Here is a 57,671-nt window from a genome sequence, read left to right as displayed (position 1 = left end):
GATCGCGCGTTATTTCCCGGCACAGACGCGGGTCAGCCAACCGGCCGGCGGTTACTTCTTGTGGCTGGAATTACCACCGCAGATGGATTCATTGAAGTTGTTTCAGATGGCACTGGCGCAAGGCATCAGTATTGCGCCGGGACCGATATTCTCGCCGACGCAGCGGTTCAGAAATTGTATTCGCCTGAATTACGGCAGCCCATGGACCGAGGATTCGGAAAAGGCCATGGAGACGTTGGGGCGGATTGTGCGGTCGTTCTGACAGATTATTGCTGCCCCGTCAGAAGCTATCGCGAGCAGGCTCACTCCTACAGGGGAACGCATTCCAATTGTAGGAGTGAGCCTGCTCGCGATGAGGTCCGAGCGGTCACCGCTGAATTAACGCCCGCCCCCCAAATCGACAAACGTCCCGGTCGCATACGAAGCCTTGTCCGACAGCAACCAGACAATCGCCTCCGCCACCTCATCCGGCCGCCCCCCACGGGCCATCGGAATCGCCGACTCAAGTTTGCTGACCCGATCCGGATCGCCGCTCAACGCGTGGAAATCGGTGTAGATGAACCCCGGGCGCACCGCGTTGACGCGAATGCCCTCGCCCGCGACTTCCTTGGACAGACCGATGGTGAAGGTGTCGAGCGCGCCTTTCGAAGCGGCGTAGTCGACGTACTCATTCGGTGAACCCAGACGTGAAGCCACCGACGACACATTGACGATACTGCCGCCCTGCCCGCCATGTTTGGGCGACATGCGCAGGATCGCGTGCTTGGCACAGAGAATCGGCGCGAGGACATTGGTCTTCATGATTTTGAGAATACGGAATTCGGACATTTCATCGACCCGCGATTTATGTCCGACGGTGCCGGCGTTGTTCACCAGTGCGGTGACGCGGCCCAGTTCGCTGTCGACCCGCTGGAACAGCGCAATCACTTCGTCTTCGATGCTGACATCGGCGCGTACGGCGATGGCTTGTGCCCCCAGCGCGCGGACTTGTTCGAGCACGCTTTGCGCGGCCTGTTCGTCTTGCTGGTAGTTGATGCAGATCCGATAGCCCTGCTCGGCAGCCAACAACGCCGTAGCGGCACCAATCCCGCGCCCGCCACCGGTGATCACAATGACTCTATCCATGCTGGCCTTTCCCCCGAATGCACACGTAACAGTCGGGGGGAAGAATAACCGCCATTGGCGGGTTTTGCATGGGCTCTGTCAAAGGCTCAACCGGCACCCTGAATTTTCAAGTTGTAGTGCATTTGTGACGAGGGAGCTTGCTCCCGATGGCCTGCACAGCAGGCCCAACCTTCAAAGGAGGGGCCGCTTCGCGTCCTGGCGGGGGCAAGCTCCCTCGCCACAATGTTTTTCCTGAACTTCGCTCAGCGGGAAGTCAGACCGCCGCCAGCTGCTCACCGCGCGCAATATCCTGCATGAATTTGTCCGCCGGCATCGGATGCCCGAGCAGATAACCCTGCAACGAATCACAGCCCAACTGCGTCAGGAATTGCTGCTGCACGCCGGTCTCTACGCCCTCGGCCACGATGCGCAAACCCAGCGCCTGACCCAACGCAACAATCGCCGAAACAATTGCGGCATCATCACTGTCATGCTCCAGATCGCGGACAAAACCCCGATCGATCTTCAGCTCGTTGGCCGGCAAGCGCTTGAGGTACATCAGGCTCGAATAACCGGTACCGAAGTCATCGATGGACAGGTCGACGCCCATGTCCGACAACTCCTGCAACACCGTCATGCTCGCATCGGCGTCGCTCATGGCGGTGGTTTCAGTGATTTCCAGGGTCAGGCTGTTGGCCGGCAGGTGATGCGTTGCCAGTGCCTTGGCGACGCTGCGCACCAGCCCGGTGTGGCAGAACTGCAACGCCGATAGATTCACCGCGATACGCCAGTCGGTATAGCCGAGCACGTACCACTCGCGCATCTGCCGGCAGGCTTCGTTGAGCACCCATTCGCCGATGGGAATGATCAGCCCGGTTTTCTCGGCCAGATCGATGAATTTGTCCGGCATCAACATGCCGTGCAGCGGATGCTCCCAACGCAGCAGCGCTTCGGCACCGACCGGTTGCCCATTGGCGGCGTCGAACTTGGGCTGGTAATGCAGGCTGAACTGGCTGTGTTCCAGCGCCGCACGCAAATCCTGCAGCAGTTGCAGTTGCTTGCGCGCGTTGTTGTTCATCGATGCGTCGAAGAAGCTGTAACCGTTTTTGCCGCCGCCCTTGGCGTGGTACATCGCCGCGTCAGCGTTCATCAGCAGCTCCTGAGCGTTGTGGCCATTGCCCGGGTACAGGGCAATGCCGACGCTGGCGGAAATCTGCAAGTCATGTTCCGCGACATGGAACGACTGCGCGATCAAGCCGACCTGGCGTGCCGCCAGCCCGAGGGCATCGTTCGGTTCGGTCAGGCGCACCAACAGCACGAACTCATCGCCACCGATGCGCGCCAACGTGTCCTGGCTGCGCAAATCTTCGCGCAGACGCAAGCCGACCTCACGCAACAACTGGTCGCCCATGTGATGGCCGAACGCATCGTTGACCGGTTTGAAGCCGTCGAGATCGATGAACATCAAGGCAAAGCAACCGCCCTGCTCATGGACCTTTTTGATCGCCTGATTGATCCGGTCGTCGAGCAGCATGCGGTTCGGCAGGCCGGTCAGCGGGTCATGCAGGGCCAGTTGGGTGAGTTCACGGTTGGCCACGGTCAGGGAATGCGCGAGGTCGGCGGTACGCGCTTCCAGCCGCGCGTCGAGGATCGACGTCAGCAAGGCAATCGACAACACCGCCAGCGTAGTGATCAGCACCAGACTGTCGAGGCCGTTGCCTTTGAGGCCATTGAGCGTTGCGCCGCAGAAGCTGCCATCGGGAAATTGCGCAGCCGCCATGCCGGTGTAGTGCATGCCGACAATGGCGATGCCCATGATGATCGCGGCGCCACCACGGATCAGACGCACATACGGCGAATGCTGACGCAGGCGAAAGGCAATCCACAGCGCCGCTGCCGAGGCACCGACCGCGATCAGCAACGAGGCGCCGAACAGCGTCGGATCGTAGTCGATGCCGGGGGTCATGCGCAGTGCCGCCATGCCGGTGTAATGCATGGCACTGATGCCGGCGCCCATGATCAAGGCGCCGAATGCCAGTTGCAGGATCGGCAGTTTCGGCTGGCTGACCAGCCACAAGGCAAACCCGCAGGACAGCACCGCAATCAGCAATGACAGCGCCGTGATGGTGATGTCATAGCCCAGATCGATCGGCAGCTTGAAAGCGAGCATGCCGATGAAATGCATCGACCAGACGCCGACACCCATGGCCAGTGCGCCGCCCGCTGTCCAGAAATGCACGGCGCGGCCCTTGGCAGTGGCGATGCGCCCGGTCAGGTCGAGCGCGGTGTATGACGCGAGGATCGCCACACACAAAGAAATGAACACCAGGGTGAAGGAATAGCTACCGATGAGCATGGAAATTCTCGTGATTCCCAAACCGTACTGCGTCCGTTCTCGGTCGGGCAAATGCGGCGATTGTACTGATTGCACAGCAGAACGCACTGACAAAGTAAGCAAATTGCCATCAACCCGATGAAACGCTTGTCAAATCGTCCTACAAGGCTCTGGCCCGCCCCTCACAGCCCACACCAAAATTCAGATCAACCCCTGTAGGAGCTGCCGCAGGCTGCGATCTTATGATCTTGTTTTTAAACATCAAGATCAAAAGATCGTCCGATCGCGGCCCGAGCCTTCGGCAGCTCCTACCGGGGAATAGCGCAGTCCCGAGGCGTCACGGTATCCGGGGGTATGGGTCTAGTTGGAATCCGAGACGTCGAGCTGTCCATCCCAACCGCCGCCCAGCGCCGCAATCAACTGCACGCTGGCAATCAAACGGCTCTGCAATATGTTCAGCACCGTGCGCTCGTTGCTCAGTGCAGTGGCTTGCACCACCACCACATCGATGTAGGCAATCAAACCAGCCTTGTACTGGTTTTCGGTCAGGCGCAAGGAATCACGCGCGGCATCCAGCGCTTCCTGGCGCACCGCGGCTTCGTCCTCGTACACCTTGAGTTGCACCAGATAGTTTTCCACCTCGCGGAAGCCATCAAGCACGGTCTGACGATACTTGGCCACGGTCTGGTCATAGACCGCTTCGGTGCGATCGACCTCGGCCGAACGGATGCCGCCGTCGAACAGCGGCAAGTCCAGCTTCGGCCCGACCGACCAGAAACGGTTGGGCAAGCTGATCAGGTTTTGTGAAGTACTGCTGCTGTAGCCACCGCTGAGGCTCAGGGACAGATCCGGGTAGTAGGCGGCTTTCGCCACACCGATATTGGCGTTGGCGGCAATCACCGAACGCTCGGCCGAGGCGATGTCGGGGCGACGTTCGAGCAACTGCGACGGCAGGTTCAGCGGAATCTGCGGCAGGTTCGGAATGTTCTGGGTTTCGGCGATGCTGAACTCGGCGGGCGCCTGCCCGGTGAGTACGGCAATGGCGTTCTCGAACTGCGCCCGCTGCCAGATCAGATCGACCAGGTCGGCCTGGGTGCTTTTCAGCTGCGTCTGCGCCTGGGCCACCGCATCACGCCCGGAAACACCGGCGCGGTACTGGTTTTGCGTCATTTTCAGCGAACGCTCATAGGCGACGACGGTGGCTTCGAGCAGACGTTTCTGCTGATCGATCACGCGCAATTGCAGGTAGTTCTGCACCAGCTCCGACTGCTGGCTCAGGCGCATGGCTGCCAGATCGGCAAAACTCGCCTGCGCACTGGCTTTATCCGCTTCAAGTCCACGGCGCAATTTGCCCCAGATATCGGCTTCCCAACTGACGCCCAACTGCGCGTTGTACGTGTCACGAATACCGCTGGAAGAACTGCTCAGGCTCGAACTGCTGCTGCCGGTGCCCTGGCTGGAGCGGGTCTTGCCAACGCTGAGGTCGACATTCGGGTAAAACGCCCCGCGCGCACTGCGCACCAGAGCCTGGGCCTGGCGGAACTGGGCTTCCGATTGCGCAACGGTCTGGTTGGAACTGTTGAGTTTCTCGATCAACCCGTTGAGCTGCTGATCGCCATACAACTCCCACCAGGCGCCGCGGGCCAGCGAATCGCTGGGGTTGGCCTGGCGCCAGCCCTGAGCTTCCTTGTACTGAGCGATTTCGGCAGTCTGCGGGCGCTGGTAATCGGGGCCGACGGCGCAGGCACTGAGCATCGCTACGCACAGCGACAGACTCAACAGGCGCGAGCCACGCACAGTGGCCAGATGGATAAGCGAACGGTCAGTCATAGCGGAGTTTCCAGAGCGGCGTCAGTACGCACGCCACGCCATTTATTGAAACGATGGCGCAGCTTGTCGAGATAGAGGTAAACCACCGGCGTGGTGTAAAGGGTCAGCACCTGGCTGAAGATCAACCCGCCGATGATGGTCAGGCCCAGCGGCTGGCGCATTTCCGCGCCTTCGGCCCGGCTGAGCAGCAACGGCAAGGCACCGAGAATCGCCGCCAATGTGGTCATCAGGATCGGCCGCAGACGCTGCAGGCAAGCGCTGCGAATCGATTCCAGTGGCGTCATGCCCTGATGGCGCTCCAGTTGCAACGCGAGGTCGATCATCAGAATGGCGTTTTTCTTCACCACGCCGATCAGCAGGAACAGGCCGAGCAGGGAAATCAGGCTGAACTCGCCACCCAGCGCATAGATCGACAACAGCGCACCGACCCCGGCCGAAGGCAGGGTCGAGAGAATCGTCAGCGGGTGAATGTAGCTTTCATACAGCACACCCAGCACCAGGTACACCGCCAGCAACGCGCCGAGAATCATGAACGGCTGACTCTTCTGCGTGGCGGCAAACGCGTCGGCGGTGCCGGCCATTTTCGCAATGACATCTTCCGGCAAACCGAGCTTGGCAATCGCCCGTTCGATGGCGGCACTGCCCTGCTCCACGGTCACGCCTTCGGCCATGTCGAAGGAAATGTCTTCCGAGGCGAATTGCCCCTCGTGGCTGACGCGGTCGTCTTCCAGGCTGTTTTCGTAGTGAGCGAAGGTCGACAACGGCACGCGCGCGCCGTCCGCCGTGATCACTTGTACCTGCTTGAGCGTCACCGGGTCCTGGGCATATTTCGGGTCGACCTCCATCACCACCTGATACTGGTTGAGGCTGTCGTAGATCGTCGAAATCTGCCGCTGGCTGTAGGCGTTATTGAGCACGGCGGTGACCATGTCCATGTCGACGCCCAGGCGTTTCGCCTGATCGCGGTCGACAATCAGCGTCACCTGCTGCGCACCCTTGCCTTCGCGGGCGTCGATGGCGGTCAGCTCGGGCAGCGCACGCAACGCGGCGACCACTTTCGGATACCACTCGCGCAGCGAACCGAGGTCCGCGCTTTGCAGGATGTAGCTGTATTGCGACGTGGTCTGCTCGCGACCGCCGCCGAACTGCAGATCCTGATCCGCCATCAACATCAGTTGCGCACCGGCGACTTTGGGCATTTCCTTGCGCAGGCGTTCGATGACTTTCTGCGCCGACAACTGGCGATCCTTGATCGGTTTCAAACGTACGAGCATGAAGGCGTTGTTGGTGCCGTTGGTGCCGCCGATGAAGCCGGCGACGCTTTCCACCGCATCATCCTTGAGCACGGCGCGACGAAAGATCTCCATTTTCGGCTGCATCACGCTGAACGACAGACCGTCATCGCCGCGCACGAAACCGATCAACTGGCCGGTGTCCTGCTGCGGCATGAAGGTTTTCGGTACCACCACGTACAACGCGACGTTCACGCCCACGGTGATCAGCAGACTGAGCAATGTCAGGCGCCGGTGACGCAGAACCCAATCGAGGCTGGTCGCGTACTTGCCGACCATCCAGTCGTTGGTCCGCCGGCTCCAGCGTTGCAGACGGTTTTCCTGCCCCGGCGTGTGCGGCTTGAGCCAGCGCGCGCACAGCATCGGTGTCAGCGTCAGCGAGACCACCAGCGACACCACAATCGCCGCCGCCAACGTAATCGAGAATTCACGGAACAGGCTTTCGACGATCCCGCCCATGAACAGGATCGACAGGAACACGGCCACCAGCGATACGTTCATCGACAGCAAGGTAAACCCGACTTCCTTGGCCCCGAGGTACGCGGCCTGCATCGGTTTGACGCCTTCGTCGATGTGCCGGGAAATGTTCTCCAGCACCACGATGGCGTCGTCGACCACCAGTCCGGTGGCCAGAATCAGTGCCATCAACGACAGATTGTTCAGCGAGAACCCGTAGAGGTACATCACCGCAAAGGTGCCGACCAGCGATACCGGCACCGCCAGCGTCGGAATCAGCGAGGCGCGGAAGTTACCGAGGAACAGGAACACCACGAGGATCACCAGCGCCACGGCAATCAGCAGGGTCATCTCGGCTTCATGCAACGTGGCTTTGATCACCGGCGAGCGGTCCATCGCCAGGTTGAGTTTGACGCTGGCTGGCAACACGGCCTGCAGTGCCGGCAGTTGCGCCTTGATATCGTTGACCGTCTCGATGATGTTGGCCCCGGCCTGGCGGTTGATCACCAGCAGCACCGCCGCGTCATCGTTGAAGAACCCACTGTTGTAGCGGTCTTCGACGCCATCGCTGACCTTGGCCACGTCCTTCAGGCGCAGCGCGGCACCGTCGGCGTAGTGGATGATCAACGATTCGTAATCCTTGGCTTTTTCCAGTTGATCGTTGGCCTGAATCTGCCACAGACGCTGACCGTCCTCGACCGAGCCTTTGGGCCGGCGTACGTTGGCATCGGCGATGGTCTTGCGCACGTCATCGAGTGCCACGCCGTACTGGTTGAGTGCCTGCGGTTCGAGTTCGATGCGCACCGCCGGCAGCGAACTGCCGCCGATCTGCACTTCACCGACACCCTGCACCTGCGACAGGCTCTGCGACAGAATGGTCGAGGCCAAATCGTAAAGCTGGCCTTTTTCCAGCACGTCCGATGTCAGCGACAACACCATGATCGGTGCCTGCGACGGGTTGACCTTCTTGTAGGTCGGCATGCTGCGCATGCCGCTCGGCAACAAGTTGCGCGAGGCGTTGATCGCCGCCTGTACTTCGCGCGCCGCGCCATTGATGTCGCGATCGAGGTCGAATTGCAGAATGACCCGGGTCGAGCCCTGGCTGGAACGGCTGCTCATGGTGTTGACGCCGGCAATCGCGCCGAACGAGCGCTCCAGCGGCGTCGCCACGGTAGACGCCATGACCTCGGGGCTGGCACCGGGCAGGCTCGCCTGCACGACGATCACCGGGAAGTCCATTTGCGGCAGTGGCGCCACTGGCAACAAGCCGAAGCTGACACCGCCCAGCAGCATGATCGCCAGGCTCAGCAGCATCGTTGCGACCGGACGCTTGATGAAAGGACCGGACAGGTTCATCGAACGCAATCCCCAACGTCACACCACACTCCTGTGGGAGCGGGCTTGCTCGCGATAGCGGTGTGTCTGTCTATTTTGATGTTGCAGGTGCGGGCCTCATCGCGAGCAGGCTCACTCCTGCAGGGGTTATTTCTACGGACCGTCATACCGAGACCTCTTTGGCGTCGGCATTGGTTTTGCCGAAGCGTCGGCCGAGACGGTCGAAATACAGGTAGATCACCGGCGTGGTGAACAGCGTCAGCACCTGGCTCACCAGCAAGCCGCCGACCATCACCAGACCCAACGGTTGACGCAATTCGGCGCCGGAACCGGTGGCCAGCATCAACGGCACCGCGCCGAACAACGCGGCCAGCGTGGTCATCAGGATCGGCCGGAAACGCAGCAGCGCCGCCTGATAGATCGCCTGCTCCGGCGCCATGCCTTGCGTGCGCTCGGCGTCGAGGGCGAAGTCGATCATCATGATCGCGTTCTTCTTGACGATACCGATCAGCAGAATGATGCCGATGATCGCGATCATCCCCAGATCGTTGCCACTGAGCAGCAACGCCAGCAAGGCACCGACCGCCGCCGACGGCAACGTCGAGAGAATGGTGATCGGATGGATGTAGCTCTCGTACAGCACGCCCAGCACGATGTACATGGTCACCACTGCCGCGAGAATCAGCAGCAAGGTGCTCGACAGCGAGGCCTGGAACGCTTCGGCTGCACCCTGGAACTGGGTTTGCACGCCCACCGGCATGCCGATGTCCTTCTGCACCTGCTCGATGATGTCCACCGCGTGCCCCAGCGCGACGCCGGGCGCAAGGTTGAACGACATCATCACTGCCGGGAACTGGTCGATGTGAGTGATGGCCAGTTGCGCCTGACGCTCCTCGACATGGGCCAGGCTCGACAGGCGCACCTGTGCGCCGTCAGTGGTCTTCACATGAATCTGATCCAGCGCCTGCGGACCGATCTTCTCCCCGGCCTGCGCTTGCAACACCACGCGGTACTGGCTGGCCTGGGTGTAAATGGTCGAAATCTGCCGCTGACCGAAGGCGTCGTACAGCGCATCGGTGATGTTCGCCACCGACACGCCGAGGCGTGAGGCGGCATCGCGATCGATCACCAGATAAACCTGCAAGCCCTTGTCCTGCAAATCGCTGGCAACGTCGGTCAGTTCCGGACGCTGCGCCAGTGCCTCGACCAGACGCCCGCTCCACTGGCTGAGCAGCTCGGAATCCGGTGACGACATGCTGAACTGGTACTGGGTGCGGCTGACCCGATCCTCGATGGTCAGGTCCTGTACCGGCTGCATGAACAGGCGGATGCCGACCAGTTTGTCCACTTGCGGTTGCAAGCGCGCGATTACCTCGGTACCGGTCAGGTCACGCTGGCCATGCGGCTTGAGATTGATCAGCAAACGGCCGCTGTTGAGCGTGGCGTTGTCGCCGTCGACACCGATGTAGGACGACAGGCTTTGCACGGCCGGGTCTTCGAGAATGATCTTCGCCAGTTCCTGCTGTCGGTCGCCCATCGCCGCGAAGGAAATCGACTGCGGCGCTTCGGAAATGCCCTGGATCACCCCGGTGTCCTGCACCGGGAAGAAGCCTTTCGGCACCACCATATAAAGGACAACCGTCAGTGCGAGTGTGCCGATGGCCACCAGCAATGTCAGCGGCTGATGCTTGAGCACCCACTGCAACTTGCGCCCGTACGCGGCGATCATCCAGTCGATGACCGCACCGCTGGCGCGGTAGAAACGGCCCTGCTCATGAACTTCCGGCTCACGCTTGAGCAGACGCGCGCACATCATCGGCGTCAGGGTCAGCGAGACCACCAGCGAAATCAGGATTGCCACGGCCAGGGTGATGGCGAATTCGCGGAACAGGCGCCCGACCACATCCGCCATGAACAGCAGCGGAATCAGCACCGCGATCAGCGACAGGGTCAGGGAAATCAAGGTGAAGCCAATCTGCTTCGCGCCCTTGAGCGCGGCCTGCATCGGGCTGTCGCCTTCTTCGATGAAGCGCGCGATATTTTCCAGCATCACGATCGCATCGTCGACGACAAAACCGGTGGCGATGGTCAGCGCCATCAGGGTCAGGTTGTTGACCGAGAACCCTGCCAGGTACATCACCCCGAAGGTACCGATCAGCGACAGCGGCACGGCCACCGACGGAATGATCGTCGCACTGGCGCGGCGCAGGAACAGGAATGTCACCATTACCACCAGTGCGATGGCGATCAGCAATTCATGCTGCACATCGGTGACCGAGGCGCGGATGGTCTGGGTGCGGTCAGTCAGCACCGTGACGTCGAGGCCGGCCGGCAAGTTATCGGTGATGCTCGGCAGCAACGCCTTGATGCGGTCGACCACTTCGATGACGTTGGCGCCCGGCTGACGCTGGATATTCAGCAATACCGCCTGATTCTGGTTGGCCCACGCGGCGAGGCGTTCGTTTTCGGCACCATCGACGATTTCCGCAACGTCCTTGAGCCGCAACGGCGCGCCGTTCTTGTAGGCAAGGATCAGGTTGGCGTAATCCTTGGGCGAGGTCAGTTGGTCGTTGGCATCGAGCATCGACACCCGGGTCGGGCCGTCAAAGTTGCCTTTTGGCTGGTTGACGTTGGAGGCACTGATCAGCGTGCGCACATCCGACAGGTTGAGGCTGTTGGCCGCCAGTGCCTCTGGGTTGACCTTGATCCGCACCGCCTGGCGTTGGCCGCCGGCAATGCTGACCATGCCGACGCCGCTGATCTGGGCGATCTTCTGCGCCATGCGCGTATCGACCAGGTCGTTGAGCTTGGGCAGCAACATGGTTTTCGAAGTGATGGCCAGGGTCAGCACCGGGGTGTCCGCCGGGTTGACCTTGTTGTACACCGGTGGCGCCGGCAGGTCGGTCGGCAGCAGATTGGTCGCCGCGTTGATTGCCGCTTGCACCTGTTGCTCGGCGACATCCATGTTGATGTCGAGGCTGAAGCGCAGGGTCAGCACCGAAGCGCCGCCGGAGCTGGTCGAGGCCATTTGCGTCAGGCCGGGCATCTGGCCGAACTGGCGCTCAAGCGGCGCCGTGACCGCGCTGGTCATCACATCCGGGCTGGCGCCGGGGTACAGCGTCATGACGCGGATGGTCGGGTAATCGACCTGAGGCAAGGCCGACACCGGCAACAGGCGATAAGCGATCAGACCGGCCAGCACAATGGCCAGCATGCTCAGGGTAGTGGCTACCGGACGGAGGATGAACAGCCGCGAAATGTTCATGCGCCCTTCTTGGCCTTGTCAGTGACAGCAGCGTCCGGGGCGTTGGCGGCGGATTTTCCTTGCAGATGTTCGGTCGGCGTGGTCGGCACCTGATTGCTGTCGTTGACCACTTCCACTTCGCTGCCTTCCTTCAGGCGGTCGGTGCCTTCGAGGACTACGCGGTCGCCTGCGGACAGGCCTTCGGTGACCACAGTATTTGAACCGTCGCTCGCGCCAATCTTCAACTGGCGGATAGTGACCTTCTTGTCGCCGTCCATCGCGTAGACAAAGGTGCCATTGGTGCCGAACTGGATGGCTGCCGACGGTGCCAGCACCACGCCCTTGAGGGTGTCGGCGAGCAAGTGCACGTTGACGAACTGGTTGGGGAACAGCGACTGGTCACGGTTTTCGTAACGCGCCTTGAATTTCAGGGTACCGGTGGCGACGTCGATCTGGTTGTCGAGGCTTTGCAGCACGCCAGTGGCTTGCAGTTTGCTATCGCCGCGATCCCACGCTTCGGCCGGCAGTTTGGCACCGCTGCGATAGCGGGCGAGCACGGTTTCGAGGCTGTTTTCCGGCAGGGTGAACGCGACGCTGATCGGTTGCGTCTGGGTGATCACCGCGAGGAACGTGGTGTCGTTGGCCGCCACCAGATTGCCGACATCAAGCTGACGCAGGCCGACGCGACCGGCAATCGGCGCGCGGATTTTGGTGAATTCGAGATTGAGCTTGGCGTCGTTGACCGCCGCCTGATTGGTCTTGACCGTGCCCAGATACTGGCCGACCAGCGCTTCGGCGGTGTCCAGCGTCTGCTTGGCGATGCTGTCTTCCTTGAACAGGCCGCGATACCGCTCGACATCGACCTGAGCGTTTTTCAGTTGTGCCTGATTCTGCAACAGCGTGCCTTCCGCCTGCAGCAAGGCATTCTGGTAAGGACGCGGGTCGATCTCTGCCAGCAGGTCGCCGGCCTTGACCATCTGCCCTTCTTCGAAATTGATTTTCATCAATTCGCCGCCAACCCGGCTGCGCACGTTGATGGTATTGAGCGCCGTAACCGTGCCCAACGCCTTGTAATACAGCGGGAAGTCACCGGTGACTGCCGGCGCCACGCGCACCGGAATCGGCCCGGTGCCGCCGCCGAAGCCCGGCCGCATCATCCCCGAACGCCCGGCGTGTCCTGCGGCCGCTTTCTCGGCGCCCTCCTTGTGGGCCGAGCCGGCAGGCCAGAATTTCCAGCACAGCACGGCGATAACCAACAAGACAAGCAGGCTGATCAGCCAGCGACGGGAGTTGCGGGGGGACGATTGCATGGAGTGATTAACCATTGGGCGCGTGGGCTTCTTTTACGGGAGGCTGAACGATAAGCACTGGTGACGATTAAGCAAAGCAGCTTTACCGGCAATTTACCTTCAACTTACGTTTCAAGGTGTGAGGCAAAACACTGATACACAAATGAAAACGGCCTGGACAGGGCCAGGCCGTTAACAATTGTAAAGCGTTTGTTTCAGAACACTTATTTCAACACAGCAAGGGCTGCATCGTAGTTTGGTTCTTCAGCGATTTCCTTGACCAGTTCGCTGTGCAGGACGTTGTCGTTTTCGTCCAGAACCACTACCGCGCGGGCGGTCAGGCCTTTCAGCGGGCCGTCAGCAATGGCCACGCCGTAGTTTTCGATGAACTCGGCGCCGCGCAGGGTCGACAGGTTCTGCACGTTTTCCAGGCCTTCAGCGCCGCAGAAGCGTGCCTGGGCGAACGGCAGGTCAGCCGAAATGCACAGCACTACCGTGTTGGCCACTTCGTTGGCCTGGGCGTTGAACTTGCGCACGGAAGTGGCGCAGGTCGGAGTGTCGACGCTTGGGAAGATGTTCAGCACTTTGCGCTTGCCGGCAAAGTCTTTCAGGGTGACATCGGACAGATTGCCGGCAACCAGAGAAAAGGCTGGCGCCTTGGAACCGGCTTGTGGCAGTTGGCCGTTGACTTGAACCGGATTGCCTTTAAGGGTGACTTGAGCCATGACTTGAGTCCTTCTGATGTTTTGATTGGAAAGCATGCAAGAGGCGGAAGTTAACCACGAAATTGTCCGACGACCTATGCCCTGCCTGGAAAATTGTTGGGGGACTGCACGAAAAATTGTATACAAAACCAAACGCATTACCTGTAGGAGTGAGCCTGCTCGCGATGGCGGTGTATCAGTCAACATCTGCGTGTATGACACGCCGCCATCGCGAGCAGGCTCACTCCTACAATTAGATTTGAGGCGTTATCGGAGCAGTTGCAGCATGTTGCGATGCCGCACCTGAAAAATCCGCCGCATATAAGCGTCCACCAACACACGCTCGCTGAACGCTCCGCCAATCGCCAAATACGTCACCCGGTCGGTATAAAGCGTGCCGCCCTCTCCCGCGGCTACCCGATGTTCATGACGAAAGGCACGCAGCGGCCCCTTGAGCATTTCATCAATGAAATGTGCCTCACCCACTTCGCGGATCAGCACCGTCCAGGTCGCCGGAATCAGGTTGAACATCCAGTGCCGAAAGCGAAACTGCCGCCCGGCTTCGATACGCAAATTGTTCAGATCGACATCGCCCAGCGGTGTGATGCGCTCCGGGAATATCTTCGGGAAATTCGTCCCGTCCAGACAAAAGTCGAGCACTTCGGCCGGTGTGCGGGCGGGAATCAATGTGCTGAGTTCGAGGATTGGCATGGCCGACACATTCCGTAGGCAGGGATGCTTGTTAAAACGCAGGTCTGCATCTTTTATTTACAAGCCTGTCGATTCAACCCCGGCCCGTTCGACTAAACAACGAATCCCCACAATCCACGGAGTAACCCGCCATGCGATTCATGATCCTTGTCAAAGCCAGCGCCGATTCGGAAGCCGGCATCATGCCCAGCGAAGAACTGATCACCGCCATGGGCAACTTCAACGAAGAACTGGTCAAGGCCGGCATCCTGATCGATTGCGATGGCCTGCATCCGAGCAGCAAAGGCGCCCGCGTACGCTTCTCCGGGGACAAACGCACGGTCATCGACGGGCCGTTCATCGAGACCAAAGAACTGGTGGCGGGCTACTGGATTTGGGAAGTGAAATCGAAGGAAGAAGCCATCGAATGGGTCAAGCGTTGCCCCAATCCGATGCCGGGCGATTCTGAAATCGAAATCCGCCAGATATTTTCTGCCGAAGACTTCGGCGCCGAATTCACCCCCGAAGCCCGCGCGCAAGAAGAACGCATCCGCGAACAGGCCAAGAAAAACGGCTAAACCGGATATCCCGATGTAGGAGCTGCCGAAGGCTGCGATCTTTTGATTCTGCTTTTAGAACACAAAATCAATAGATCGCAGCCTCGTTTTACTCGCCAGCTACAGAATCATCAGTCGGGCATCGATCGGATGATGTCGGCCAGATCATCCTTGGTTATTTCATTGGCCTTGATCGCAGCGGCGACATCTTCTTTGGAAAGCGGAAAACGTTTGAAAATTTCTTTCAAGGTTTCCTCATTAACATTGGCCAGCCAGAGCGGATTGATAAATGAGCCGCCATACTCAGGCTTCATGGGTACTTCTTCGTGTGCTATTGCACCTTTATGGTTGAAATACACGACATAACGGTCGTGCCCTTCAGGAAAGCTTTTATCGTAATAAAGCGTGGTACCCAAAGGCAGTAAAGAGTAGATCTCGTCGCCATTTGGCCCTTCAATCAGTAACGGCTCTTGGGTTTTGATGATTTTCATATCGTGCCCCTTCCCGATATCACCAAAAATCAGAAAAGCCAAAAAACCGCGTTGACGGATAAAACTGCTACCAGCCATACGCTAATCCGCCTGTTTGTAACCATTTCCCTTATCAAGCCTTTACTCCTGCAATTGTCACGGTTATGCCCAAACGTCTTTCAAGGGACGCTCTGCGTTCCAGCTTGCGAATTTGCCGCAGAGCCTCAAGGGCTGCATTCCCACGCTGAGCGTGGGAATGCTCATTCAAGAGCGATCAGTTCTTGAGCTCGACGTGATCCAAGGCTTGATTCACCGCGAGTTCACCCAGCATGACGACCTGTGCAATACCCAGCGCGGTCTTGCGCTGTGAGGTTTCCAACGAGGCGGCGAAGTTCATCAGCATCTCGCTGGCCGAGCCGAGGGTTTCGCTGGCGTTGGCGAGCAGGGATTCGGTGTTTTACCTGGGATTGGCGAGGTACATGGGTTCCGGCTCGTTGGCGCTGGACATGATGCGGGCAGCGGCGACCCGGTCGACCCGAAGGTCTCCCGCGCACAGCCGCCATAACGGAGTGCACACATTCGAAGTGCGCAAGGATACGTTATGAAAGGCGTGTACGCGCCACTAATACCCGTCGGGGTTTCCAGTCCCGGTCGCTGATTTGGCAGCGACGAACACAGGCTAGAGACCCGACGTCCGACGGACAACCTGAAAACCTTGTGGGAACGTTCCGCAAATTCGAAACAACATTTAAACATCCCGAATTGAAATACGTATAGGTAGGAGCTGCCGAAGGCTCGCGATCGGCCGATCTTTTATGTTGATCTACAAAAACAAGATCAAAAGATCGCAGCCTGCGGCAGCTCCATGGGCATTTTTGTGAACACAACTTGGTTGTGATCCCGTACACAAAACCAAAGAATTAATCCATTCGACTGGCTAACCCCCGATTAGCTGCTAGCTTCAAACGGACGTGTCCTACAGGCTTGATAAGAAAGGGATTACGCCGTAACGGCCGACAAGTGCCGAGTTGTCCATAAGCCACCAGGGAATCGGGGATGATGTTCAATCGAGTGGGAAAAACTCTGTTTCTGGCGAGTTCGCTGGCGGCTGCGTGCAGCGCTCAAGCGGATAACGCCGAGGATTCGAACAAAAGCAACAACCCGTTGAACGTCGCTCCGGGTGCCAACCTGCAGGATTACTACACGCCCAGGCTTTACGACAGCAACGTGCATACCAATGACGTGTTGCTGCGCGGCACCTTGCCGATCGCGCCGAATGACTTTATCGGTGTGCCGCAACTGATCCGCGCCACCCTGCCGATCAGCACCCGCCCCGACCCGCACAACGGTTACAGCACCGGCATCGGCGATCTGAACCTGTTCGACATCTTCATTCTGAAAACCGAAGGCGTGCAATTAGGCATTGGCCCACTGATCACTGCGCCGACGGCTGAACAGGACGAACTCGGCACTGGCAAATGGCAAGGCGGCCTCGCCGCAGTGGCTATCGACGCTTCGCCGCGCGGCTTGCTCGGCGCACTGGTGCAATACCAAAGTTCGTTTGCCGGCGACAGCGATCGCGCGCACGTCGAGAGCGCAACGATGCAGCCATTCATCATCCATAACCTGGAAAAAGGCTGGTACTTGCGCTCCACCGGCACCTGGACTTTCGACCTGAAAAACGACACCCACTACATCCCCATCGGCCTCGGTGTGGGCAAAGCCTGGAAGTCCGGCAGCAACATCCTCAACGCCTTCGTCGAGCCGCAGTGGACAGTCGACCGCAAAGGCGACGGACTGCCGCAGTTCGTCGTGTACACAGGCATTAACGTGACATTCGGCAAGTAAGGAAAACGCCATGCAAGGAGCCATCAAAGCCGCCGGATATAGCCTGATGACGATGTTCGTCAGTTGCGGCGTCGGTGCCCAGGGTTTCACCGCCAGCCCCGAAGAGGCACGCGCAATTGCCAAGGAAGCTTACCTCTATGGCTTCCCGGTCGTGGAGATGTACAAGACCCTCTACACCCAGGCCATCGACAGCAAAAGCCCGAACTACAAGGCACCGTTCAACCGGATCGGCAACACGGCGAAAGCTTTTACCGCCAAGGACACCGCATTCGTCACACCCAACGCCGACACGCCTTACTCGTTCGTCTGGATGGACCTGCGCAGCGAGCCGCTGATCCTGTCCTTGCCGCCCATCGAAGAGCACCGCTATTACTCGGTGCAGCTGATCGACGCCTATACACAGAACTTCGCCTACCTGGGCACCCGCAGTACCGGCAACAACGGCGGTCACTTCATGATTGCCGGCCCCGAATGGCAAGGTCAGCAACCGGTGAATATCGACCGTCTGCTGCGCAGCGAGAGCAATATCACCTACGCGCTGTATCGCACCCAACTGTTCGACGACAAGGACCTGACCAAGGTCAAGCAGATCCAGCAAGGCTACAAGGTCGAAACCCTCAGCCATTACCTCAAGCAGAAAGCCCCGGCGCCTGCACCAAAAGTCAGTTGGCCGAAACCGACGCCGACCATGAGTGAAACGCCGGATCTGTTCCGCTACCTGAACTTCATGCTGGCCTTCGCCCCGCCGCAGGACGTCGAGAAAGACCTGTTGGCGCGTTTCGCCAAAATCGGTATCGGCGCCGGCGCACCGTTCGACGTGAAGAAACTCAGCACCGAACAACGCAAGGCGCTGGAGGACGGCATCGGCGACGCCAAAGCCGAGTTCGCCGGGTTCAAGAAGGACAAGGTCGATAGCCATCAGGTCAGCAGCGGCGATTTCTTCGGCACCCGCGACCACCTCAAGGGCAATTACCTGTATCGCTATGCCGGGGCCAACATGGGCATCTTCGGCAACTCCGCCGAGGAAGCCAATTACATCGGCTACTTCGTCGACAAAGACGGTCAACCCGCCGATGCGTCGAAACACGATTACACCCTGCATTTCGACAAAGGCGCCCTGCCCCCGGCTGACGCTTTCTGGTCGCTGACGATGTATGACGGCAAAAACAAATTGCTCGTGGCCAACCCGCTCAATCGGTACCTGATCAACTCGCGGATGCTGCCGGATCTTGCGCTCGACGCCGACGGCGGACTGACCCTGTACGTGCAGCACGCCAACCCTGGCAAGGACAAGCAGATCAATTGGCTGCCGGCACCCAACGGACCGTTCTACGGGATTTTGCGTCTTTACCTGCCGAAACCGGAGGTGGCCAGTGGCGAATGGAAAATGCCCCTGCTCGATCCGGTCAATTCAAAACAATAAGCGGAGCTTTTGATGGTCAAGCCTTACGTTGTGCGTCCGCTGTTGGCGCTGTGCATGATCGGCAGTCCTCTGCTTTACGCGGCAGAGGGCGGCGTGGGCCGGCCGATTACCGGGCAGCAAGTGTTTTCCAACGCGGGAGTTGTGCCGCCTGAGCCCGGCTGGATCATGTCGCTGACCAGCATCTGGTACGACGGCTCGCTCAAGGGCAGCTCCGGAGCGCCGATCTCCGGCGCTGTCAGTGGCGGGATCGACATGAAAGTCTCCTACACCATGGGCAATTTCACCCACGTCTGGGATACCGGCAAAGGTCGCTGGAATTACGCCTCGGCGATCGGCGTGCCGGTGCAGTACACCGACATCAAAGCCAGCATCACCGGCCCGCGCGGACGGACGCTGGGTGACAGCGATTCCGGCACGCAATTCGCCGACGCGCTGATCACCCCGATTGCCGCCGGTTATCACTTCGATGAGTTCAACCACATCTCGTTTTCGCTGCCGATCTACGTGCCTACGGGTGCCTATAACAAAGATCGTCTGGCCAACCCGGGCCAGAACAATTACACGTTCATGCCGACCGTGGCGTTCACTCATCTGGACGGCAAGGGTGGTGAGTTCAGCCTGATGAGCGCGTTCGAGCGCTACACCGAAAACGACGCGACCGATTACCGCAACGGCAACATCTTCCGCCTCGATGCGCTGTGGACCCACGGCTTCGGCGAAGGCTGGAACGCCGGTGTCGCCGCCGGTTATATCCAGCAACTGACTGACGACAAAGGCCAGACTGCCAATACCTTCAACGGCTATCGCGGACGTTCGGTCGGTGCCGGGCCGGTGATCGGCTGGGCCGGTAAATTCGCTGACGCCCAGGCCAACATCAGCGCCCGCTGGGTGCCGGAGTTCGACACCAAGAATCGTCCCGAAGGCAACGGCTTCAGCGTCAACCTGACCCTCGCGTTTTTCTAGACCGGACACAAAGGACTGCTGCCATGACTGCTCTTACCGACCTCAACGCCCTGCAAGCCAGCATCGCCGAAGCGGTGCTCGGCCAGGATCAAGTCATTCGGCAGATCCTCCTCGGTCTGTTGGCCAATGGGCATTTGCTTCTGGAAAGTTTGCCGGGGCTGGCCAAGACCCGCACGGTCAAGGCACTGGCCAAGCACCTCGATGCGAAGATGAGCCGCATCCAGTTCACCCCCGACCTGTTGCCCTCGGACATCACCGGGGCCGAGGTGCTGCATCAGGTCGAAGGCAAGAACGAAATCCGCTTTCAGCCTGGCCCGCTGTTCGGCAATCTGATTCTTGCCGACGAGATCAACCGCGCGCCGGCGAAGGTCCAGGCAGCGTTGCTCGAAGCCATGGAAGAGCGGCAGATCACCGTCGCCGGCAACAGCCATGCGCTGCCGGAGCTGTTTATCGTGGTGGCGACGCAAAATCCGATTGAACAGGAAGGCACCTATCCGTTGCCGGAAGCGCAGATGGACCGGTTCCTGATGAAGGTTCTGCTCGATTACCCGAGCGCCGAAAACGAGAGTCAGGTGTTGCGTTTGCTGCGCAACGAAGAGTTCGCCCAGGGTGCCAGCACCACGCCGGTGAAGGGCTTCAGCCTGTCGCAGGAAGTGATCTTCGCGGCGCGCAAAGAGGTCAGCGCCGTGCATGTATCGCCGGCCATCGACAGCTATCTGATTGATCTGATCAACGCCACCCGCCACCCGGCTGACTACGACGAAGACCTCGCGCGCTGGATCAGCATCGGCGCCAGTCCGCGTGGCGGCATCGGTCTGGATCGTTGCTCGCGCGCCGATGCGTGGTTGCAAGGCCAGGATTTCGTTTCGCCGGACAACGTCCGCGCGGTGGTGCATCCGGTGTTGCGTCATCGCCTGCAGCTGAGCTACGACGCGGTGGCCGATGGCGTCAGCGCCGATCAGGTGCTCGACCGGATTCTCGACAAAGTGGCGATTCCGGCATGAACGACGAAGGGCTGGTCTACGTCTCTCTCGCGCAATTGATGGCGTTGGAGTTCAAGGCCCGCGACCTGAGTTTTCTTGCCCGCCAGCCGCAGGGCAGCATTCTTGCCGGCAATCATGCTTCGCGCCTGCGTGGCCGTGGCTTGAACTTCGATGAGCTGCGCCGTTATCAGCCCGGCGATGATTTGCGCCACCTCGACTGGCGCGCCTCGCTGCGCACCGGCAAACCGGTGGTGCGCACCTTCACTGAGGAGCGTGACCGCCCGGCGTTGATCGTGGTTGATCAACGCATGTCGATGTTCTTCGGCTCGCAACGCAGCTTCAAATCCGCCGTGGCCGCCGAGCTCGCGGCACTTGCAGCGTGGATGGTGTTCCATGCCGGCGACCGGGTCGGCGGTCTGGTGTTCAATGACCAGCGTATCGACAGCATCGCGCCGCTGCGCAGTCGCAAGCGAGTCGAGGCGTTGCTCAGTCGCGTGGCCGAACAGAACCGCGCCTTGAACGCCGGTAACCGCGATGCCGAGGACGAGGATCAACTGGACAAGGTCTTGCAGCGTTGCCTCGCCGTGGCCGGGCACGATCATCTGATCTGCATCGTCAGCGATTTCGCCGGCGCCGGTGAACGCACCTTGCAACTGATGCGGCAACTGTCGGCGCATAACGATGTGATCGCCCTGCAAGTCTACGATCCACTCGCGCTGAAGCTGCCGAACAACGGCCGCTTGCTGGTCACCCAGGGTGAACTGCAGGTGGAGCTGGCCATCGAAAAACGCAACGTGCATCAGCCGCTGGGGGATTTTCTCAGCGGTCGTCTCAAGGACGTCGCCACCCTGCTGCGGCGCAGTCAGGTGCCGCTGATGATGATCAGTACCGCCGAAGAAGCCCATGAACAACTGCGCGCCGAACTGGGCAAGAAAGCGGGAGCGCGACGGTGAATCCGAATATCCCCAGCATCGACCAGCTCAAGGAGTTGGGCTTGCCCGCGCCGGTCAGTTATGCGCCGCAGACGTGGGGTTGGTGGGTGTTGCTGGGGGTTTTGCTGGTGCTCACGCTGATTATCGCTGTCCGCCGTTATCGGCAATGGCAGCGTGATCAGTATCGGCGTGAAGCCCTGGCGCGACTGGAGCAGTTGCGCAGCCGTAGCGACGACCTCAATGCCTTGCGCGAATTGCCGGAGTTGCTCAAACGCGTGGCCCTGTCGATGCCCACACAATCCCCGAGCTGGAACCCGATCTCTGTAGGAGTGAGCCTGCTCGCGATAGCGTCATCACGTTCAACACATTCATCGACTGACCGGACGCCATCGCGAGCAGGCTCACTCCTACAGGGTTCTGCGGCGCTTGGGCGCGAGGATTGGCAAGTCTTTTTGCAGCAACACTGTAGGAAACCGCTGCCGGCAAACTTCAGCGCGCAACTGGCACAACTCGCCTACGCGCCGGACGAGGTCTTGCGCGCCCTCCCCGCGCCGCAGCGACAGAGCCTATTCGAGACCTGCCAGGACTGGGTGGAGCATCATCATGTGGCAGCTTGATTATCCGTGGCTGTTGTTGCTGCTGCCGCTGCCTTGGTTGGCCTACCGGTACCTGCCCGCCTACAACGAAGCACGCAGCGCGGTGCGTGTGCCGTTTTTCAGCGCGATGAGCCGCGCAGTCGGCGAAGCACCGAGTAACGTCGGCAGTCGACGCAATGCCTGGCAGTTACTGCTCAATGTACTGGTATGGGCACTGATCCTGCTGGCAGTTGCACGGCCGGTGTTCGTCGAAAAACCCATCGAACGCCAGCAACCGGTGCGCGACCTGATGCTCGCCATCGACATTTCGCAGTCGATGGAAACCGAAGACTTCACCAACGCCAACGGGGAAAAGATCAATCGCCTCGCTGCCGTCAAAGAAGTCGTGCAAGGCTTTATCGACAAGCGCAAGGACGACCGCCTCGGCCTGATCGTCTTCGGCAGCGGTGCTTATCCGCAGGCGCCATTGACCCTCGATCACGCCAGCCTGTCGCTATTGCTGGCCGACACCGGCATCGGCATGGCCGGCCCCAACACCGCGATCGGCGACGCTATCGGCCTCAGTCTGAAGTTGCTCGACCAAGCCCACGAACAGGAAAAAGTCCTCATCCTGCTCACCGATGGCAACGACACCAGCAGCGCCATCACCCCGGATCATGCCGCCGAAATGGCCGCCAACAAAGGCGTGATCATTCACACCATCGGTATTGGCGACCCGAGCGCCGCCGGTGAGGCCAAGGTCAATCTGGCGGGGCTTGAACAGATCGCCCGCACCACCGGCGGCCAGTTCTTTCGCGCCGAAGACCGCAGCGCGCTGGATCGGGTCTACAGCACCCTCGATCAACTGACGCCGCATCAGGTGAAAACCTTCCGCCACCAGCCACAGCGCGAATTGTTTTATTGGCCGCTGGGCGCGGCGCTGCTGTTGCTCGCGGTGTATCAGCTTGGCGCGCTGTTGCGCCCGCGCCTGGCGAGCGCACGGCAAAGGCAGGAGGCCTGAGATGGACATCAATCTCAGCGACTTGCATTTCCTCCGGCCGCTATGGCTGCTGCTCGCGGTGTTCGGCGCGCTGTTGCCGCTGATCTGGCGCCGCAGCCGTGACCTGCAACGACGGCTACGCGGCAACATCGCCGAACATCTGCTGCCGCACCTGTTGGTCACCCCGCAGGATCATCAACGGCTGCGTCCGGTGCATCTGCTCTGCGCGCTGTTGATCCTCGGTGCACTCGCGGCGGCCGGACCGACCTGGGAACAGGATCGCCCGGACTTTCTCGAGAATCGTGCGCCGTTGATTGTCGCGGTGGATCTGTCGCCGTCGATGGACGCCAGCGATCTCCAGCCGACGCGCCTGGAGGCAGCCAAGCACAAGCTGCACGACCTGATCCAGCGTCGTGCCGGCGCACGCACCGCGCTGATCGCCTATGCCGGCAGCGCGCATCTGGTGTTACCGCCGACGGACGACCCGGCGCTGCTCGACACCTTCATTCAGGCCTTGAGCACCGGGTTGATCGATAAACCGGGCAAGGATGTCGGCGCGGTGATTGATCAAGCCAAGCGCCTGCTCAGTGCCGAGAAAACTCCTGGCAGCCTGCTGCTGATCACCGACGGCGCCGATACCGCGCAACTCGACAGCCTCGACAAACGCCTCAGCGGCAGTCAGCTGCAAGTGCTGGTATTGGCGGTGGGCAGTGAGGACGGCGGGATCGTTAACGGTGCCAACGGCCAACCGAAAATCGATAGCAACGGGCGACCGATACTCGGCAGTTTCGATCAAGCGGCAATCAAGCAGTTGGCTTCGGCTGTCGGTGCACCGCTCGGCAGCCTGACCCTCAAAGACGATGACCTGGACTGGATCGAGTTGCATGCACAAGCGCACTTTCAGAGTGCCAGCGCCGAACAGCGTGAACTGCACTGGAAAGATGCCGGTTACTGGCTGTGCTGGCCGCTGTTGCTGCTGGCGTTGTTCAGCGTGCGCAAGGGCTGGAGCGTCAACTGGATGCCGGCGTTAATACTGGCCGCAGGCCTTGGCTGGCCATCGGCACCGGCGCAGGCCAATGCCTTGACCGATGCGTTTTTCACCCGTGACCAGCAAGGTCGCTGGGCCTTCGAGCACGAACACTGGCCGCAGGCTGCGGCTCTGTTTGTCGACCCGTACTGGAAAGGTGTCGCCGCCTATCACGCCGCGGACTACGACCTCGCACTCGCGACATTTGCGCGACTGGACACGCCGCAGGCGTACTTCTATCTGGGCAATATCTACGTGCGCCGCTTCAAGTTCGATGAGGCGATAGCCGCCTATACGCAAGCCTTGAAACTGCAACCGCAGTTCGCCGAAGCGACGGCCAATCTGGCGCTGGCGCAGGCTTTGTTGAAAGACACCGAAAGCGCCGAGAAGAATGCACCGCAGACCAAGCCCGACGAGGTGAAATTCGACAAGGCACCGGGCAAGGGCCAGAGCAAAAAAGTTGCGACCGAGCAGGCCGCGTCCGATGCGCTGTGGTTGCAGAACCTGACCACCTCACCGGCGAAGTTTCTCAAGCAGAAGTTCAGCTTGCAGGATCAGCAGGGAGCGAAGCCATGAATCGTCTAAACCCGGCTACTGCCATCGCTGGCAAGCCAGCTCCCACAGGGATTTGCGATGGTTTCACTGGTTTTGTTCACACTGCATCCCCGTGTGGGAGCTGGCTTGCCAGCGATGGGGCCCGGGCAATCACCACAAGATTCGGCGCTTTGCTGCTGACTGGCATTTTCAGCCTCAACGCCTTGGCCGCCGATCCGCAACTCAAAGTCCAGGCCCACCTGCAACCCGCCGAGGGCGCCATGGTCGGCGGTCTGGTCGAGTTGCAAGTCGATGTCCTCACCGACACCTGGTTCACCAGCGGTGCCACCCTGCCCGACCTCAAGCTCGATGGCGCATTGGTGATGCCACCAGACGGCCAGGCCCAACATCTCAATCAAACCATTGACGGCCAGTCCTTCAGCGGTCTGCGCTACAGCTACCTGATCACCCCGAACGTCGCGCAAGGCGTCGACATTCCGGCGCTGACCGTGCGCGCCACACCCGGCCAGGCCACGAAGGAAATCAGCGCACAGAGTCAGCCCGTGCATTTCAGCGCCGCCCAGCCGCCCGGTTTCAAACCCGGGGAAACGCCGCTGGTTGCGACCGGTCTGCGCTTCACGCAAAACATCGTCAACTCGGCGACCCCGCTGAAAGTCGGCGACAGCATTACCCGCCAGTTGACCCTGCAAGCCGACGGCACATTGGCGATGGCCCTGCCCGCACCGGTGCTGGGTGAAGTTGCCGGTTTGAGCCACTATGTGAAAACCCCGCAAGTCACCAGCCTCGATGACGGTCGCGGTGACATTCTGGGTGGGCAGCGCATCGACGCTGTCAGCTACCGCATCGACAAGACCGGCGCCTACACCCTGCCGGCGATCGCGGTGAAGTGGTGGGATTCGGGCGCCAGACAGACGCGCACCACCCAAGTGCCGGCAGTGACGTTCGAAGCGGCAGCCAACAGCGCTTACAAACCAGTGTTCTCGATCGCCGAGGACCTCAAGCAAATCGGCCAGAATCGCCTGTACTTCTCTGCGCGCTGGCTGGTGTGGTTGACCCTGCTCGTCGTCCTTGTCGGTGCAAGTTATGTCTGCCGTCCGCGAATGACTCGCGCCTGGCAACAATGGCAAGCGCGCAAACACGCCAGGCAACTGGCCTGGAAGCAATCACCTGACTACGCCTGGCAGCACATCAACGGCGAACTTCAAGCCAAGCCGCCACAACTGACGGCGCTGTATCTATGGCTGCGGCGCAGTCGGCTGGGCCTGAAACTGGTCGATGCCGGCCCACGCCTGCAAGGACTGTTACGCGGGCTTTACGGTCGCCAGCCAACCGCCGAGCAAACACTTGTTCAACTGCGCGAATCCTTGACTACGCTTCACAGTCAGGTCCAACAGCAGCAGGTAAAACCGGCGTCAGCCCTGCGCCCGCTCAATCCCGTTCACGAGAAGGATTTCCCATGACGAACCCGATGCTGTACCGCCAACGTTTCGGACTCGCCCTGCTGTTCAGCCTGGCGTTGCCCCTGCTCGCGCAGGCCAGCGAGCCACTGCCATCGTGGAACGACGGGCCAGCCAAAAAGAGCATTATCGAGTTCGTACAAACGGTCACTGACCAAAGCAGCAAGGACTTCGTCAAACCGGCCGAGCGCATCGCCGTGTTCGATAACGACGGCACCTTGTGGAGCGAGCAGCCGATGTATTTCGAGTTGCTGTTTGCGCTGGACGAGGTCAAACGCACGGCCGCACAGCACCCGGAATGGAAAACCACCCAGCCTTTCAAAGCGGTCCTTGAAAACGACCACAAAGCCCTCGCCGCGGCGGGCATGGATGGCTTATTGAAAATCGTCGGCGCAACCCACACCGGCATGACCACCGAGGCGTTCGACGACTACGCCAAGACCTGGCTGAGTCAGGCGCGCCATCCGAAAACCGGTAAACCCTACACCGAAATGATCTTCCAGCCGATGCTGGAAATGCTCGACTACCTGCGCAGCCAGGACTTCAAGACCTACATCGTTTCCGGCGGCGATACGGCGTTCATGCGTGCGTTTGCCGAGAAGGTCTACGGCATCCCGCCGGAACAGGTGATCGGCACCACGTTCATCACTTCCTACCAATTCAAGGACGGCCGGGCGTCGATCCTGCGCACACCGAAACTCGCGCACAACGACGATGGCCCGGGCAAACCGGAAAGCATCGATGCGGTCATCGGTCGGCGGCCGATCCTCGCCTTCGGCAACTCCGACGGTGACCTGCAAATGCTCCAGTGGACTGCCGCAGGTTCCGGCAAGCGTTTCATGGGCCTGGTGCACCACACCGACGCCAAGCGCGAGTGGGCCTATGACCGCAAATCCGATATCGGGCGGCTCGATAAGGCCCTCGACGAAGCAAATTCCCGTGGCTGGACCGTGGTCGACATGGCGTCCGAATGGCGCCGGATCTACCCGTTCGAGTCACCGGTCTCCGAGCAGGTGCAATAAGAAAAGCGTGCTGCAGGACTGCAATAAACGTAAGTCGCAATAAACGACCCCCGCGAAAAGGAGCAAGTCAGATGACTCGCATACGCAAGTGGCTACCGAAATTCGCCCTGGTGGCAACCTCGGTGATGGCGCTGTCGGCAACTGCCACAGCGGCTGAAAAACCCAACATTCTGGTGATCTTCGGCGATGACATCGGCCAGACCAACATCAGCGCCTATTCGATGGGCGTTGTGGGCTACAAAACGCCGAACATCGACCGCATCGCCAAAGAAGGCATGATGTTCACCGATTACTATGCGGAGAACAGTTGCACGGCCGGGCGATCCTCGTTCATCACCGGACAGACGCCACTGCGTACCGGCCTGTCGAAAGTCGGCATTCCGGGCGCCCCCGTGGGCCTGCAAAAGCGCGATATCACCATCGCCCAGGCACTCAAGTCCCAAGGCTACGCCACCGGTCAGTTCGGCAAGAACCACTTGGGCGACAAGGACGAGTACCTGCCGACCAACCACGGTTTCGATGAATTTTTCGGCAACCTGTATCACCTCAACGCCGAAGAGGAGCCGGAGCGTCCATACTGGCCCAAGGATGACCCCGACTTCGTCAAGGCAACCTCCCCGCGTGGTGTGATCCACAGTTTTGCCGACGGCAAGATTGAAGATACCGGCGCGTTGACCGCCAAACGCATGGAAACTATCGACGACGAAACCACTGCTGCTGCACAGGCGTTCATCGAGAAACAGGCCAAGGCGGACAAACCGTTCTTCGTCTGGATGAACACCACGCGCATGCACTTGTTCACCCACGTGCGTGATTCGATGAAGGGCCAGAGCGGCATGCCCGGCAACGAATACGCGGACGGCATGGTCGAGCACGACGGCGACGTCGGCAAACTGCTGAAAACCCTCGACGACCTGAAAATCACCGACAACACCATCGTCGTCTATACCACCGACAACGGCCCGAACCAGTTCTCCTGGCCGGACGCGGCGACCACGCCGTTCCGCAACGAGAAGAACTCCAACTGGGAAGGTGCGTACCGGGTGCCGGCGATGGTTCGCTGGCCGGGTAAAATCAAACCGGGTGAAGTGTCCAACGAGCTGTTCTCCGGTCTCGACTGGTTCCCGACGCTGCTTGCGGCTGCCGGTGAAACCGATGTGGCGAACAAGTTGCTCAAGGGCTGGGCGCCGACTTCCGGCGGCACCAACTTCAAAGTGCATCTGGACGGCTACAACCAACTGCCTTACTTGACCGGCCAGAGCCCTAAGAGTGAGCGGAAGGAGTTCTACTACTTCAACGATGACGGCGTGCTGGTGTCGATGCGATTCGGCAACTGGAAAGCCGTATTCTGCGAACAGCGTGCACCGGGCGGTTTCAAAGTCTGGAGCGAGCCGTTCGTATGCCTGCGCGTACCGAAAATCTTCAACCTGCGCATGGACCCGTATGAACGTGCCGATATCGTTTCGGACCAGTATTACGACTGGACGACGAAAAACGTTTATCTGACCGAGATGGCCGTAGGCAAGTCCGCAGCGTTCCTGCAGACCTTTGTCGAATACCCGCCAAGCCAGAGACCGGCCAGCTTCAGTGTTGACCAGATCCGTGCTGCGGTAGACGCGAAAATCGCCGAAAAAATGAAAGCACAACCTGCACAGTAAGACCGCAAGACTGCCGCCCGCCCTCACCGGCGGGCGGCCTCTATCCCAAACCGGCCGTAACCCTTGCAGGAGCTGCCGCAGGCTGCGATCTTTTGATCCTGATTCTAAAAAAACAAGATCAAAAGATCGCAGCCTTCGGCAGCTCCTACAGGGTGTGCGGTCGGTCATTTTGTATAAGGCAATTCGCATGTCTTCACGTATCGCCAGCAAGTCGTCGGCCGTACCCGTCCCGCACACCGCCACTGCGGCACTGCTGATTCCCGCCCTGCTGCTGTGCATCTCCGGTGCGGCAGCATTGGTCTATCAGGTGCTGTGGATCAAGCAACTGTCGCTGGTGGTCGGCGTCGAGGTCTACGCGATCACCACCGGCATCAGCGCGTTTTTCGCAGGGCTGGCGATGGGTGGCTGGCTGTTCGGGCGTTGGGCCGATCGCTTGCAGCAGCCAGCGTTGCTGTATGCCGGGCTGGAAGTGCTGGTAGCGATTCTCGGCGTCGGTGCGACGTTTGCCATGAGCCTGGCGGCCAGTACGTTTGCCTGGCTGCAAGGCCACGTCGGCATCCTCGCGTGGCTGCTGCCGTTTGCCCTGGTGGGCATTCCGGCGGTATTGATGGGCGGTACGCTGCCGGTGCTGGTGCGTGCGCTGGCGACGGACCCGGGCAAGACCGGCGGTCAGTTGTATGCGGCGAACACGCTGGGCGCGATTGTCGGCACGTTGCTCGCTGCGTTCGTGTTGATCGCCACCCTCGGTGTACGCGGCAGCGCGCTGTTTGCAGCGATGCTCAACCTGCTGGCTGCCGTCGGCGCGTTATGGTTTGCCCGGCAACATCCGCTGCCAGTGACCACCCACGTCAAACATCACGCGGAAAAAGCCCCGGATCGCACTGCACTCTGGTTGTACTCAATCGCTGGCGGCGTAGCGCTGGGCTACGAAGTGGTCTGGTCGCAGTCGATCGTGCAGTTCATGAGCACGCGCACTTATGCGTTTGCCGTGGTGCTGGCGACTTATCTGACCGGGTTATTTATCGGCAGTGCCCTGCTTGCGCGTCGCGTTGAGCGCATCCGCGACCCATGGGGCGTATTCGGTTTGCTGATTGCCGGCGCCGGGCTGATCGCACTGCTGGAGATCGCTGTGCTTGGGCGTTGGCTGGTGATCGCGCAAAGCCAGGCGGAAATGTGGTTGCTGGGTCTCGGCGCCAGTGAGCTGGCCGGCATGAGTGCACGCTTTGGCGTAGCGGCGCTGAGCATCGTATTTGTGCCGACGTTGCTGCTCGGTGCGGCATTCCCGCTGGCCCTGCGCCTGAGTGTTGGTCATGAGCGCGTCGGCCGTGATGTCGGCGCGGTGGTGGCTTTCAATACCTTGGGCGGGATTATCGGCGTGATGCTTTGCGGCTTCCTGTTGATTCCGCTGCTGGGATTGGTGCGTACGCTGGGACTGCTGGCGATTGTCGCGGCGGGCATCGGCTACTTCGCCGTGCGCAAGGGACACCACGTCAAGAAAGGCCGGCGCCAGGCCGTCGTTGCACTGGGACTGGTCTCGGTGGCACTGGCGCTGCTGACCCCGGTCGACAAACTCGCCAGCCTGTTGCCCGGCGCGCGCAACGGCACTCTTTCGTTTTACGAAGAGGGTCGCGGCGGCACCGTGGCGGTGGTGGCTCAAGGTCGCGGCGAAAACACCTTCCACCGTTTGTATATTCAAGGCGTGTCGAACACCGGTGATGCCATGCCATCACTGCGCTACATGCGCGTGCAAGCCTTGCTGCCGTTGCTGATTCACAACGGTGAGCCACGCTCGACGCTGGTGATCGGTTTCGGCACCGGTATAACCGCCGGTGCGATGTTGCGTTATCCCGGGCTGGAGCACCGCGTGGTCGCCGAATTGCTGCCGTCGGTGGTCAAGGCTGCGCCACTGTTCAAAGGCAACTTCAACGCCGCCAGCGATCCCGGCGTCGAGGTACGCCTGCGCGATGGTCGGCAGGAACTGCTGCGCAGCACGCAAGCCTACGACCTGATCACCCTTGAACCACCACCGCCCTCCGCCGCCGGCGTGGTCAATCTGTATTCACGCGACTTCTACCAGTTAGCGGCGAGTCGTCTGGAGCAACAAGGCATCGTCGCGCAATGGCTGCCGCTGCCGACGCAGAACATCGACGACTCGCGTTCGCTGGTGCGCAGTTTCCTTGACGTGTTCCCGTACGCCTCGCTGTGGACCAGCGAGTTCCACGAGATGTTGCTGGTCGGCTCAATGCAGCCGATGCAACTCGACGCGGCGAAAATCACCGCACGATTCCAGCAGGACAGCGTACGCAGCACCTTGCAGGATGTCGGCATCGGCTCGGCCGCTGCGCTGCTCGCGACGTGGGTGACTGATCGCGCCGGGCTTGAACGCTTTGCCGCCGATGCCCTGGCGGTGACCGATGATCAGCCGCGCATCGAATACGCGCCGTGGGTGCGCAGCAAGGAGATCACGCGAGTGCTGCCAGCGTTGCTGGACCTGTATCAGGCGCCGCCGCTGGTGAATGCCGATGCCGGCTTCAACGAGCGCATGGAAACCCATCGCCAGCGTCTGATGCAATTTTACCGGGCGAGCCTGCATGCGTATGACGGCGATCGGGATGCGTGGGGACGGGACATGCGCGAGGTGATGCGCTGGGAGGGTGCGAATCCGTATTTCCGCTGGTTTACCGGGCAATGAATCAGCGCCTGATCCACCGATGAACCTGATAAACCAATCCTGTAGGAGCTGCCGCAGGCTGCGATCTTTTGATCTTTTGATCTTTTGATCTTTTGATCTTTTGATCTTTTGATCTGTTGAACAGCAAGATCAAAAGATCGCAGCCTGCGGCAGCTCCTACATGGGGGTGTGGTTATTTGGATTCGGACTTGAGCTTCAGATACATCTGGTGCATATCCACCGCCCAGCCGTCGATCACCGCTTTGACATCGCTGGCCTTCATCACCTGCGAGTCATTTTCCAGTGGCTTGCCGGTGCCTTTGCGCACCACCTGCGCCACGACCTTGTTGCTGCCGCCATCGAGGAATACCGCCTCGGTGGCCAGGGTGGTTTCCTGATCGCGGATGCCGCTGGCGGTACTGACGGCGGCAGCGACCAGCGCAATCGGGATCACTTCATAAGCATGCAGGCCTTCGGTCTTGCTGCTGACGGCGGTAATGGCCGGACGCACCACGATCACACCAGGGCCGGGGCCGGTGGCCAGCGGCAACGATTTGCCGATTTCACGCTTGAGTGCCTGATCGTAGTAACTGGTGATGCCGTTGAGGGTCTGCTGCGGAATCTTCGCGGTCGGCTGCGGCTTGGGATAGAGCTGGCTTGGTTCGATGTAGACACTGGTGTACTTGTTGATGTCGAATTTAGGGTCCATCCAGCGCATCACCTCGGCACCGGACGGTGACTTGGCCTCCTTCAGTTGGCTGTAGTCCTTGAGGAAGCCCGAATACTCTTTCGGGTCGACGGTTTTGCTGGAGCAGCCCACTACGGCGAGGGTGGCAAAACACAGCGTGCCCATCATTACTGCTAGCTTCATGCTGTAACTCCTGTCAGAAGGCCGAAAACTTTGCCTGGGGGAGTTACAGGTATAGCTAAAACCTCAGCATTTGCGATTGCAAATTACAAAATTCACGCAAGCCTGAGCGACAGATCACAACCGTCATTTGACAGACGCCGGTCATCCGGCAAAGCTGCACCGAGCTTGAACGCACGCCAGTCGGCAAATGCACCTGGACTACGGAAGTCGCAATGCCCAAGCATAAAAATAAAGCAGCACAACCTGACCCTGATTCGACTCGATCTCCACTATCAAAGTATCTGTTCCCGATCACCATTGGCGTGCTGCTGGCCGCCGTGGCGGGGATCGGCTGGTTTCTGTTCAGCCCGGCTCCGGCGACAAAGCCGACCAAGGTGGCGCCGATCAGTGCGCCGGCACCAACGCCGCCCAAGCCGCAACCGGTCGCACTGCAACCGGCAACGATGGTCGACGAACAACAATGCCAGGGCTGCCACACCGAGCAGTTCAAAGACTGGCAAGGCTCGCATCACCAGTTGGCGATGCAGCCGGCGAACGCTGAAACGATGCTCGGCGATTTCAACAACATCACCTTCAAAGCCGAAAACGAGACCACACGTTTCTCGCGCAAGGGCGATCAGTTCTGGGTCAATACGCCAGGCATCGACGGCAAGAATGCCGACTTTAAAGTCGCCTACACCTTCGGCATTGCACCGTTGCAGCAATACTTGATCGAGGTCGGCGAAGGCCGCTTGCAGGCGCTCGGTGTGGCGTGGGATACCGAGAAGCATCGCTGGTTCCACCTCTATCCCGGCCAGGGCGTCAACTTCAAGAATCCGCTGCACTGGAGCAAGCCGAGCCAGAACGCCAACTTCATGTGCGTCGAGTGCCACACCACCGGCTTCAAGCGCCATTTCGATGCCGCGAGCAACACGTTCAACAGCCAGTGGAACAGTCTCGGTGTCGGCTGTCAGGCCTGTCACGGACCGGCGTCCAATCACCTCGAATGGACGGCGAAAAAAACCGACTTGATCCATCAGGGTTTCGACGTCGATCTCAAGGATAAAAACGCCACGGTCGAAATCGAAAGCTGCGCCCGCTGCCATGCGCGGCGCGCGCCGCTGGGCGATGGCTACACGGTCGGCAAGCGCTTGATGGACGATTACCTGCCAAGCACCCTCACCCGCGAACTGTATGCGCTGGACGGCAAGATCAAGGATGAAGTGTTCGAACACGGCTCGTTCCTGCAAAGCAAAATGTTCGACAAGGGGGTGCGTTGCAGCAATTGCCACAACCCGCACAGCAGCGAACTGAAAGCACCGGGCAACGCGGTGTGTCTGCAATGTCACAACACGGCCGGCAAGACTTCGGTCGAAGGCGTTGACGGTAAAGGCCTGCAAGCGAAGAACTACGACTCCATCGAACACACCCGTCACACCATGGGCCAACCCGGTTCGCAGTGCGTCGATTGTCACATGCCCGGCAAGTTCTACATGGGCAACGACTTCCGGCATGACCACAGCTTCAGCATTCCCAACCCGGAACGCGCGCAGAAGCTCGGTACGCCGGACGCCTGCCTGGCCTGTCACCAGGGCAAGGCCGGCGACAAGGTCACCGCGCAATTCAAGCTGTGGAGCGCCTCCACCGCGGCGCAGGCGCCGCGCTACGACGAAAGCCTGTGGCTGATCCGTAATGGCCAGCCCGGCGCTGCCGACGCGCTATATCAGCAGTTACAACGCAGCGATCTGCCGGCAATCCAGCGCGCAACGTTGCTCGCGGAACTGCCGCTGTATCCAAGTGAGCAGGCTTTGAAACTGGCGACACAGGACCTGAAAAATCCGCAGCCACAGGTTCGCGAAAGTGCGGTGCGGGCGATCAGTGCGTTCCTTCCGCCACCGGAACGCGCGCCGCTGCTGACACCGCTGCTGGCCGATCCGGTGAAAGCCGTGCGCATTGTTGCCGCGCGGGATCTGCTCAGTGTCGCGCGTAATGGCCTGGGCACTGCGCAAGCCAATTGGCAAGCGGCAATTGGCGAATACGAGGCGGTACAGAAAAGCCTGCTGGAACGCGCCGAAGCCAATCTGAACCTGGCAATGCTCTATCAGGCCAGTGGCCGCAGTGGCGAGGTTGAAGGCTTGCTGCGCTCGGCGCTCAAGCGCGATGCGGACTTCTACCCGGCGCTGGTGACTTTGGTGCAATGGCTGGAGAGCAATGGTCGCGGTGGTGAAGCGCAAAAACTGCTGGCTGACAGCCTCAAGGAACACCCGGACGCAGCGTTGTTGCAGCACACTCAAGGGTTATCGCTGATCCGCGCCGGCAAGGCTGGCGAGGCCATGGCACCGCTGCGCAAAGCCGCGCAACTGGAGCCGCAGAACGCCCAGTACGGGTATGTGCTGGCGGTGGCGCTGCATGAAAGTGGCAAGGTCGATGAGGCCTGCGCCATCCTCGAAGGCTTGCTCAAGGCGCAACCGGCGAACCGCAATGCACGGTTGTCGCTGATCCAGTGGTATCTCGACAGTGGGCAGGAACCCAAGGCACAAATACTGCTGCAGGGCTGGAAGAAAATGAACATGGGCGATCCCGCGCTGAAATAACCCACATCCCCCCTGTAGGAGCTGCCGCAGGCTGCGATCTGTTGATGTTGGTCTTTAAGATCAACAGATCGCAGCCTGCGGCAGCTCCTACAGGGGTATGGGGTTTACCAGGAGGATTCGCCGCTGCGCAGGGCGATTTCGCGGCGGCTGTGGATGCGCATCGCCTTGATCAGCGACACCGTGCCGACCATCAATATCGCCGCGCCAAACAGGAAATCGATGTTGTACAGCTGGAAGTCCTGCACCGGCCCGATCAACAGCCCGCGCACCACGGCAACGCCGACCAGTGTGGCAAGGAAGTCGATCCCTGGCGCGTCGCGATAGAACACCAGCATCAGCGGCAGGCACAGCACCAGCAGAAGCATCAGCACGACCATCTTGAACGAACCTTTGCGCTCGACGCTGAAGGCACATTCGTGCGGCCCGTAGGCCTTGTAATCTTCGTCGCGGATCATCGGGTTTTGCTCGTTGATGTAATCGACGCGGTTGTACTTCTGGATCGGCGTGAAAGTATTGGACATCTCCATCAGCGTGGTGATGTTCTTGAAACGCAGGTCGATGCGTTCGCTGCCCTTGAGGTAATAGAGCACCGGTTTGTAGCCGTAGCGATAAGTGTCGAACGGGAATTCGCTGACCTGGCCCTGAACGCCGATCGGGCGCGATTCGAGTTGCGTGTAGGCACTTTTGTTGGTCGCCGAGAGGTTGCGACTCAGTGGCTGGAGCTTCACTTGTTCGAGGAAGATCGGCGTGGCGCCGTAGGTCCACTGCAACGGTTCCAGACGCAGGCGCAGTTCGTTGCGGCTGAGGTCATAACGGTTGAAGGTGCGTTCGGAGACCACCAGCGAACCGCTGAGCATGAACTCGCCGCGCAGGTTGTTGGTGACGCGCAAGGTCAGTTGATCCTTGCCCAGCAACGCCGCTTCGTTGGACGGCGGCGTGCCGCACCACGCGGTACTTTCGCCGGCAGCGCCGAGCTGACCGTCGCGGCTTTCCTTGAACACATAAAAGTAACTGGCCCACAGCGTCACCATTAACAGCAATGCTGTGAGACCGAGGATTTTTTTGCCCGGACTCACTGATCAGACTCCCTTCTTCGGTTCCATCGTCCAGCCGAAAACCCGCTGGCGACGGCGACTCTACCAAAAGGCCATCACTGACCCAAGGGAAAATGCCCAATCCATGAGGTTTCTAAGGGTTTCCCCGGTGCGTAATAACGACATAAAACCTCTGTGGCGAGGGGGCTTGCCCCCGTTCGGCTGCGCAGCAGTCGCAAACCCGGTTGCTGTCAAATGACTGACACACCGCATGTACCGGGGACAGAGGCTACTTCGTAGCCTGACGGGGGCAAGCCCCCTCGCCACAAAAGCACGGCATGACCCCTGTAGGAGCTGCCGCAGGCTGCGATCTTTTAAAGCGTCAGCGTCTTCGGAACAGTGGGCGTGGTTCGATGACTGAGCGGCCGTAGAGTACGCTCATGCCAGCCAACCCCTTCAGTGCATCCTCGGCAGACTTGTCCTCACGCACGGCAAAACTGTCAAAACCGCACTGGCGCATGTGGCTGAGCTGATCGCGCAACACATCGCCAATCGCGCGCAACTCGCCGGTCCAGCCGAACCGACTGCGCAGCAGATAGGCCTGGCTATACGCCCGACCATCACGAAAACTCGGGAAATCCAGCGCGATCAGCGGCAACGAACCCAGCCACGGCACCAGACTTTCCACGTCATCCTCCGGGCCGAGCCACACGGCGTGGGTCGCGGGCGATTGCAGCCAATGCGCCAGGGGCAAAATCTGCAGCCCCGAAGGCCTGGCCGCCAAAGGATCACGCACCAGCGTCCACGGATCATCGTGCACCAGCCGCGCCACACCCTGCTCCAGCCGCAGCAAATTGTTCATGCCATTGCCTCCAGCGTCTTCGGGTAGACCCGTTCCTTGAACGGCTCGAGGCCAATCCGCGCGACGGTGTCGACAAACAATTCTTCGTGCTCGCGATAACGGACAAAGGTGCCGATGATCCGCTCGATCACCTGCGGCACCTCGGCGGCGCTGAACGACGGGCCGATCACTTTACCCAGCGCACTGTTTTTGCCCTGTGCGCCGCCCAGGGTGATCTGGTACCACTCGCTGCCATTCTTGTCGACGCCGAGGATGCCGATATTGCCGATGTGGTGATGACCGCAAGCGTTCATGCAACCGGAGATGTTCAGGCTGATATCGCCCAAGTCGTGCAGGTAATCGAGGTTATCGAAACGTGCCTGGATCGCCTGGGCAATCGGGATCGACTTGGCATTCGCCAAGGCGCAGAAATCGCCGCCGGGGCAGGCAATGATGTCGGTGAGCAAGCCGACGTTAGCGCTGCCCAGATCGTGTTTGCACGCCAATTGCCACAGGGCATGCAGTTCGGATTTCGGCACATCCGGCAGGACGATGTTCTGCTCGTGGGCAATACGAATCTCGCCGAAACCGAAACGCTGCGACCAGTCGGCCACCGCCAGCATCTGCGCACCGGTGACGTCCCCCGGCGGCGAAGCCATGCCCGGTTTGGTCGACAGCACCACACTGGTGTAACCCGCCACCTTGTGCGGCTGCACATTGCGCGCGACCCAACGCGCGAACGCCGGGCTCTCGGCCAGGCGCGTGCCGAAATCCAGATCGGTGTCGGCCAGCACGCGGTAAGTCGGCGGTACGAAGGCACTGGCTACCCGCTGGTATTCAGTCTCGGTCAACTGCGCCGGACCGTCCTTGAGGTGCTGCCATTCCTCTTCGACTTCCCTGGCGAACGCCTCGATGCCGAGTGCCTTGACCAGAATCTTGATTCGCGCCTTGTACTTGTTGTCGCGCCGGCCATGACGGTTGTACACGCGCAAAACGGCCTCGACGTACGACAGCAGATGCTGCCACGGCAAACCTTCGCGGATTTGCAAACCGAGGATCGGCGTACGCCCCAAACCACCGCCGACGATCACCCGCAGGAGCATTTGCCCGTCGCGAGCGGGGTAAAGATACAGGCCGATGTCGTGCATCATGATCGCCGCGCGATCCTGCTTCGCCGAGCAGATGGCGATCTTGAATTTACGCGGCAGAAACAGGAACTCCGGGTTGATCGTCGACCACTGCCGGAGGATCTCGGCCAGCGGTCGCGGGTCGATCAGCTCATCTGCCGCAACCCCGGCAAACGCTTCCGTGGTGATGTTGCGCACGCAGTTGCCGGAGGTCTGGATCGCGTGCATGTTGACCTGAGCAAGGCGTTCGAGGATGTCCGGCACCTCGGCCAGTTCGATCCAGTTGAACTGCATGTTCTGCCGCGTGGTGAAGTGGCCGTAACCGCGGTCGTAATCGCTGGCAATGCTCGCCAATGTGCGCATCTGCTCGGCGCTGAGTGTGCCGTAAGGAATCGCCACCCGCAGCATGTACGCGTGTTTTTGCAGGTACAAGCCGTTTTGCAGGCGCAGCGGCAGGAACTCCTCTTCGCTCAATTCCCCGGCCATGAAGCGCTCGACCTGATCGCGAAACTGCGCGACGCGCTCGAACACCAGCGCCCGGTCGTAATCATCGTATTGATACATGCACACCTCATCAGAATTGATCACGGATCAAAACTGTGGGAGCGAGCCTGCTCGCGAATGCGGAGTGTCAGGCAACGGATTTGTTGTCTGACACTCCGCATTCGCGAGCAGGCTCGCTCCCACAGAATTTTCCCAGACTATGGCCGAACGGCGCAGCACGTTACAGATTCACCTGAAGTCATAAAAACCATATCAGGGCGCGGCAGAACGCCGCAGCCAGCACTTCAATCTGATCCGCACAAATGAACAATTCCTGAGCCTGTTTTGTTTCCGGCGGGGTTTCTACAGTGCAGCTCATGCCAGACCGGGTGGCCTGGCAAGACTTTGCAACCGTGGATGAACTGACGATGAGCACAGCAACAATCGGACAGGCTTATAACTACAAGGTCGTCCGCCAATTCGTCATTGCGACGATTTTCTGGGGTGTGGTGGGCATGGCGATGGGCGTGTTGATCGCCTCGCAACTGGTGTGGCCGGAGATGAACCTGGACCTGCCATGGACCACTTTCGGCCGCTTGCGCCCTTTGCACACCAGCCTGGTGATTTTCGGCTTCGCCGGCAGCGCACAATTCGCTGCGAGTTACTACGCGGTGCAGCGCACCTGCCAGGTGCGGCTGTATTCGGACACCCTCGCCGCGTTCACCTTCTGGGGCTGGCAATCGGTGATCGTGATTATGCTGATCACCTTGCCGATGGGCTACACCACCACCAAGGAATACGCCGAGATCGAGTTCTCCGGCGCGGTGTGGATGGCCGTCGTTTGGGTCGCCTATGCCGTGGTGTTCTTCACCACCGTGGTGCAGCGCAAGACCAAACACATCTACGTCGGTAACTGGTTTTTCGGCGCGTTCATTCTGGTGATCGCCATGCTCCATGTGGTCAATCACCTGTCGATCCCGGTCGACTGGTTCAAGTCGTATCCGGTGTATGCCGGCGCCACCGATGCGATGGTGCAGTGGTGGTATGGGCACAACGCGGTGGGCTTTTTCCTCACCACCGGGTTCCTCGGGATGATGTATTACTTCGTGCCGAAACAAGTCAATCGGCCGGTGTATTCGTACCGGTTGTCGATCGTGCACTTCTGGGCACTGATCACCCTGTACATCTGGGCCGGCCCGCACCATTTGCACTACACCGCGCTGCCGGACTGGGCGCAATCGCTGGGCATGGCCATGTCGCTGATCCTGCTGGCACCAAGCTGGGGCGGGATGATCAACGGCATGATGACCCTGTCCGGTGCCTGGCATAAGTTGCGCACTGACCCGATTTTGCGCTTCCTCGTGTTGTCGCTGGCGTTCTACGGCATGTCGACATTCGAAGGGCCAATGATGGCGATCAAAACCGTCAACGCCCTCTCCCACTACACCGACTGGACCATCGGCCACGTGCACGCCGGCGCCTTGGGCTGGGTGGCAATGATCACCTTCGGCGCGACCTATCACATGGTGCCGAAAGTGTTTGGCCGCGAGCAGATGTACAGCACGCCGCTGATCAACCTGCACTTCTGGCTGGCAACCATTGGCACCGTTTTGTACATCGCCTCGATGTGGGTCAACGGCATCACCCAGGGCCTGATGTGGCGGGCGATCAACGAAGACGGCACGCTGACCTATTCGTTTGTCGAAGCGCTGCAGGCCAGTCATCCGGGGTTCATCGTGCGCTTTGCCGGCGGGGTGTTCTTCCTCACCGGGATGTTGCTGATGGCTTACAACGTCTGGCGCACGGTGCGGGTTGCCGACGTGGCGCTGGCCCACCGTGAAGCGCAGATCGCCTGAGGCAGGGAGCCGGACGTGACGGATATTTTTTTCAATGTGCTGGGCGTGGTGTTTCTGTGGCTGGCGGTCGAGTACTGCTTGCGGCGCGAGACGGCGGACAGCCTCGATGAGGCGAGCATGGTGCCGTTTGCCGATGACCCGGAGGTGGCACGGCGGGTTGAGCTGGCCACGGGTAAACCGGTGAAAGCGGTGGCGCCGGAGGTGGCGAAGCCGGGCTGGATCAATCTGGAGATGTGAGGCGTGTCAGGTGGGCTGCCCTCACCCTAGCCCTCTCCCAGAGGGAGAGGGAACTGAGCGAGTTGATTATTCGAGTTACACCGACCTGAAATATCCAAGGTGAATGCAATCTCAAAACCAATGAAGATCGGCTCCCTTTCCCCATCGTCCGCGGAGGGAAGAGGGAACTGAGCGAGTTGATCATTCGAGTTACACCGACCTGAAATATCAAGTCGAATTCAAGTTTTGGCCATCCCCCAATCGGCTCCCTTTCCCCCTCTCCCCCCTGGGGGGAGGGTTGGGGTGAGGGGGTAAGCTCTTGATCTTAACCGCGCTCGCGCGGAATCAAACTCTGCAACTGCTGCGCCAGAAAGTTCGCATCAAAGGCAAATGTATCCGGATCCTTCAGGCCATTGGTCTTGCGCCACTGCCACTCGCCATTTGGCAGGCCGACCAGTGAAATGCTGCCATAGCGCGCTGCCGTCAGGCCCATCACCGCCAGGGAGATCTGCCCCGCGCTGCCCATCACATCCGGCACGAACTCCACCGGTTTGCCGGCAATCACAATGCTCAGCTTTTCTGTTTTGAAGGTCGAAGTTTCCACCGGCGTACTCGGCCCGAACGCAACATACGCCTCGCGGCTCACCTCCAGCAGATTCGGTGCCTGCACCGGTTCCAGCCATTGCTGAATCTCCCCGAACAGCGCGGTAATCCGTGTGGCCCATGCCGCGGATTGCGTTTCGAACAGTTGCTTCTTGTGCGCTTCACTTTCGGCATAGTGACGAAGCATCTCGCCCAGTTGCTGTACGTCGTTCATTGCGGTGTTCCTCGTAAAGGACCTGCGAAGCGTAATAGTGGCAGATCCCGGTCACGGCGTACGTTTAAGCTGCGAATCGCGCTGAAGCAGCACACCTGAGTGAAAGATCGACGGTACAGTCAGTGGCCGCTGGCATCGCACCGCGAACAGAAGGAAACTGCGGGCAGAGCTGAACGTTCGACACCGACATTTGCCAGAGGAAATCCAATGCGCACCATCGGCCTTATCGGCGGCATGAGCTGGGAGTCCAGCGCCGAATATTATCGCCTGATCAACCAACAGGTCCGGGATCGTCTCGGCCCGCTGCGCTCAGCGCAGATGCTCATGTACAACGTCGACTTCGGCCCGGTCGAACAGGCTCAGCACGCCGGGCGTTGGGATGATGCGGCGGCGATTCTGGTGAAGGCCGCGCGCAGCCTTGAAGCCGGCGGTGCGGAGTGTGTGGTGCTGTGTACCAACACCATGCACAAGGTGGCGGAGCAGATTCAGGCGGCGATCAGTATCCCATTCCTGCACATTGCCGAACCGGCTGCACACGCCGCGCTGGCCATTGACGCGCGCACCGTAGGCCTGCTTGGCACGGCGTTCACCATGGAGCAGGATTTCCTCAAGCAACGCCTGATCGCTCAGGGTTTGACGGTACTGGTGCCGGACGAAGCCGAGCGCAAAGAGGTGCACCGGATCATCTACGACGAACTCTGTGTCGGTGTGATCAGTGAACCGTCGCGGCAAATCTATCAGCGGGTGATCGAATCGCTGACCGCGCGTGGCGCCCAGGCAATCATCCTCGGCTGCACCGAAATCGGCATGCTGATCAAACCTGAACACAGCGCCCTGCCCCTGCTCGACACCACCGAGCTGCATGCGCAGTCGGCGGTGGCGTTCGCGCTCGGCGACTGACTCAGGTTTTCGCACGAGTGCGCAGGCGGGCCATGCTCAGGGTGTCGACCCAGTGCCCGTCGCGCACGGCGTAGTCGCGGAACAGGCCTTCGGTTTCGAAGCCGAATTTCTGATAGAGACCGATCGCCGCTTCGTTATCGGCATAGACCGTGAGTTCGACACGGTGCAGATTCATCCAGTTGTCGGCGACGTCGAGGGCGGCGGCCAGCAACGTCGAACCGACACCCTTGCCCTGCCACGCCACCGCGACCGCCATGCCGAAACTGCCGGCGTGCGCCCGGCGCATCCGCGAGTGGGCTTCGAGGCCGAGATTGCCGATCACCACGCCCTGATGCAGCGCCACCAGTTTCACCGCGCGTTCATTGTCTGCCAGCAGGCGTTGCCGCCAGACCTCGGTGGACTGGAACGGCATCTGCAACACCTGCCGTGCCACGGCCGGATCGTTGTAGAGCGCGGTGATGCCCTCGATGTGCGATTCGTTGAAGCGTTCGAGGTGAATGGCGGGGTTGTGCTCAGGCATGGCTGATCCTTCCTGGATCGATGTGTGGCCGTCCACTCTAAACCGCCCACCTCAACACATACAAACGGTAGGAGCTGCCGCAGGCTGCGATCTTTTGATCTTGATCTTGATTATTAATTTTAGAAAAAACAGATCAAAAGATCGCAGCCTGCGGCAGCTCCTACAGGGGTGGTTATTCGAACCATTCGTGGCGTTCGTTGAAGGTGTGGTGGATGAGGTCCAGCAGGGTTTGCACTTCGGCGATCTCTTGCGATTCGGCATTCACCGCCAGCCAGGCCTGCAATTGCATCGGTTCAGCGAACAGCCCCGGCAGCGCGATCAGGCCCCGATCGAAGCGGCTCATGTAAGCCGGCAACAACCCGATGCAGGCGCTGCAGCGGATCATCTCCAGCATCAATTCGTAGGACTGCATCTGCACCACCCCGGCCAGACGCTGTTCGACCAATTCATTCCACGGCCGGAAGCTGTCGATCTGCCGGTCGTGCTGCCATTGCACCAGCATGAAGTCAGCGAGGTCGTCGGGGGTGTCCGGGCGTGCGGTGACGCGGGAGTAGCGCTTGGCGATGTGTGGCAGGTAATCAAGCTTCGCCAGGCGCTGCGGTTTGCCAATGGCGAACGTCGGCCCGGGGTAAGGCGTATCGCCGTGGGCTAGCCACAGGACGATGTCGGCACTCACTGCACGCAGCGACAGTTCGCTGTCCAGCGCGATGATTTCCAGGCGCACGCTGGCGTTGCGGCGCAGCAGTGCGATGAGGTCGCGGCCGAGGATGTCGTGCAGGATCGACTCGGCGACGGCGAGGCGAATCAAGGGTTGTTCGATCACCGGCAGTTTGCGTTCGTTGGCCAGCGCGACGAGTTTGGCCTGCAGTTGTTGGCCTTCACGGGTAAGGCTCAAGGCGCTGCCTTGAAAGCTGAACAGTGAATGCTCGAGTTCCTGCTCAAGTTGCGCCAGCTGTTTGCGCAGCAGGGTCGAACGCACATTGAGGCTACGCGCCGCCTGCATGAAACAGCCACAGCGGGCGCTGACCAGAAAATACTGCGCAATATCGCCATCGATCGCGGCAGCCTGTATCAGCCAGGAATCGCCCTTGTCCTGCGCCCAGCGATACTCGGCGCTGCCCTGTCGTCCTGCGGGTTCGGTGAATGACATCGATGACTCCCTGTCGATCTTTGTATTTGTCGTTACGCAGCTCCCCTGTAGGAGTGAGCCTGCTCGCGATAGCGGTGGGTCAGGTAAGTCAATGTCAATTGACAGGCCGCTATCGCGAGCAGGCTCACTCCTACAGGGGGCAATGTGTGTCAGTTGCCGAGGACTTTGTTCAGTTCAGCACCATCAATGCTCAGCGTTGCGGTGTTGAGCATGCCGTCCAGGTAGGCCTGGGCGATTTGCTCCTGACGTTGCGCACGCAAGGCCTGGGTCAGTTGATCGCGCAGTTCATCGAGGGTCGCAGTGCGCGCCGGTTGTTGCTCGGTGAGTTTGATCACGTGGAAACCGGCAGCACTTTGCAGCGGATCGGAAACCGCACCGACCTTGAGCCGTGCCACGGCGCCACGCACTTCCGGCACCAATTGCTGCAAAGGTTGCAGCCCACTATCACCGCCGCGTTCAGCAGTGACGCGATCCTGCGAATATTGAGTCGCCAGTGCAGCAAATTCCGCCGGCGTCGCCTGAGCTTTTTTGCTCAATTCGGCAGCCTGTTTGCGCACCGCTTCAACAGCCTGAGGATCACTCACGCCGAGGAAAATCTGACTGACCCGATACAGCGCCGGGGTCTGCCAGTTCGCTTTGCCGGCGTCATACGCCTGCTGCAACTCGGCGGCACTCGGGTACTCCGCCGGCACCTCGCTGACCGAACGCAAATAATCGCGAAAGACGATCTGCTCGCTCGCTGCACGCGTTTGCCGCGCCACGTCCGGGCGCTGCGCCCAGCCTTGCGCATCGGCCTGCTCCAGCACCGCTTTCTCGGCCAGACGGGTACGGATCCAGCGCTCCAGCGCTTGGCGATTACCGCGCAATTGTTCGCGGGTCTCGGCTGGAACCGTTGCGAGCAACGCCTGCAACTCCTCCGGCGTCACCTGCTGATTGCCCAACCGTGCCAGCGCCGGCCCGCCGGCAACCGCCGCCAGCGGCGACGATTGCTGGGCGGCGACCGGGTCATTGCCCGGTCGCACCACCAGCGCCACGGCCACCACCAACAGCGCCACCGCAGCGGCGCTGATCACCATGGCAGGCTTTTTCACAGCGCGACTTCCTCTTCTTCGGCCACCGCGACTTTCGCGGTTTGCGCTGCACCGGCCTGGGTGAAATCACGCAGATAAACGATGAATTCCTGCAACAGGCGATCCCACAATTCCAGATTGCCGCGCAGGTGATCGTTGCTCACACCGGCGGCCACCACCACGTCCATTTCCATCACCAGAAACTCGCCCTGCAACGACAACCGCGCGAAACGCCGCGTGGCGTTCCACTGCTCGGCCACACCCTGCGGCAACTCACCCTGCACGCGCAGCGCACAGCTGAAGGTGAAGTCGACGTAGCTGCCCTGCTCCACCGCCGCATTGCCGAAACGCACGGCGTAACCAATGCCCTGGCTGGCGCTGAGCAGCTGGACGATGCCGTTCTGCTCGGTTTCGTTAACGCGATAACCGGCGGCTTGCAGGACTTCGGTCAGGGATTTTGGCGATACGTGGGAGATCAATTGAGTCATTACTTCTTCCTTGTCTATCAGTGCGAGAGCGCAGCTTGGGGCGCGTCGAATTGAGTCTTGTAAAGGTCATCGCCGAACCCCTGGGCCAGTTCATCGAACTTGACCCGGGCGCTGCCCGCGAAGGGCTGGCGGATCTTCATCACCTCGGCCACATCGATGTTTTCGTAGGCGGTGAGGATCTGTTTGGCGACGCCGTACATCTGCTGATTCTTGACTGAACATTGCTGCACTTGTGTGTCACGTTCAGTCAATTGCGCTTGAAGCTTAGACCGTTCTGCCTCTTTGGCACGGGCCAACACCAGCAAGTCGTCATAGGCTTTCTTGAACTTGCCGGTCTGCTCGGCGCTGGCCGCCACTCGCGCCTGGGCCTGGCTGTGCAGGCTCTGTTGCTGCCCGGAAAGCTGCTCGGCGAGGCCTTTGGCCTTGGCCAGTTCAGCGCTCAATTGCTTGATTTGCGCCTGCGCCACCTTGACCTCGTTCTGCGCCGCCAGTTGTGCAGCGCTGGCCTGGGCCTGCTGGCTTTGCAGTGCCTGCAACTGCTGGGCGGTGCTGCGCAACTGGGTGCGCAAGCGCTCTTCCATGCCTTCGGCATTCGCCCCGGTGGCGATCAACAAACCCAGGCCCAGCCCCAACAAACGCGTTTTCATAACCCTCTCCCGGCGCCTTAGAAGCGCGTGTTGATCTCAAGCTGCAAGACGTCGATGTCGAACGGCGCGCCGTACACCGCTTCGGTGCTCAACCAGCGACCCGTCGCGTAAACGTTCTTCGCCAGACCGTAGTTGCCGCCAATGAAGTAGCCCTTGGCGTTGGTGCCGCCGAGGTGGAACGAGGAGTCGTTGAAGCCGTCCGGCAAGGCATCCGGCTGGATGTATTTGTAGCCGGCGAACAGGTTCCAGTCGCCCTGCTTCTTCAGCTCCAGCGCGCTGCCGAGGGTGAACTGCACCATCCATGCATTGGCACCGCTTTCGATGTTGCCGTTGCTGTCGAGGTTGTTGACGATCTGCCCGGCAGAACGCTTGCGCATCTCGCCTTCGTCGTAGCTGAGGTTGTGGATGTAGTTGCCCTGGCTGCGCAACTTGAAATCTTCCGGCAAGTCGGCGTCCCACACCACGTTCAGATCCAGCAGGTTGAACTCGGAGGCCAGGCCAACGAATTGCGGCTGTGGCGTGGTGCTCGGGTTGAGCGGGTTCGGGGTGATGTCGCGCAGCAGGAACACGCTGTTGCCCTTCTGCATGAACGCCGCGCGGGTGCCGTCGCTGTCGCAACCCGGCGCGCCGGCCCACGGTTCGCAAGGGCTGGAGCGTTCGCCCTGAATGTCATCGAAACGGTAGTAAGCCAGTGCGCCCTTCAGGCGGTTGTTGCTGTTGATCGCCCACTTGGCGCCGACTTGCGCGCCGTACAACCACTTGTTGTCGCTCTCTTCCTTGTCGAAGCCGTTGCTGCTGGTGGTGTCGTTGGTGTAATCCACCGGGAACGCGCCGACAGTACCGAACACACCCCAATCGCGGTTGAGCTTGTGGTCGAAGATCGCCGCCACGCCGTCGAAATTCAAGTCGTTGGAATAGAGCATGTCGGTGGACATGAACGGGTTGGCGAAGCGCCCGCCGGTCAGGGTCAACTCATCCGTCGGCTTCCAGTTCAGGTAACCCTGATCAAGCCAGATGTCCTTCTTGGCGAAACCGCCGCCGAGGCTTTGTGTGGTGGATACCGGGTTGTTGTCCGAGCCGGTGCCGATGCGAATACCGGCGGTCCATTCCGGTGTAATCACCGCTTTCATGCCCAGGCGTGCGCGAATGCGGAACTGATTGGTGCGGTCTTCGCGGGTGTTGAGCAGCGGCGGCAGGCTGGTGCTGCTGTTGGGGTTTACGTCGTACGGGCCGTTGTTGTTGAGCTTGGCGAAGTCGACGATTTCGTTGCTGTTGGTATCCGAGTAGTAGCGCGATTCATCACGCAGACGAATGTCGCCATCAAAACTGATGCGCGAGGCCCAGTCCGGGAAGGTGTTGGGCGCGGCCCAGTTTTCCTGTTTGGCGGTGGCCATGACTTCGGCTTTGACCTGATCGCGGATCTGGTCGCGCACCGCTGCCGGCACGTATTGCACTCGCACATCACCCGGCGCCGCCACTGGCCCGGCCGCAACAGCGGTGGACGCCGCAGCCTGCTTGGCCTGGGCGGCTTCGTTTTGCGCCTGGGCAATCAATGCGTCGGCCTTGTCCTGTTTCAAAATGCCCTGCTCGACCAGCAAGCGGATCAGATTGATCGTGGCGTTCTCCGAAGGCGCGGGCGCAGGCGCTGCCACGGCCTGACCGACCAGGGTCGCAACGACCATGCCGACCGCCAGGGACAATCGATTCACGTTGGAAATCATCTGCACACAACTCCTTTTGGCAAAGCTTGAAGGCTTGGCAATAAATATTCGGTTAACCCGGACGCCGCCCTTGCAGGGACAGGCGCACAGGCAAAGTGATAGAGGCCGGAGGCCGTTCGCTGAGGGCCGGCGCACCGCGCAGCGCGGCCAGCACTTGCGTATCGATGTCGGGGTTGCCGCTGGACTTGATCAGCTCGACCCGGGTGATTTCGCCGACGCTGCTCAGCCAGACATCGGCCTGCAACGAGAACGCGAGGTTGCGCAGCTCAGGGTTCTCACGCAGCAAGCGCTGGAAGGTGAACGCCAGAAACTGGCTGTACGTCCCCGTGCCCAAACGTCCGCCGCCAGTGCCAGCCATACCGCCGCCCTTACCCGCGCCGATGTTGAAAGCGTCGCTGCCAGACTGTGCGTCACCGTCCATTTGCATCGGGTTGGCCAGATCGTCCGCCGGTGATGGCGGTGCTTCTTCCTCGGGCTTGACCTCTTGCGGCTCCGGCGTTGGCTCCGGCTCGACGACTTTTTCTTCCACCGGGGTCTCAGGCTCCGGCGGTTTCTCCGGCGGCGGAGGTGGCGGTGGCGGCAACGGAATGATCGTCGGCACCTTCGGCGCTTCGCGGCGGATGCCGCTCATGTCGTTGGCCCACTGCCACAGAAACCACGCGGCGAGCGCGCCGATCAGTAATCCGGCGCCCCACTTGGCATAACGCAGCGCGGGCTTTTTCACCGGCAACGGCTCGATCGGGAGTTGTGCGGTCATGACTCAGCCCTGACTCGGTTTGCCGGTGACGAGACCGACCTGGGACAGTTCGAGCCGGCGCAACAGATCCAGCACTTCGATGACTTTCTGGTATTGCACCGTCGCGTCGCCGCGCACGATCACCGGGAAGTCCGGACTCTGCGCCTTCTCGATGCGCAGGCGCTCTTCCAGCTCGGCCAGGGTCACCGGATAAGCGTCGAGGAACACCTGGCCGCCGTCGTTGACCGAAATTGCCTTGGTCTTGGCCTCGGACAGCGAAACGGAGGCGCTGGCCTTGGGCAGGTTGATCTGGATCCCGGAGACCTGCGCGGTCGCGGTGAGGATGAACATCACCAACACCACCATCAGCACGTCGACCAGCGGGGTGATGTTGATGCTGTCCACCGCAGCATCTTCGTCATCGTCGTGGGAGGCATTTACAGACGCCATGTCAATGCTCCTCAGGCCGGTACGGAGTGGTTGGCGTGATGGCCGCGATGCGACGCCTCACTGAACTGGCTCTCGCCGTGCATCTCCGCCAGACGGGTGATGAACTCGTCGACGAACACGCGCATGTCGGCGCTGACTTCCTTGTTGCGGGTGATCAGGCGGTTGTAGCCAAACAGCGCCGGGATCGCGACGAACAGACCCATCGCCGTGGCCAGCAAAGCGGCGGCCATACCGGGTGCGATGGCGTTGATGTTGACGTCGCCGGCCATCGCCGTACCGAGGAACACCACCATGATCCCCAGCACCGTGCCGAGCAGGCCGATGTACGGGCCGCCGGCGATGGCGTTGGACAGGGTCGAGAGCTTCGAGCTGAGCTGCTGGTTTTCGCGGGTGCGCACGCCGTCCATCGAGCAGCGGATCGCTTCGATAGTCGCTGCGGAAACCGACGAGGTATCGGCGCCCTGCTCACGCCGGGTGCGAATCTCTTTGACCGCCACCAGATACAGGCGCCACAGCGACGAATGCTGCAGGCGCTGAGCGAGTTGCGCGTCGTCGGCGAACATCTCCAGACGCGTGCCGACCTTGGCGAACTGCACGCGGAAGTCTTCGTTGGCGGCAGATACGCGGCTGAGGGTGCGGTTCTTGCGCAGCATGATGATCCACGACTGAAACATCATCAGCACCAGCACGGCGATGATCACCCAGGCGTCGATCGGCACGGCGTTGAGCAGGAAGCCGAGGCTGCCGAAACCGAACCCGGACTGTTCTTCATCGACACCGTAAGCCACCAGCTTCGACTCGGCGCCCTGCGAGGTCGCGTCGGCCAGCAACAGCGGCGCCGGACGGGCGACTTTCGACAGGCGCAGTTCATCGATGGCGCCTACGAACGGCTGGAATGGACCTTCGTGCAGGTCGGCGCCGATGGCCATCACCGAGTTGAAAGCCGGCATCGCCTGAGCGAGAGTCGCGCCTTCACGGCCATTGATGTAAAGGGTGACTTTGGCGCCTTCAGCGGTCAGTGCGACGTGTTGCCATTGGCCCGGATTCAGCGCTTGCGTGGCGACGGCGCGTTGGCCATCGATCTCCACAAACGGCACGCCTTGGTTGGCACCGATCAGCAGGCTGTTGGCGCCCTCACGACGGGCGAGAATCAGTTGCTCGCCATTGGCCTGGTCCAGACGCAACCAGGCACTGAAGGTGAACGCACTGCCGGCGTTGTGCTGCAACGAAGGACTGGCTGGCAGCAACAACGGCTGGCCGCTGAACTGCAAGGCGCGCCCTACTACACCGTCAATCGCCGCGCCGGTCGCACTTTGCGCGGTGTTGCCGTAGGCGGTGGTGTCTTTGGCCGGGGTGCCGGTGGCGCCCTCGAAGTGATACAGCGCGGTGTAATTCGGGTCGAAGGTCAGTTGGCCGTTGCCGGTCGCCGGGGCCTTTTGATTACCGTAGTACATCCAGATGTCCTGGCGCTGACCGCCCTCGACATTCGGCACATCGACCCAGATCAGCGCCATGCCCATCAGCGCGTCGAAGCTTTCGATCTGGTGGTTGAGCACGGTCTTGTCGTCGGCGGCGACAAAGCGCAGATCCGAACCATCCTCCTTCACGCCGTCAAAGGTGAAGTTGCCGGTGTGCAGGCGCACCAGCAGCGCGGTGCGGCCGAGGGCCTGATTGATCGCCGCGCCTTGTGGCGTGGTGTCGACGGCGATCTGTTTGCGGTAATGCCAGTCGTCCTGCCACCAGGCCTGAGCCGTGGCCGGGAGCACGAAGCCCAGGCAGATCAACAACGAAAGGAAGAGGCGCTGCATGAACGTGCTCCTTGTCAGAAAGTGGCTTGAAGGTTGAAGTGCAGGCGCGATTCCTGTTTCGAGGTGTTCGGCCCTTCGAGTAGCGGGTAGCCCCAGTCGAGGCTGCCGGACAGCCATTTGCTCAGGCTGGCGCGGGTGCCGAGGCCGACGCTGGCCAGGGCATAACTGGCGTCCTGGTCCGGCAGTTCGTCGCGCAGATACAACTGCGCGCCCTCGGCAAAGGCGTAGAAGCGCCAGTCCTGCATCCACGTGCCGGCGTACTTGGCCAGCGATGGCGTGCGCACTTCCTGGCTGAGCAACACGCCGTCATCACCGGTGCGTTCGGCAGCCAGGTAGCCGCGCACCGAGGTGGCGCCGCCGGCAGAGAATTGTTCGTTGGAAACCAGTGGCCCCGACGCCAACTGAAACGCGGCTTTGCTTGCGCTCTGCCAGTCGCTGTCGAAGGTCCAGGTGTAATTGCTGTCGCCCTTGACCACGGCAAAACTCGGCTTGGCGCGGTAGCGTTTGTAGTCGAAGTCTTCGTCGGAACTGCCGTAGCCGAAGATGCTGCGGGTGGCGGCGACCAGGCTCAGGCCGAGGCCGAGCTGGCTTTTCTCGGTGTAGCGATAGCCGTTGTAGGCGAAGGTGAATGGCGCGTATTGCAGCGGGACTTTGTCGCTCTCGCCGGACAGGGTCAGGCGTTCGTCGAAGTCCTTGAAGTCGATGCCGGCCGACAGCGAGTTCGACCAGTTGCCGCTGGAGGGCAACGTATAAATCGCCGAGACGCCATAGGAATGGCCCTTGCCGAGCACGTTGCTGCCGCCGATGGTGGCGACGTTGCTGTCGGACTGGTAACCGGAGAACTGCACACTCCAGCGATCGGTCAGCGGCGCGGTGTAGGAACCCGACCAGACCTTGGCGTTGTCGGTGTCCTGCGGCGCGGTGAAGAACGTCAGGTTGACGCTGTGGCCGAGCTGCCAGAGGTTGTTGTAGCCGAGGCTGGTGACGGTGCGCAGCTTTTCCGTGTCGGCGCTGTAATCGTTGTTGAGTCCGACGCTGGCGGTCCACGGGTTCTGGTCTTCGACCTGCAGATCGACGTCCATGGTGCCGGGGCGCTGGCCTTCGCGCACCAGCGGCATGACTTGCCGACCCGGGGTCTTGTTCAGTTGCGCCAGCTCGCCCTGGACCTTGGCGAAGTCCGGCACCTCGCCTTCTTTCAGTGCCGGGACGTTGTCGCGGATGTCCAGCGGCGAATAGTGTTTGGCGCCGACCACACGGACCCGGCCGACCTTGGTTTCGCTGACTTGCAGGTAGACGATGCCGTCGGCAACCGCTTGCTCGGGCAACTCGACGAACACCGATTGATAGCCGCGCTCTTGATAAACTTTTTGCAACGCGTCGCGCGCCCCTTCGATATCCGTGAGGGCTTTCTGCGGGCCGAGGAACGGGTACACCGCTTCTTCAATGGCGCGCGCATCGAGCACGGTGTTGCCGCGCACGAAGTATTCGTTGACGTCGACCAGACGCTGCGCCGCCGCTTTTTCAGCGACCTCTTCGGCCAACGCCGGCTGCGCGCCCGCCGTCACCAGCAGCCAGCCCCACAGCGCCAGCCGTGACTTGAAAATCGGTTCCACACTACCCCCTGAATTCGCGATGACCTGTTGGCGTTTCGAACGCCGCGTGTATGGCGTCAATTGCTGGCTGTCGAGGCACAGGCGTGCTTGCCCAGCCACGTGTGCAAGAGCGCGAAGTTCAGCGAGAACTCGGGCATTTGCAGCAACGCGCCGCAAAACACTTCGCCGATGATTTTTTGAATGAGCAGCACCGCACGCGGGTTGTTGAGCAGCGTGGCGATGTCGCGACTGAGGACGTTGAAGCTCCAGACTTTCTGGTTCAGACCGAGGCCGACGAACCAGCGGAACAGCAGGTTGTAGTTGAGCTGTTCGTAAAGCTGCTGTTCGCTGGGCACCGAATACAGCAGTTGCAGGAGCAGGATGTGCATGACCGTTTGCGCGGGAATGAGCATGCCGGGCTCGGCATTGAGGTCATGCATGAGGCCTTTGTGTGCGTCGAGCAAATCATCGATCTGCGGGCGCAGCAGCACCAGCGAATGGCCTGGCGGAATGTAGCTGGAAACCTCTTTCAAGGCGCCCTGCCAATCATCCTGCGAGACGATCCAGACCCACGGCGCGCCGTAGCGATACACCGAAACCGGCTTCTTGCGCGCGGCTTCGACGATCTTCGACAGGCGTTGATCGCGTTCCTGCATGCCCACTTTCGAGTAGCGTTCCATAGTCCCCATTGCCTCACTCCCGGCGTCCCGCCTCGGCTTGTGAAAAGCGCCCCGTTGGGCCCCTCAAGCGCGTTACATAGGCATGACCGGACTGGCGATGTGCTACCGAACTTTTGTCATAAAAGCTTCATTACGGAGGGTAGGGTTGGTGCATAGCGACAGGTGTACACAAATCAAATGTAGGAGTGAGCCTGCTCGCGATAGCGTCCTGTCAGTTGATATTTATTTTGCTGACACACCGCTATCGCGAGCAGGCTCACTCCTACAGGGGATTTGTGGGGATTTTGGGTCAGGTGTAGACGGGCCAGGTGTCGACGATTTTGCCGCCGCGCACCGCCAGCAGGTCGCCGAATTGCAACAACACCGCTTCGGTCTGGGTAGGGCGCAGGAACACTTGATCCTCAACGGTCAGGCCCACGGCATTCGAGCCGTTGACCATCTCCTGATTGGAGCTGCGGCCATACACGCTATTGCTCTGCAAACCGGACGGCGATTCGAACTCGGCCATCCAGTTGCCGCCATAGATGAAAAAGGTCTGGCGCTGGTTGGTGTCCCACCACGAAAACAGCCTGGACTTGTCGTCCAGCGCCGGGATGTTCACCGCACCGGTGCTTTTCAGCACTGGCGTGGCGATGTAAACCGCCGGTTCGTGCTCGACCAGCGACGGCAAATCATAGTGCGTCGGCTTGAGCATCGCCGTGCCCACCGACACCTCGGTGCTGAGCTTTTCATTTTCATGAATGCGGTAACTCGGGCTGCCGGCGGTGTTCAGGCACAAGCCGTCGTGCCACAACCCCGGAAACTGCTGCCGGGTGAAATCCACGCAGCGCTGATAAATCAGCATGACCTTGGCGAACAGCTCTTCAGGCGAACCGAGAATCCCCGGCACGCCCATGCCCACGAACGGGTCGTAGCCCATGAACCCGGCAAACTCCAGATGCTGCGCATTGGCGCTGATCAGCGTGAGCATCTGCCCCAGCACATTCAAATCACTGACGCCGCCGCGATGCAGGCCGACATCCAGTTCGATGTTGATGCGCATCCGCGTACCCAGGCCCTGCGCGAGTTGCAGGTATTGCTGCAAACGTTCGGGGCCGTCGAGCAACCATTGCAGTTGCTTCGCGGGATCGAACGGGCCTTTGTGGGATTGATAAAACAGCTCTGCCGAACGCACCGGCAACGGCTTGCCGAGCAGAATGTCAGACTGGGGGAACGTGACAGCATCGTGATTGAGAAACGGCTGATGGAACGACATCAATTTTTGCGTCCCGGCACGTTGGGCGATGTAGCTCAACAGTCCCGGTGACGGCAGCGACTTCTCCACCAGGCGCAGTTGCTTGCCGCCGCGCTTGACCGACTGCATCACCACATCGATGTTGTGATCGAGACGATTCAGATCGATCAACAGTACCGGGCGCATCGGGCCTTTGTCCTTCAGCTCCTTGTTCAAAGCACGGAAATACTCGGTATACGGCCCGCCACGATCACCCGGCCGCAGCCACGCCCCGGCACCCACCAGCAACACGCCTGCACCGAATGTACCGAGGAGGAAATTACGTCGATTGACCGCCATCAGCTCACCCCCAGAATCGACGACAGATGCGCGTTGAGAAAGCGCCCGCTCGGATCAAGCGCCTGGCGCACCTCGACAAACTCGCGCCAGCGCGGATACAGCGGCTGCAGACTCTTCGCGTTGAGCGTGTGCAACTTGCCCCAGTGCGGCCGGCCGTTGTACTTCCAGAAGATCGGCTCGACGGCGGCAAAGAAGTTGTGATGATCCATCTGGTAATGCTGGTGCACCGAGATCGAACAGCTGTCGCGCCCCTCGAACATGCTCAATGGAATGTCATCGGCTTTGACGTAGCGGTACTCGATGGGAAACCAGGTGCGCAGGTCCTTGTCCTGAATCAGCTTGAGAATCTCGCGCAGGCAGGCCGGGCCGTGTTCGGCCGGCACTGAATATTCCATCTCGTTGAAGCGCACGGTGCGCACGTTGGCGTAGATGTCGAACGAGTCGCCGACGCGGTCATCGAAACTCGCCAGATGGCGCAGGCTGTTGAGCATCGTGCGGCGCAGCTCGGGGAAGTCGCTGCCGTACTTGTCGATCTTTTCGATGAGGGTGACGAACTCGTTGCCGCCCTCCTCTTCGGGCGGGATTGGCGGCGTCGCCGGGTCGTCGGTTTCGTTGAGGGCGATGGACAAGGCGTAGTCGGAATGGGTGACGACGAGCATTTCCCAGTGCTGGTTTTCAGCGGTGTTCTTGTCGATATCTTCGAGCAATTCTTCAGTCTTGGCGATCCATTGACGCTCGCGCAGGCGATAGGCCGGGCGATTTTGCAGGCGGATTTTCGTCGCCACGCCAAGGGCGCCGAGGGATACGCGAGCAGCGCTGAACACGTCCGCATGGCGCTGACTGTCGCAGTCGAGCACCTCGCCACTGGCGGTCACCAGTTGCATGCCGCAGACGTGCGCCGAGTAGGACTGGAAGGTTTTACCGGTGCCGTGGGTGGACGTCGAAATGGCCCCGGCGAGGGTCTGGTAATCGATGTCGGCCATGTTTTGCAGGGCCTGGCCGATGTCTTTCAACGGCGTGCCCATGCGTGACATCGGTGTGCCGGCGGCGAATTCGGCTTGCAGGGTTTTCGCGTCGTGGTCGAGCAGACCGTTGAAGTAGCTCAGCGACAACAGCGTGCCGTCGGTAGGCACCAGCGCGCTGAAGGAATGCGCCGAACCGACTGGGCGGATGTTGCCTTGTGCCTGCTTTATCACAGTTGTCAGTTCATCGAGATTCTTCGGTGCCAGCCGCGCTGCTGGCAGGCAACTCTGTGCGCCCGACCAGTTGCGCCATGGGATCAGCCGTGGCGCGCGCATCAATTGGCCCAATGCCGGATTGCTCGCCAACGCGCTGAATGCGCCGACGATGCTTGCCCGTTGCAACAACTGACGCCGTGTCAGATCCATGGTCATGCCAGGCACCTTATTGAGGGAGAGGCTGGTCGGCCATGAAGCCGATCAATTGCAGGAACTGCTCTTGCGAGCACTCGACGCATTGGCCCATCGGCGGCATGCCGTTATAGCCGTTGATGGCATGGTCGAGCAGTGTGTCGCTGCCCTGCTGGATGCGCGGCTCCCAGGCTTTGCGGTCACCGGTGAGCGGCGCGTTGGCGGCCGGGTTGGCGTGGCAGAGCTGGCAGCTGTTGGCGTAGATCTGCGCCAGGGCCGGGTCTTTGGGCATGGCGTTGCTGTTGGCGCTGGCCGGGGGTTTGGGGTCTTCGCCGCAGCCGAACAGCGCCGTGGACAGTGCCAGCAGTAAAGTGAGTGGGAGTACCCGCATAACGATCCTCAAGGGTGGCATCGCTTATTGTTGTGAGCACACCATAAAACAGCGGCTTCAGCGGGTTGAGGGCATTGCGGGACAACGAGGGGGGCAAACGGGGCCAGCCCTCTCTCCGATGATCGTTCCCACGCTCTGCGTGGGAACGCCTCAAGGGACGCTCCGCGTTCCAATGGGACGCAGAGCGTCCCGGGCTACATTCCCACGCGTAGCGTGGGAGCGATCAACGCTCTGCGGGGGAGCGATCAAGATCGCAGCCTGCGGCAGCTCCTACACAGGGGTTCGGTGTATAGGCCCGCTCTGCTTTGCGCCTTTGCGTGACATTCGGGTGACATTTGCGGGTTTAAATTTCGGCGTATTCAGGCGTATAACCTGTAGAGACTTTTTGATCTGCATGCGGACATCAACACGGGGTAGCGACATGACCACAGCAAACATCCTTGGCAATCTGTTCCCTTCTGTCAGCGACATCCCGGAAAAATACCGCCTCGACGCTCAGGTCGAGCAACGCGAATATCTGGTCGACGGCCAGTTGCGCCGCTGGGACGGCCCGCTCGCTACCGTGCGCAGTCCGGTGTATCTCACGGGCGCCAACGGCGACGAACAAGTGATTCTCGGCAGCACGCCGCTGCTCGATGCCGACACTGCCCTCACTGCCCTCGACGCCGCCGTGCGCGCCTACGACCGGGGCCAGGGCCTGTGGCCGACCATGCGCGTGGCCGAACGCATCCAGCACGTCGAAGCCTTCCTCGGGCGCATGCGCCAGCAGCGCGATGCCGTGGTCAAGCTGTTGATGTGGGAAATCGGCAAGAACCTCAAGGACTCGGAAAAAGAGTTCGACCGCACCTGCGATTACATCGTCGACACCATCAATGCGCTCAAGGAACTCGACCGTCGCTCCAGCCGTTTCGAGCTGGAACAGGACACCCTCGGGCAGATCCGTCGCGTGCCTTTGGGTGTGGCGCTGTGCATGGGCCCTTACAACTATCCGCTGAACGAGACTTTCACCACGCTGATCCCGGCGCTGATCATGGGCAACACCGTGGTGTTCAAACCGGCCAAGCTCGGCGTGCTGCTGATTCGTCCGTTGCTGGAAGCGTTCCGCGACAGCTTCCCCACCGGTGTGATCAACGTGATCTACGGTAGCGGCCGCGAAACCGTCAGCGCGCTGATGGCCAGCGGCAAGATCGATATCTTCGCCTTCATCGGCACCAACAAAGCTGCCAGCGACCTGAAGAAGCTGCACCCGAAACCGCACCGTTTGCGCGCCGCGCTCGGTCTGGACGCGAAAAACCCCGGCATCGTCCTGCCGGAAGTCGACCTCGACAACGCCGTCA

The 57,671-nt window shown here is 60.6% G+C and carries 47 protein-coding genes and 1 pseudogene (2 of these 48 only partly in view); 19 read left to right on the top strand and 29 right to left on the bottom strand.

The window, feature by feature from the left end:
* Positions 1-262 carry the 3' portion of a GntR family transcriptional regulator MpaR gene (gene mapR / locus ACIPZE_RS09255; protein WP_129393444.1) on the top strand. It extends 1,148 nt beyond the left edge of the window, so the window shows 262 of its 1,410 coding nt (coding positions 1,149-1,410); its start codon lies beyond the left edge, outside the window; its stop codon occupies positions 260-262.
* A 116-nt stretch (positions 263-378) separates the two neighbouring features.
* Here mapR and ACIPZE_RS09250 read toward each other — a convergent pair whose 3' ends face one another.
* From ACIPZE_RS09250 to ACIPZE_RS09215, 8 genes are all read right to left on the bottom strand, one after another.
* Positions 379-1,125 (bottom strand): SDR family oxidoreductase, encoded by a 747-nt coding sequence (locus ACIPZE_RS09250; protein ID WP_283436618.1) that lies wholly within the window; start codon positions 1,123-1,125, stop codon positions 379-381.
* A 253-nt stretch (positions 1,126-1,378) separates the two neighbouring features.
* The gene (locus ACIPZE_RS09245) at positions 1,379-3,460 is read right to left on the bottom strand and encodes a bifunctional diguanylate cyclase/phosphodiesterase (RefSeq protein WP_283436619.1); all 2,082 of its coding nucleotides are present in this window, start codon (positions 3,458-3,460) and stop codon (positions 1,379-1,381) included.
* Between the two features lie 339 nt (positions 3,461-3,799).
* Positions 3,800-5,269 (bottom strand): efflux transporter outer membrane subunit, encoded by a 1,470-nt coding sequence (locus tag ACIPZE_RS09240; protein ID WP_129393435.1) that lies wholly within the window; start codon positions 5,267-5,269, stop codon positions 3,800-3,802.
* Positions 5,266-8,373, bottom strand: a complete 3,108-nt coding sequence (locus tag ACIPZE_RS09235) for an efflux RND transporter permease subunit (RefSeq protein WP_283436620.1) — start codon at positions 8,371-8,373, stop codon at positions 5,266-5,268. The genes ACIPZE_RS09240 and ACIPZE_RS09235 overlap by 4 nt, the downstream gene beginning before the upstream one ends.
* Positions 8,374-8,515: 142 nt before the next feature.
* On the bottom strand, positions 8,516-11,617 hold the full coding sequence (locus ACIPZE_RS09230) for an MdtB/MuxB family multidrug efflux RND transporter permease subunit (RefSeq protein ID WP_400772539.1): 3,102 nt from the start codon (positions 11,615-11,617) through the stop codon (positions 8,516-8,518).
* A complete protein-coding gene (locus ACIPZE_RS09225; protein ID WP_129393426.1) occupies positions 11,614-12,921 on the bottom strand; it encodes an MdtA/MuxA family multidrug efflux RND transporter periplasmic adaptor subunit in 1,308 nt (435 codons plus the stop codon). Before ACIPZE_RS09225 ends, ACIPZE_RS09230 begins: the two co-directional genes overlap by 4 nt.
* 188 nt (positions 12,922-13,109) lie before the next feature.
* A complete protein-coding gene (gene tpx, locus ACIPZE_RS09220; protein WP_008086450.1) occupies positions 13,110-13,610 on the bottom strand; it encodes a thiol peroxidase in 501 nt (166 codons plus the stop codon).
* Positions 13,611-13,856: 246 nt separating this feature from the next.
* The gene (locus ACIPZE_RS09215) at positions 13,857-14,300 is read right to left on the bottom strand and encodes a polyketide cyclase (RefSeq protein WP_400772537.1); all 444 of its coding nucleotides are present in this window, start codon (positions 14,298-14,300) and stop codon (positions 13,857-13,859) included.
* Between the two features lie 131 nt (positions 14,301-14,431).
* Between ACIPZE_RS09215 and ACIPZE_RS09210 the strand changes: the two genes are divergently transcribed.
* Complete coding sequence (locus ACIPZE_RS09210) at positions 14,432-14,857, top strand: YciI family protein (protein ID WP_400772536.1); 426 nt, start codon at positions 14,432-14,434, stop codon at positions 14,855-14,857.
* A gap of 110 nt (positions 14,858-14,967) precedes the next feature.
* Here the strand turns inward: ACIPZE_RS09210 and ACIPZE_RS09205 are convergent, their stop codons facing one another.
* Both ACIPZE_RS09205 and ACIPZE_RS09200 read right to left on the bottom strand, forming a co-directional pair.
* On the bottom strand, positions 14,968-15,405 hold the full coding sequence (locus ACIPZE_RS09205) for a hypothetical protein (protein ID WP_400772534.1): 438 nt from the start codon (positions 15,403-15,405) through the stop codon (positions 14,968-14,970).
* Between the two features lie 175 nt (positions 15,406-15,580).
* Positions 15,581-15,826, bottom strand: a pseudogene (locus tag ACIPZE_RS09200) (DUF6124 family protein); the annotation flags it as partial.
* 539 nt (positions 15,827-16,365) lie between these two features.
* On the opposite strand from ACIPZE_RS09200, the gene ACIPZE_RS09195 reads away from it, so the two are divergent.
* The 12 genes from ACIPZE_RS09195 to ACIPZE_RS09140 all read left to right on the top strand — a co-directional run bounded on the left by ACIPZE_RS09195 (position 16,366) and on the right by ACIPZE_RS09140 (position 31,441).
* Positions 16,366-17,154: a hypothetical protein gene (locus ACIPZE_RS09195; RefSeq protein WP_400772630.1), complete on the top strand. Its 789-nt coding sequence runs from the start codon at positions 16,366-16,368 to the stop codon at positions 17,152-17,154.
* 10 nt (positions 17,155-17,164) lie between these two features.
* Entirely contained in the window at positions 17,165-18,577 is a 1,413-nt protein-coding gene (locus ACIPZE_RS09190) for a DUF1254 domain-containing protein (RefSeq protein WP_400772532.1), read from the top strand.
* A 12-nt stretch (positions 18,578-18,589) separates the two neighbouring features.
* A complete protein-coding gene (locus tag ACIPZE_RS09185) occupies positions 18,590-19,540 on the top strand; it encodes a transporter (protein ID WP_129393414.1) in 951 nt (316 codons plus the stop codon).
* Between the two features lie 23 nt (positions 19,541-19,563).
* Entirely contained in the window at positions 19,564-20,544 is a 981-nt protein-coding gene (locus tag ACIPZE_RS09180) for an AAA family ATPase (RefSeq protein ID WP_400772530.1), read from the top strand.
* Complete coding sequence (locus tag ACIPZE_RS09175) at positions 20,541-21,476, top strand: DUF58 domain-containing protein (RefSeq protein ID WP_400772528.1); 936 nt, start codon at positions 20,541-20,543, stop codon at positions 21,474-21,476. Before ACIPZE_RS09180 ends, ACIPZE_RS09175 begins: the two co-directional genes overlap by 4 nt.
* Positions 21,473-22,072: a DUF4381 domain-containing protein gene (locus tag ACIPZE_RS09170; RefSeq protein ID WP_283436628.1), complete on the top strand. Its 600-nt coding sequence runs from the start codon at positions 21,473-21,475 to the stop codon at positions 22,070-22,072. The genes ACIPZE_RS09175 and ACIPZE_RS09170 overlap by 4 nt, the downstream gene beginning before the upstream one ends.
* Entirely contained in the window at positions 22,059-23,051 is a 993-nt protein-coding gene (locus ACIPZE_RS09165) for a vWA domain-containing protein (RefSeq protein ID WP_400772526.1), read from the top strand. Before ACIPZE_RS09170 ends, ACIPZE_RS09165 begins: the two co-directional genes overlap by 14 nt.
* Before the next feature lies 1 nt (position 23,052).
* On the top strand, positions 23,053-24,633 hold the full coding sequence (locus ACIPZE_RS09160) for a VWA domain-containing protein (protein ID WP_400772524.1): 1,581 nt from the start codon (positions 23,053-23,055) through the stop codon (positions 24,631-24,633).
* Complete coding sequence (locus ACIPZE_RS09155) at positions 24,630-26,072, top strand: hypothetical protein (protein ID WP_400772523.1); 1,443 nt, start codon at positions 24,630-24,632, stop codon at positions 26,070-26,072. Before ACIPZE_RS09160 ends, ACIPZE_RS09155 begins: the two co-directional genes overlap by 4 nt.
* On the top strand, positions 26,069-27,091 hold the full coding sequence (locus tag ACIPZE_RS09150) for an HAD family hydrolase (RefSeq protein ID WP_400772521.1): 1,023 nt from the start codon (positions 26,069-26,071) through the stop codon (positions 27,089-27,091). Before ACIPZE_RS09155 ends, ACIPZE_RS09150 begins: the two co-directional genes overlap by 4 nt.
* A 71-nt stretch (positions 27,092-27,162) precedes the next feature.
* Entirely contained in the window at positions 27,163-28,749 is a 1,587-nt protein-coding gene (locus tag ACIPZE_RS09145; RefSeq protein ID WP_129393386.1) for an arylsulfatase, read from the top strand.
* A gap of 187 nt (positions 28,750-28,936) precedes the next feature.
* Positions 28,937-31,441 (top strand): fused MFS/spermidine synthase, encoded by a 2,505-nt coding sequence (locus ACIPZE_RS09140; protein ID WP_400772519.1) that lies wholly within the window; start codon positions 28,937-28,939, stop codon positions 31,439-31,441.
* Positions 31,442-31,613: 172 nt separating this feature from the next.
* On the opposite strand, the gene ACIPZE_RS09135 is transcribed toward ACIPZE_RS09140, so the two are convergent.
* Positions 31,614-32,291 (bottom strand): DUF3313 domain-containing protein, encoded by a 678-nt coding sequence (locus ACIPZE_RS09135; protein ID WP_283436635.1) that lies wholly within the window; start codon positions 32,289-32,291, stop codon positions 31,614-31,616.
* A gap of 212 nt (positions 32,292-32,503) precedes the next feature.
* Here ACIPZE_RS09135 and ACIPZE_RS09130 point away from each other — a divergent pair, with 212 nt between their 5' ends.
* Positions 32,504-34,864 carry a tetratricopeptide repeat protein gene (locus ACIPZE_RS09130; RefSeq protein ID WP_400772517.1) on the top strand — a complete coding sequence of 787 codons (2,361 nt, stop codon included), beginning with the start codon at positions 32,504-32,506 and terminating at the stop codon, positions 34,862-34,864.
* 104 nt (positions 34,865-34,968) lie between these two features.
* Here the strand turns inward: ACIPZE_RS09130 and ACIPZE_RS09125 are convergent, their stop codons facing one another.
* From ACIPZE_RS09125 to ACIPZE_RS09115, 3 genes are all read right to left on the bottom strand, one after another.
* A complete protein-coding gene (locus tag ACIPZE_RS09125) occupies positions 34,969-35,940 on the bottom strand; it encodes a hypothetical protein (protein ID WP_400772515.1) in 972 nt (323 codons plus the stop codon).
* Between the two features lie 340 nt (positions 35,941-36,280).
* Positions 36,281-36,760 (bottom strand): DUF934 domain-containing protein, encoded by a 480-nt coding sequence (locus ACIPZE_RS09120; RefSeq protein ID WP_400772513.1) that lies wholly within the window; start codon positions 36,758-36,760, stop codon positions 36,281-36,283.
* On the bottom strand, positions 36,757-38,430 hold the full coding sequence (locus tag ACIPZE_RS09115) for a nitrite/sulfite reductase (RefSeq protein WP_283436639.1): 1,674 nt from the start codon (positions 38,428-38,430) through the stop codon (positions 36,757-36,759). Before ACIPZE_RS09115 ends, ACIPZE_RS09120 begins: the two co-directional genes overlap by 4 nt.
* 347 nt (positions 38,431-38,777) lie before the next feature.
* Here ACIPZE_RS09115 and ccoN point away from each other — a divergent pair, with 347 nt between their 5' ends.
* Positions 38,778-40,205 carry a cytochrome-c oxidase, cbb3-type subunit I gene (gene ccoN / locus ACIPZE_RS09110; protein WP_129393361.1) on the top strand — a complete coding sequence of 476 codons (1,428 nt, stop codon included), beginning with the start codon at positions 38,778-38,780 and terminating at the stop codon, positions 40,203-40,205.
* A 15-nt stretch (positions 40,206-40,220) separates the two neighbouring features.
* Positions 40,221-40,442 (top strand): cbb3-type cytochrome c oxidase subunit 3, encoded by a 222-nt coding sequence (locus ACIPZE_RS09105; RefSeq protein WP_283436640.1) that lies wholly within the window; start codon positions 40,221-40,223, stop codon positions 40,440-40,442.
* Positions 40,443-40,746: 304 nt separating this feature from the next.
* On the opposite strand, the gene ACIPZE_RS09100 is transcribed toward ACIPZE_RS09105, so the two are convergent.
* Complete coding sequence (locus ACIPZE_RS09100) at positions 40,747-41,238, bottom strand: hypothetical protein (RefSeq protein WP_283436641.1); 492 nt, start codon at positions 41,236-41,238, stop codon at positions 40,747-40,749.
* Positions 41,239-41,445: 207 nt separating this feature from the next.
* Here ACIPZE_RS09100 and ACIPZE_RS09095 point away from each other — a divergent pair, with 207 nt between their 5' ends.
* Positions 41,446-42,138, top strand: coding sequence for an aspartate/glutamate racemase family protein (locus tag ACIPZE_RS09095; protein ID WP_283436642.1), 693 nt, complete (start codon positions 41,446-41,448; stop codon positions 42,136-42,138).
* A gap of 1 nt (position 42,139) precedes the next feature.
* On the opposite strand, the gene ACIPZE_RS09090 is transcribed toward ACIPZE_RS09095, so the two are convergent.
* The 14 genes from ACIPZE_RS09090 to ACIPZE_RS09025 all read right to left on the bottom strand — a co-directional run bounded on the left by ACIPZE_RS09090 (position 42,140) and on the right by ACIPZE_RS09025 (position 56,334).
* Positions 42,140-42,658: a GNAT family N-acetyltransferase gene (locus ACIPZE_RS09090; protein WP_283436643.1), complete on the bottom strand. Its 519-nt coding sequence runs from the start codon at positions 42,656-42,658 to the stop codon at positions 42,140-42,142.
* 172 nt (positions 42,659-42,830) lie between these two features.
* On the bottom strand, positions 42,831-43,808 hold the full coding sequence (locus tag ACIPZE_RS09085; protein ID WP_129393349.1) for a LysR family transcriptional regulator: 978 nt from the start codon (positions 43,806-43,808) through the stop codon (positions 42,831-42,833).
* Between the two features lie 149 nt (positions 43,809-43,957).
* Positions 43,958-44,899: a peptidylprolyl isomerase gene (locus ACIPZE_RS09080; protein ID WP_400772509.1), complete on the bottom strand. Its 942-nt coding sequence runs from the start codon at positions 44,897-44,899 to the stop codon at positions 43,958-43,960.
* On the bottom strand, positions 44,896-45,366 hold the full coding sequence (locus ACIPZE_RS09075; RefSeq protein ID WP_283436646.1) for a YbjN domain-containing protein: 471 nt from the start codon (positions 45,364-45,366) through the stop codon (positions 44,896-44,898). The genes ACIPZE_RS09080 and ACIPZE_RS09075 overlap by 4 nt, the downstream gene beginning before the upstream one ends.
* Positions 45,367-45,383: 17 nt before the next feature.
* A complete protein-coding gene (locus ACIPZE_RS09070) occupies positions 45,384-46,013 on the bottom strand; it encodes a DNA repair protein (RefSeq protein ID WP_400772507.1) in 630 nt (209 codons plus the stop codon).
* Positions 46,014-46,030: 17 nt separating this feature from the next.
* Positions 46,031-47,734, bottom strand: a complete 1,704-nt coding sequence (locus ACIPZE_RS09065) for a putative porin (RefSeq protein WP_400772505.1) — start codon at positions 47,732-47,734, stop codon at positions 46,031-46,033.
* A 52-nt stretch (positions 47,735-47,786) separates the two neighbouring features.
* The gene (locus tag ACIPZE_RS09060) at positions 47,787-48,491 is read right to left on the bottom strand and encodes an energy transducer TonB (protein WP_129393330.1); all 705 of its coding nucleotides are present in this window, start codon (positions 48,489-48,491) and stop codon (positions 47,787-47,789) included.
* Positions 48,492-48,494: 3 nt separating this feature from the next.
* Positions 48,495-48,920, bottom strand: coding sequence for a biopolymer transporter ExbD (locus ACIPZE_RS09055; protein WP_007915482.1), 426 nt, complete (start codon positions 48,918-48,920; stop codon positions 48,495-48,497).
* Positions 48,921-48,931: 11 nt separating this feature from the next.
* Positions 48,932-50,728 (bottom strand): DUF2341 domain-containing protein, encoded by a 1,797-nt coding sequence (locus ACIPZE_RS09050; RefSeq protein WP_400772502.1) that lies wholly within the window; start codon positions 50,726-50,728, stop codon positions 48,932-48,934.
* Positions 50,729-50,742: 14 nt separating this feature from the next.
* Positions 50,743-52,341 (bottom strand): ShlB/FhaC/HecB family hemolysin secretion/activation protein, encoded by a 1,599-nt coding sequence (locus tag ACIPZE_RS09045; RefSeq protein ID WP_400772500.1) that lies wholly within the window; start codon positions 52,339-52,341, stop codon positions 50,743-50,745.
* A 56-nt stretch (positions 52,342-52,397) separates the two neighbouring features.
* Positions 52,398-53,009: a transposase gene (locus tag ACIPZE_RS09040; RefSeq protein WP_400772498.1), complete on the bottom strand. Its 612-nt coding sequence runs from the start codon at positions 53,007-53,009 to the stop codon at positions 52,398-52,400.
* A 280-nt stretch (positions 53,010-53,289) separates the two neighbouring features.
* The gene (locus tag ACIPZE_RS09035; protein ID WP_283438630.1) at positions 53,290-54,498 is read right to left on the bottom strand and encodes a DSD1 family PLP-dependent enzyme; all 1,209 of its coding nucleotides are present in this window, start codon (positions 54,496-54,498) and stop codon (positions 53,290-53,292) included.
* Between the two features lie 74 nt (positions 54,499-54,572).
* On the bottom strand, positions 54,573-55,901 hold the full coding sequence (locus ACIPZE_RS09030) for a D-arabinono-1,4-lactone oxidase (RefSeq protein WP_400772627.1): 1,329 nt from the start codon (positions 55,899-55,901) through the stop codon (positions 54,573-54,575).
* A gap of 76 nt (positions 55,902-55,977) precedes the next feature.
* A complete protein-coding gene (locus ACIPZE_RS09025; protein WP_283436652.1) occupies positions 55,978-56,334 on the bottom strand; it encodes a cytochrome c5 family protein in 357 nt (118 codons plus the stop codon).
* A 421-nt stretch (positions 56,335-56,755) separates the two neighbouring features.
* On the opposite strand from ACIPZE_RS09025, the gene ACIPZE_RS09020 reads away from it, so the two are divergent.
* Positions 56,756-57,671 carry the 5' portion of an NADP-dependent glyceraldehyde-3-phosphate dehydrogenase gene (locus tag ACIPZE_RS09020; RefSeq protein ID WP_400772496.1) on the top strand. 710 nt of this gene lie beyond the right edge of the window, so the window shows 916 of its 1,626 coding nt (coding positions 1-916); it begins with the start codon at positions 56,756-56,758; its stop codon lies off the right edge, out of view.

The organism is Pseudomonas sp. NPDC089741 (genome assembly GCF_044748825.1).
GTDB classification, from domain to species: domain Bacteria; phylum Pseudomonadota; class Gammaproteobacteria; order Pseudomonadales; family Pseudomonadaceae; genus Aquipseudomonas; species Aquipseudomonas helmanticensis.
This window is presented reverse-complemented; position numbering and strand designations above follow the sequence as displayed.

Coding starts and splice junctions, on each gene's coding strand:
- ACIPZE_RS09250 (WP_283436618.1), bottom strand. CDS start 1,125: ATGGATAGAGTCATTGTGATCACCGGTGGCGGGCGCGGGATTGGTGCC.
- ACIPZE_RS09245 (WP_283436619.1), bottom strand. CDS start 3,460: ATGCTCATCGGTAGCTATTCCTTCACCCTGGTGTTCATTTCTTTGTGT.
- ACIPZE_RS09240 (WP_129393435.1), bottom strand. CDS start 5,269: ATGACTGACCGTTCGCTTATCCATCTGGCCACTGTGCGTGGCTCGCGC.
- ACIPZE_RS09235 (WP_283436620.1), bottom strand. CDS start 8,373: ATGAACCTGTCCGGTCCTTTCATCAAGCGTCCGGTCGCAACGATGCTG.
- ACIPZE_RS09230 (WP_400772539.1), bottom strand. CDS start 11,617: ATGAACATTTCGCGGCTGTTCATCCTCCGTCCGGTAGCCACTACCCTG.
- ACIPZE_RS09225 (WP_129393426.1), bottom strand. CDS start 12,921: ATGGTTAATCACTCCATGCAATCGTCCCCCCGCAACTCCCGTCGCTGG.
- tpx (WP_008086450.1), bottom strand. CDS start 13,610: ATGGCTCAAGTCACCCTTAAAGGCAATCCGGTTCAAGTCAACGGCCAA.
- ACIPZE_RS09215 (WP_400772537.1), bottom strand. CDS start 14,300: ATGCCAATCCTCGAACTCAGCACATTGATTCCCGCCCGCACACCGGCC.
- ACIPZE_RS09210 (WP_400772536.1), top strand. CDS start 14,432: ATGCGATTCATGATCCTTGTCAAAGCCAGCGCCGATTCGGAAGCCGGC.
- ACIPZE_RS09205 (WP_400772534.1), bottom strand. CDS start 15,405: ATGGCTGGTAGCAGTTTTATCCGTCAACGCGGTTTTTTGGCTTTTCTG.
- ACIPZE_RS09195 (WP_400772630.1), top strand. CDS start 16,366: ATGTTCAATCGAGTGGGAAAAACTCTGTTTCTGGCGAGTTCGCTGGCG.
- ACIPZE_RS09190 (WP_400772532.1), top strand. CDS start 17,165: ATGCAAGGAGCCATCAAAGCCGCCGGATATAGCCTGATGACGATGTTC.
- ACIPZE_RS09185 (WP_129393414.1), top strand. CDS start 18,590: ATGGTCAAGCCTTACGTTGTGCGTCCGCTGTTGGCGCTGTGCATGATC.
- ACIPZE_RS09180 (WP_400772530.1), top strand. CDS start 19,564: ATGACTGCTCTTACCGACCTCAACGCCCTGCAAGCCAGCATCGCCGAA.
- ACIPZE_RS09175 (WP_400772528.1), top strand. CDS start 20,541: ATGAACGACGAAGGGCTGGTCTACGTCTCTCTCGCGCAATTGATGGCG.
- ACIPZE_RS09165 (WP_400772526.1), top strand. CDS start 22,059: ATGTGGCAGCTTGATTATCCGTGGCTGTTGTTGCTGCTGCCGCTGCCT.
- ACIPZE_RS09160 (WP_400772524.1), top strand. CDS start 23,053: ATGGACATCAATCTCAGCGACTTGCATTTCCTCCGGCCGCTATGGCTG.
- ACIPZE_RS09155 (WP_400772523.1), top strand. CDS start 24,630: ATGAATCGTCTAAACCCGGCTACTGCCATCGCTGGCAAGCCAGCTCCC.
- ACIPZE_RS09150 (WP_400772521.1), top strand. CDS start 26,069: ATGACGAACCCGATGCTGTACCGCCAACGTTTCGGACTCGCCCTGCTG.
- ACIPZE_RS09145 (WP_129393386.1), top strand. CDS start 27,163: ATGACTCGCATACGCAAGTGGCTACCGAAATTCGCCCTGGTGGCAACC.
- ACIPZE_RS09140 (WP_400772519.1), top strand. CDS start 28,937: ATGTCTTCACGTATCGCCAGCAAGTCGTCGGCCGTACCCGTCCCGCAC.
- ACIPZE_RS09135 (WP_283436635.1), bottom strand. CDS start 32,291: ATGAAGCTAGCAGTAATGATGGGCACGCTGTGTTTTGCCACCCTCGCC.
- ACIPZE_RS09130 (WP_400772517.1), top strand. CDS start 32,504: ATGCCCAAGCATAAAAATAAAGCAGCACAACCTGACCCTGATTCGACT.
- ACIPZE_RS09120 (WP_400772513.1), bottom strand. CDS start 36,760: ATGAACAATTTGCTGCGGCTGGAGCAGGGTGTGGCGCGGCTGGTGCAC.
- ACIPZE_RS09115 (WP_283436639.1), bottom strand. CDS start 38,430: ATGTATCAATACGATGATTACGACCGGGCGCTGGTGTTCGAGCGCGTC.
- ccoN (WP_129393361.1), top strand. CDS start 38,778: ATGAGCACAGCAACAATCGGACAGGCTTATAACTACAAGGTCGTCCGC.
- ACIPZE_RS09100 (WP_283436641.1), bottom strand. CDS start 41,238: ATGAACGACGTACAGCAACTGGGCGAGATGCTTCGTCACTATGCCGAA.
- ACIPZE_RS09095 (WP_283436642.1), top strand. CDS start 41,446: ATGCGCACCATCGGCCTTATCGGCGGCATGAGCTGGGAGTCCAGCGCC.
- ACIPZE_RS09090 (WP_283436643.1), bottom strand. CDS start 42,658: ATGCCTGAGCACAACCCCGCCATTCACCTCGAACGCTTCAACGAATCG.
- ACIPZE_RS09085 (WP_129393349.1), bottom strand. CDS start 43,808: ATGTCATTCACCGAACCCGCAGGACGACAGGGCAGCGCCGAGTATCGC.
- ACIPZE_RS09075 (WP_283436646.1), bottom strand. CDS start 45,366: ATGACTCAATTGATCTCCCACGTATCGCCAAAATCCCTGACCGAAGTC.
- ACIPZE_RS09070 (WP_400772507.1), bottom strand. CDS start 46,013: ATGAAAACGCGTTTGTTGGGGCTGGGCCTGGGTTTGTTGATCGCCACC.
- ACIPZE_RS09065 (WP_400772505.1), bottom strand. CDS start 47,734: ATGATTTCCAACGTGAATCGATTGTCCCTGGCGGTCGGCATGGTCGTT.
- ACIPZE_RS09060 (WP_129393330.1), bottom strand. CDS start 48,491: ATGACCGCACAACTCCCGATCGAGCCGTTGCCGGTGAAAAAGCCCGCG.
- ACIPZE_RS09055 (WP_007915482.1), bottom strand. CDS start 48,920: ATGGCGTCTGTAAATGCCTCCCACGACGATGACGAAGATGCTGCGGTG.
- ACIPZE_RS09050 (WP_400772502.1), bottom strand. CDS start 50,728: ATGCAGCGCCTCTTCCTTTCGTTGTTGATCTGCCTGGGCTTCGTGCTC.
- ACIPZE_RS09040 (WP_400772498.1), bottom strand. CDS start 53,009: ATGGGGACTATGGAACGCTACTCGAAAGTGGGCATGCAGGAACGCGAT.
- ACIPZE_RS09025 (WP_283436652.1), bottom strand. CDS start 56,334: ATGCGGGTACTCCCACTCACTTTACTGCTGGCACTGTCCACGGCGCTG.